The sequence below is a fragment of the Actinomycetes bacterium genome, from assembly GCA_036000965.1.
Taxonomy (GTDB): domain Bacteria; phylum Actinomycetota; class CALGFH01; order CALGFH01; family CALGFH01; genus DASYUT01.
In genome coordinates this window covers 1-41,119 of the sequence record DASYUT010000043.1, presented here as the reverse complement: position 1 = coordinate 41,119, position 41,119 = coordinate 1, and the positions used below count along the sequence as shown (strand labels likewise).

General features: G+C 72.2%; 34 protein-coding genes and 1 pseudogene. 13 read left to right on the top strand and 22 right to left on the bottom strand.

Annotated features, from left to right (window positions below):
- The first annotated feature begins 307 nt into the window (after positions 1-307).
- Positions 308-1,771, top strand: coding sequence for an NAD(P)/FAD-dependent oxidoreductase (locus VG276_02685; protein ID HEV8648316.1), 1,464 nt, complete (start codon positions 308-310; stop codon positions 1,769-1,771).
- A gap of 161 nt (positions 1,772-1,932) precedes the next feature.
- Here the strand turns inward: VG276_02685 and VG276_02680 are convergent, their stop codons facing one another.
- The 3 genes from VG276_02680 to VG276_02670 form a co-directional block, all read right to left on the bottom strand.
- Positions 1,933-2,880, bottom strand: a complete 948-nt coding sequence (locus VG276_02680) for a sulfotransferase (protein ID HEV8648315.1) — start codon at positions 2,878-2,880, stop codon at positions 1,933-1,935.
- On the bottom strand, positions 2,870-4,285 hold the full coding sequence (locus VG276_02675) for a lipopolysaccharide biosynthesis protein (protein ID HEV8648314.1): 1,416 nt from the start codon (positions 4,283-4,285) through the stop codon (positions 2,870-2,872). The genes VG276_02680 and VG276_02675 overlap by 11 nt, the downstream gene beginning before the upstream one ends.
- 201 nt (positions 4,286-4,486) lie before the next feature.
- Entirely contained in the window at positions 4,487-5,239 is a 753-nt protein-coding gene (locus tag VG276_02670) for a protein phosphatase 2C domain-containing protein (GenBank protein HEV8648313.1), read from the bottom strand.
- Positions 5,240-5,539: 300 nt separating this feature from the next.
- Here VG276_02670 and VG276_02665 point away from each other — a divergent pair, with 300 nt between their 5' ends.
- From VG276_02665 to VG276_02635, 7 genes are all read left to right on the top strand, one after another.
- Complete coding sequence (locus VG276_02665; protein HEV8648312.1) at positions 5,540-7,207, top strand: AAA family ATPase; 1,668 nt, start codon at positions 5,540-5,542, stop codon at positions 7,205-7,207.
- Positions 7,204-8,757, top strand: a complete 1,554-nt coding sequence (locus tag VG276_02660) for a lipopolysaccharide biosynthesis protein (GenBank protein ID HEV8648311.1) — start codon at positions 7,204-7,206, stop codon at positions 8,755-8,757. Before VG276_02665 ends, VG276_02660 begins: the two co-directional genes overlap by 4 nt.
- Positions 8,758-8,819: 62 nt before the next feature.
- Positions 8,820-10,568, top strand: a complete 1,749-nt coding sequence (locus VG276_02655; protein ID HEV8648310.1) for an O-antigen polymerase — start codon at positions 8,820-8,822, stop codon at positions 10,566-10,568.
- Complete coding sequence (locus VG276_02650; GenBank protein ID HEV8648309.1) at positions 10,565-11,704, top strand: glycosyltransferase; 1,140 nt, start codon at positions 10,565-10,567, stop codon at positions 11,702-11,704. The genes VG276_02655 and VG276_02650 overlap by 4 nt, the downstream gene beginning before the upstream one ends.
- Positions 11,701-12,513 (top strand): TylF/MycF/NovP-related O-methyltransferase, encoded by an 813-nt coding sequence (locus tag VG276_02645; protein HEV8648308.1) that lies wholly within the window; start codon positions 11,701-11,703, stop codon positions 12,511-12,513. The genes VG276_02650 and VG276_02645 overlap by 4 nt, the downstream gene beginning before the upstream one ends.
- Positions 12,510-13,493, top strand: a complete 984-nt coding sequence (locus VG276_02640) for an NAD-dependent epimerase/dehydratase family protein (GenBank protein ID HEV8648307.1) — start codon at positions 12,510-12,512, stop codon at positions 13,491-13,493. The genes VG276_02645 and VG276_02640 overlap by 4 nt, the downstream gene beginning before the upstream one ends.
- Positions 13,494-13,718: 225 nt before the next feature.
- Positions 13,719-15,896: an ATP-binding protein gene (locus VG276_02635; GenBank protein ID HEV8648306.1), complete on the top strand. Its 2,178-nt coding sequence runs from the start codon at positions 13,719-13,721 to the stop codon at positions 15,894-15,896.
- A gap of 240 nt (positions 15,897-16,136) precedes the next feature.
- On the opposite strand, the gene VG276_02630 is transcribed toward VG276_02635, so the two are convergent.
- The 17 genes from VG276_02630 to VG276_02550 form a co-directional block, all read right to left on the bottom strand.
- Positions 16,137-17,324, bottom strand: coding sequence for a glycerate kinase (locus VG276_02630; GenBank protein HEV8648305.1), 1,188 nt, complete (start codon positions 17,322-17,324; stop codon positions 16,137-16,139).
- A 3-nt stretch (positions 17,325-17,327) separates the two neighbouring features.
- A complete protein-coding gene (gcl, locus tag VG276_02625) occupies positions 17,328-19,073 on the bottom strand; it encodes a glyoxylate carboligase (GenBank protein HEV8648304.1) in 1,746 nt (581 codons plus the stop codon).
- Between the two features lie 2 nt (positions 19,074-19,075).
- On the bottom strand, positions 19,076-19,903 hold the full coding sequence (locus tag VG276_02620; GenBank protein HEV8648303.1) for a TIM barrel protein: 828 nt from the start codon (positions 19,901-19,903) through the stop codon (positions 19,076-19,078).
- Positions 19,890-20,309 carry a gamma-glutamylcyclotransferase gene (locus VG276_02615; GenBank protein ID HEV8648302.1) on the bottom strand — a complete coding sequence of 140 codons (420 nt, stop codon included), beginning with the start codon at positions 20,307-20,309 and terminating at the stop codon, positions 19,890-19,892. Before VG276_02615 ends, VG276_02620 begins: the two co-directional genes overlap by 14 nt.
- Positions 20,310-20,313: 4 nt before the next feature.
- Positions 20,314-20,670: a hydroxyisourate hydrolase gene (gene uraH / locus VG276_02610; GenBank protein ID HEV8648301.1), complete on the bottom strand. Its 357-nt coding sequence runs from the start codon at positions 20,668-20,670 to the stop codon at positions 20,314-20,316.
- Entirely contained in the window at positions 20,667-21,182 is a 516-nt protein-coding gene (gene uraD / locus VG276_02605; GenBank protein ID HEV8648300.1) for a 2-oxo-4-hydroxy-4-carboxy-5-ureidoimidazoline decarboxylase, read from the bottom strand. The genes uraH and uraD (VG276_02605) overlap by 4 nt, the downstream gene beginning before the upstream one ends.
- Positions 21,179-22,495 (bottom strand): 8-oxoguanine deaminase, encoded by a 1,317-nt coding sequence (locus tag VG276_02600; GenBank protein ID HEV8648299.1) that lies wholly within the window; start codon positions 22,493-22,495, stop codon positions 21,179-21,181. Before VG276_02600 ends, uraD (VG276_02605) begins: the two co-directional genes overlap by 4 nt.
- Positions 22,492-24,417, bottom strand: coding sequence for a 2-oxo-4-hydroxy-4-carboxy-5-ureidoimidazoline decarboxylase (uraD, locus tag VG276_02595; GenBank protein HEV8648298.1), 1,926 nt, complete (start codon positions 24,415-24,417; stop codon positions 22,492-22,494). Before uraD (VG276_02595) ends, VG276_02600 begins: the two co-directional genes overlap by 4 nt.
- 39 nt (positions 24,418-24,456) lie before the next feature.
- A complete protein-coding gene (gene pucL / locus VG276_02590; protein ID HEV8648297.1) occupies positions 24,457-25,299 on the bottom strand; it encodes a urate oxidase in 843 nt (280 codons plus the stop codon).
- Positions 25,300-25,312: 13 nt separating this feature from the next.
- Complete coding sequence (gene pucD / locus VG276_02585; GenBank protein ID HEV8648296.1) at positions 25,313-27,631, bottom strand: xanthine dehydrogenase subunit D; 2,319 nt, start codon at positions 27,629-27,631, stop codon at positions 25,313-25,315.
- Positions 27,618-28,133 carry a (2Fe-2S)-binding protein gene (locus tag VG276_02580; protein HEV8648295.1) on the bottom strand — a complete coding sequence of 172 codons (516 nt, stop codon included), beginning with the start codon at positions 28,131-28,133 and terminating at the stop codon, positions 27,618-27,620. Before VG276_02580 ends, pucD begins: the two co-directional genes overlap by 14 nt.
- Positions 28,130-28,969: an FAD binding domain-containing protein gene (locus VG276_02575; protein ID HEV8648294.1), complete on the bottom strand. Its 840-nt coding sequence runs from the start codon at positions 28,967-28,969 to the stop codon at positions 28,130-28,132. Before VG276_02575 ends, VG276_02580 begins: the two co-directional genes overlap by 4 nt.
- 11 nt (positions 28,970-28,980) lie before the next feature.
- A complete protein-coding gene (locus VG276_02570) occupies positions 28,981-29,877 on the bottom strand; it encodes a 2-hydroxy-3-oxopropionate reductase (GenBank protein ID HEV8648293.1) in 897 nt (298 codons plus the stop codon).
- Positions 29,878-30,126: 249 nt separating this feature from the next.
- Positions 30,127-30,876, bottom strand: coding sequence for an IclR family transcriptional regulator (locus VG276_02565; GenBank protein ID HEV8648292.1), 750 nt, complete (start codon positions 30,874-30,876; stop codon positions 30,127-30,129).
- A 164-nt stretch (positions 30,877-31,040) separates the two neighbouring features.
- Positions 31,041-32,306 carry an aldolase gene (locus VG276_02560; protein HEV8648291.1) on the bottom strand — a complete coding sequence of 422 codons (1,266 nt, stop codon included), beginning with the start codon at positions 32,304-32,306 and terminating at the stop codon, positions 31,041-31,043.
- Between the two features lie 315 nt (positions 32,307-32,621).
- Positions 32,622-33,236 (bottom strand): response regulator transcription factor, encoded by a 615-nt coding sequence (locus tag VG276_02555; protein ID HEV8648290.1) that lies wholly within the window; start codon positions 33,234-33,236, stop codon positions 32,622-32,624.
- On the bottom strand, positions 33,233-34,390 hold the full coding sequence (locus VG276_02550) for an ATP-binding protein (GenBank protein HEV8648289.1): 1,158 nt from the start codon (positions 34,388-34,390) through the stop codon (positions 33,233-33,235). The genes VG276_02555 and VG276_02550 overlap by 4 nt, the downstream gene beginning before the upstream one ends.
- 392 nt (positions 34,391-34,782) lie before the next feature.
- On the opposite strand from VG276_02550, the gene VG276_02545 reads away from it, so the two are divergent.
- Entirely contained in the window at positions 34,783-35,070 is a 288-nt protein-coding gene (locus VG276_02545; protein ID HEV8648288.1) for a hypothetical protein, read from the top strand.
- A 42-nt stretch (positions 35,071-35,112) separates the two neighbouring features.
- Here the strand turns inward: VG276_02545 and VG276_02540 are convergent, their stop codons facing one another.
- Positions 35,113-36,333, bottom strand: coding sequence for an allantoate amidohydrolase (locus VG276_02540; GenBank protein ID HEV8648287.1), 1,221 nt, complete (start codon positions 36,331-36,333; stop codon positions 35,113-35,115).
- A gap of 247 nt (positions 36,334-36,580) precedes the next feature.
- On the opposite strand from VG276_02540, the gene arcC reads away from it, so the two are divergent.
- Entirely contained in the window at positions 36,581-37,495 is a 915-nt protein-coding gene (arcC, locus tag VG276_02535) for a carbamate kinase (GenBank protein ID HEV8648286.1), read from the top strand.
- A gap of 111 nt (positions 37,496-37,606) precedes the next feature.
- Here the strand turns inward: arcC and VG276_02530 are convergent, their stop codons facing one another.
- The gene (locus tag VG276_02530) at positions 37,607-38,047 is read right to left on the bottom strand and encodes a VOC family protein (GenBank protein HEV8648285.1); all 441 of its coding nucleotides are present in this window, start codon (positions 38,045-38,047) and stop codon (positions 37,607-37,609) included.
- 630 nt (positions 38,048-38,677) lie between these two features.
- Between VG276_02530 and VG276_02525 the strand changes: the two genes are divergently transcribed.
- The 3 genes and pseudogenes from VG276_02525 to VG276_02515 all read left to right on the top strand — a co-directional run bounded on the left by VG276_02525 (position 38,678) and on the right by VG276_02515 (position 40,982).
- The gene (locus tag VG276_02525) at positions 38,678-39,394 is read left to right on the top strand and encodes a hypothetical protein (protein ID HEV8648284.1); all 717 of its coding nucleotides are present in this window, start codon (positions 38,678-38,680) and stop codon (positions 39,392-39,394) included.
- A 76-nt stretch (positions 39,395-39,470) separates the two neighbouring features.
- Positions 39,471-39,676 (top strand): annotated as a pseudogene (locus VG276_02520) (arginine-ornithine antiporter).
- 46 nt (positions 39,677-39,722) lie between these two features.
- The gene (locus VG276_02515; GenBank protein ID HEV8648283.1) at positions 39,723-40,982 is read left to right on the top strand and encodes an arginine deiminase; all 1,260 of its coding nucleotides are present in this window, start codon (positions 39,723-39,725) and stop codon (positions 40,980-40,982) included.
- The last annotated feature ends 137 nt before the right edge of the window (positions 40,983-41,119 follow it).

Genomic DNA, 41,119 nt, shown 5'->3' with positions numbered 1-41,119 from the left:
GTCCCGTCCGCACACGCCAGCACGATCTTGCATCGCTGCGCCAGCGCCTGTGGCTACGTCCACTGGCCAACCCAAGGCTGCCGCGGTAGCACAGCCACCGGCAGGTCAAGACGATGCTCGCCTGTCAACCCAATACCCCTGTCAACCCAATGCCAAGGTCCTGTAACTGGTAGGTACTACGACCCCGTCGGCGGGGCGACGGTCAGGTCGGCGGGCCGTGACCGCAGATGGTGAACCGAGCCGCCACAGGTGAGATTGTGCTTGCTCGGGGGCGGCGGTCGGGCTGGGCGACGACGAGGAGGGGCGCATGGGCATGGCGGCCGACCTGGTGGTAATCGGGGGCGGTCCGGCGGGGGTCTCGACCGCGCTCCGGGCCCGCGAGCTGGGCGCCACGGCTGCGCTGGTGGAGCGGGGCAGCCTCGGCGGGAGCTGCACCAACGACGGCTGCGTGCCCACTCGGGTCCTCGCCAAGGCGGCCCGCCTGCTCAGGGACGCGGGCCAGGCAGCCGAGTTCGGTCTGGTCGGGTCGCCTCCCACGGTCGACCTGGTGGCCCTGCTGCGGCGGGTACAGGCCAGCGTGGACCGCGTCCACGCCTACAAGGACCTGGAGCGGCATCTGGCCTGGTCGGGCGTGACGGTCCGGGCGGGCACCGGCCCGGCCCGCTTCCTCGACCCGCACACCCTGGTCCTGCCGGACGGGGAGCGCGTCGAAGGCCGCCAGTTCGTCATCTGCGTCGGCGGGCACGCGCGGCGGCTCGACGTCCCGGGCACGGAGCTGGCCCGCACCCATTCGGAGGTCTGGTCCCTGCGACGCCTCCCGCCCGCGCTGCTGGTGGTCGGCGGGGCGGCCACCGGCTGCCAGCTCGCCAGTGCGTTCGCCGCCTTCGGCAGCCGCGTGACCATTCTGGACGCCGCTCCGAGCCTGCTCGGCGCCGAGGACGCGGACGTGGCCAAGGCGGTGGCGGCCGCCCTGGCCGCCAGGGGCGTGGAGGTGGTCACCGGCATCGAGCGGATCCAGCGGATCGAGCGGGCCGGCGACCGCCTTCGCCTCGCCTACACCCGCGAGGGAGCCGGGCACGTCGTCGACGCCGACGAGGTTCTGCTCGCCGTGGGCTGGCCCGGGAACACCGACGGGCTCGGCCTGAAGGCGGCGGGGGTGACCGTCGAGGGGGGTTACGTCGTGGTGGACGACACCCTGCGGACCTCGGCCCCGCACGTCTGGGCCGCCGGCGACGTCACCGGCCGCATGATGCTGGTCCAGAGCGCCACCGCCGAAGGCCGCCTGGCGGCCGAGAACGCCCTCCTCGGGAGCGGGCGGCCCCACGTCGACGCGGTCGTGCCCCACGGCGGCTTCACCGACCCGGAGTACGGCGGCGTCGGGCTGACCGAGACGGCCGCCAAGGCGCGTCCGGGTGAGCCGGTGGCCGTGGCCACGGTCGCCTACCAGGACCTGGACCGGGCCGTCCTCGACGGTCGCACCGAGGGGTTCTGCAAGCTGATCGCCGAGCACGGCTCGCACCGCGTCGTCGGTGCCCACGTGGTCGGTGAGCAGGCGGTCGAGGTGGTGCAGGTGGCGGCAACGGCCATGGCCGCTGGCATGCGGGTGGAGCACCTGGCCGAGGTGGACCTCGCCTACCCGACCTTCACCGCCGTGGTCGGCCTTGCGGCCCGCCGGCTCGCCCGCGAGCTGGGCGCCGTGGCGATGTCACCGGCGTGGCGCGCGCTCGGCCGCGTCGACCTGGCCGAATGGGAGCGCCATGAACGCGCCTGAGCCGGCGGGCTGTCCCTACCCGGACCGGGGGCGGTCCGGGGGCGTGGTGTGGGTCCGCACCCTGATGAAGCAGCTCGCGGCCGAGGGTCACACAGTGCTCGCGGCCGAGGGTCACACAGTGCTGGACTGTCCACCGGGAACCGGCCCGGGCGTCCGCGGGCTCATGCGCGTCGTGGTCCGAAATAGCCGTAGCGGGCGAGCAGGGGCAGGCACAGCGCGGTGACGACCACCTTGGCCGCGACCCGGCCCCGCGTCCTCCACTCGTCGTCGTGGCGCAGCTCGACCACCCCGGTCTTGAAGCGGCTGGGGTTCCCGCTGACGGTGTGGTTGACGCCCAGCCTGGCGGCGTGCTCCCCCACCAGCGGCAGCTCCCCGGCAGCTTCGCCGAGGTGGGCGAGGATACCCAGCAGCGCGGCCCGGGGTTGGGCCACGAAGTCCTCGTAGCGGACCCGGAGGTACCGCCCGGGGGTGCGCCGGGCGAAGGCCTCCGCCTCGAGGTTGCAGACGTTCCAGTTGACCGCGGACGTCGCCGACGGGATCCGCTCCATCTCCTTGAAGCGGCCTGTGCCGACCGGCTCGGGCTTGGCGCGGCGCAAGGAGTGGGCGACGCCTCTCGGGTCCCGGACCAGGTGGACGAGGTGCAGGTCGATGCTTGCGACCATGTCGAGGAGGAACCCGTAGGACGGGTACTTCGACGAGTCCACGATCACCCGGCTGCCGGTCACCTCGGCGATGGCCCCGTACAGGCGTCCCAGGGCGTCCAGGTAGCCGGTGCTCCTGGGGCGGAGCAGCGCCTCCGCCCACCGGGTGGCCAGGAACGGCATGTGCCGCAGGCGGACGGCGGTCTCCCTGAGCCGGATCATCTCGTGCGGGTCCACGGCGGCCGCTCCACCGAACGCGCGCCGCACCACTTCGGTCCACACAGGACACGACCCGAACGGCTGCCCGCAGCCGCAGATCCTGCCCTCCAGCAGGTTCCGCTCCCAGATGAAGCGGAGCTCGCCGGCCGAGAAGAAGCCTGGGAGCTGTCCGAGGAGGTTGTCGAGCAGGGTCGTGCCGCTGCGGCCCGTGCCCTCGATGTAGAGCACCGTTACGCGGTCAGGGCTCATGCGTGTTGGCCTTCCTGTCGATGGTCGGGGCCTGCCAGGCCGGCCGGAGCCGGAGCGTGCGTGCCCGGGCCAGCAGCACGGGCGACAGGTGCGTCCAGACCCCGACGGTCAGCCGCACGCCGAGCAGCATCGCGAGGTTCTGGAGTGCCATTCCGGCCGCGGTGGCTCCGGCCACCCCGGTCATCCCGAACGGCCCGGCGGCCAGCACCGCGGCGGCGACGGTCAGGGCACCGCACCCCAGGGTGATGGCTGCGAGCAGCGCCTGCCTCCCGGTCATGGCCAGCGTCAGGCCGCACGACCCGGCGCAGGCTCCTGCGGCCTGGCCGAGGGCGAGAAGGGTCAGGACGGACCCCCCGGCACGGTAGTACGCGCCGTAGGCGAGTCCGAGGAGCGGCGCGCCGGCGACCGCGAAGACGGTAAGGACGGCGAGCGCGGGAAGGCTGGCCAGCGTGGCCGTGCCGCGCAGCACCCGCTCCAGGTCCTTGGTCCCGCCTTGCGCGTGCAGCCTTGCCACGGCGGGGGCGAGCACGGCGTTGACGACGAGGAGCGGCACGGCGACGACCGAGGCGGCCCGGGCTGCCACGCCGTAGACAGCGACCTCGGGGTGGGGACGGAAGGCGCCCACGATCCAGAGGTCGGCCTGCGCCGACGCGAACAGCGTCAGGCTGGTCAGGAGAAGGGGCCAGGCGATCCGCAGCACCATGCCCGCGCCGGCGCGCTCTTCCGCCCCGAGTGGCCGCGGGAGCTGCCCGACCTTGCGCCACAGCATCCAGCATCCGGCGAGCAGGGTGAGCAGTGCGGCCACGACCGCGAGCAGCACGACGTCGGAGAGCGCGGCCCGGCCGGCATGCCAGCCGGTGACGAGCAGCGCGGCGACGAGCAGGCCGGCCGGGAGGGGACCGCCGAGCGCCGCGGCCCGGCGGGCATCGCCGAGCCCCCTGAACGCCTCCGTCACGAGGGCTTGGACGACGAGCACGGCGACCCAGACCGCGGCGAGGCCGGTGACGGACAGGAGCCCGTGGCGGCCGAGGAGGCCGGTCCCGACGTGGTCCACGAAGCCGGCGTAGAGCGCCGCGGTCCCGGCGGCTCCCAGGGCCCCGAGCGCGAAGGCGGTCTCCAGTGCCGACCGCGCCCGGGCGGGACGACCGCTGCCGAGAGCGCCGGCGACGAGGCGCACCACCACCTGGGGAAGGCCGAGCGACCCGGCCAGCGCTCCCGCGGTGACGAAGCTCGCGACGAGCAGATAGCCACCGAGGTCGTCGGGGGAGAGCAGCCGCGACAGGAGCGCGCCCGAGGCAAGCCCGCCCAGCATGGTGACGACCCTGCCCCCCAGCGCCCAGGCACCCTCGGCAGCGAACCGGCGAGGCATGGAGGTGGCAGGCGCTCCTCCGACCACGTCGGTCATGTGCAGAGGTAGCCAGCTTCCCCGAGGTGCTCGACGCGTGCCATGAGGCGTCGTGCCATTCAGTCACTCCAATCGCTCGCAAGGATCGAAAAGGTCCGGTGCGTGCGCAAGGGATCGAACAGGTCCGGTGCGTGCAGCCGGGTGTCGTGCGGGCGATCGGCAGGCCACCCAAGGGGCTTGAGCGCAGTCAGCCCCGTCTGGCTACCTGACCGGCTCGCAGGCGAGCAGCCCGACGGCGACGTTGTCGCCAGCGCCGCCGGCGAAGGCGCTCATCACCAGGCTCCGGACGGCGGTCAGGTGGTCGCCGGCCTGGCCCGCCGCGACCAGGCGGTCGGCCCAGGTGGCGCCGACGAAGTCGAGCAGGCCGTCGGAGGCGACGAGCACCCGGTCGCCCGGGCGGAGCTCCTGGGACCGGGGCTCCGGGAGCGGCGTGGCCGGGCCGAGGAACGGGCCGGCCGAGCCGACCTCGGCCAGGCGGCGCCCCCTGACGTGTACCACGATCGTGTCGCCCAGGGAGGCGGCGCAGAGCTGGTCCTCCGCGGCCAGCGCGATGCTCAGGGCAGTGCGGCTGAGATGGCGTGGCGGCTGCAGGCCGTCCAGTTCCAGCGCCACGGCCTGCCTGGCCAGCTCGAACAGCGCGGCCACGGCCGCAGCCGGGTCGTCCACGCCGGCCTCGAGCAGCGCGCCCGCCTCGAGCGCGACCGCGCCGAGCGCGGCCCGGGCGGCGTCGAACCCGTTGTGCCCGTCGGCCACCGCCAGCGCCCAGCCGGTGGGCCCGCCGGCCACCATGATCGCGTCCTCGTTGGGGTCGACGTAGTCGTAGGCCTTGGGGAAGCGGCCGCGGGAGAGGGCGATGGCGGCGCAGGGCTCCAGCGAGACCGTGGCGACGTCGCCGAGCCGCTCGTGCTCGTCGCCCCAGAGCGCGACGACCCGGGCCTTGGACGAGACGGTCATGCCAATTCCCCCCTTCTCTCGTGCTGCGACCGAAAATGTCCGATGCTTCATGGCCGCTTCACCGCCGCCCGTTTTATGGCGTTGCGCCGAGGAGCTCACGGCCCGGCGAGCGGCGGTGCTAAATCGTCGTGCTTCGCGTGCCGATGCGTAGAACCTGGGTGCCGACGTCGTGTGCCACCGTACGCCGATCGGCGCAAACGGGCTCGTCATGAAGCCGTAATTCTGCCAGTAACCGGGCGACTTCGAGGTCTGTCCTGCGTCAGACCGCGACCGCACATCAAATGAGGAGCGTCCGAACGCGTGGAGAACGTCGACCAAGTGAACTCCGGCCCCGGCCTGCTCGCTGCCCTGTGGCGCTACCGCATGCTCGTCACGGTCGTGACCGTCCTCGCCGGCCTGACCGGCTACGGGCTCTCGCTGCTGCAGCCGACGCTCTACGAGGGCAGCGCCAAGCTGCTGCTCTCCGACCCGCGCGGCAAGAGCGTCTTCCAGCCTGACCGAGCCCAGCCGGTGGTCCTGGATCCCTCCCGCGCCATCCGCAACCGGGCCGAGGTGATCACCTCCCGCCCGGTGATCGCGCGGGCGGCCACCGAGCTCGGCCGCCGGGGGGACGTCGACCAGCTGCTGCAGCGCGTCTCGGCCGAGCCCTCGGCCGAGCTCGACCTGATCACCGTCCACGCGCTCGACCCGACGCCCAAGGGCGCCGCCGCGCTCGCCGACGCCGTCGCCCGGGCCTACCAGTTCGTGGCGGCGCAGCAGGTCAGCGCGACCGCCCAGAAGACGCTCAGGCAGCTCGACCGCTCCAACACCCAGCTCCGCACCCGGATCGCGAAGCTCGAGCGGCGGATCGGGGCCAACCCGGGGAACGCTTCCCTGGTCGCCTCCCTGGTCGCCGAGCGGGATGCCGCCGTCGAACAGCTCAGGTCGAGCCGGAGCCGCGCCGACCAGATCGCCGTCGAGGCCGGGCTGCTCGGCTCGGGGGTCGACTTCTTCGAGCCGGCCAGGGTACCGACCAGCCCGGCCCAGCCCCACTCGTTCGGCGCCGCCCTCCTGGGCGTGATGTTGGGGTTCCTCGGCGTCGGCGCGTTCGCCTGGTGGCGGGCCGAGCACACCCAGGTCGCCAGCGCCAGGCAGGACGCGGCCACCGTGCTCAAGACGTCGCTGCTCGGGGAGGTCCCTGAGTTCTCCACCGTCGGGGTGACCGGGCTCACCCCGGCCCAGACGGCGCCCAAGTCGGTCGCGGGAGAGGCCTACCAGTTCCTGGTCTCCTCGCTGGAGTTCTCGCTCTCCCAGTCCCGAGGCCGGACGGTGCTGATCACCAGCGCGGGGCCGACCGACGGCAAGACCGTGACCGCCCTGAACCTGGCCATCTCGGCCATGCGCGGCGGGCGCCGGGTCCTGCTGGTCGACGCCGACGAGCGGGCCCGCGGCCTGACCAAGCTGACCGGGGTACCGTCCTCCCCCGGCCTCACCGACCTGGCCAACGGCGAGCTGCCCCTCGGGGCGTACGTCAGCGACTACCGCCTCGACGAGGACCAGCGGCTGCCGATGGTCCCGGCCGGCTCGCCGCTGGCCGAGCCGGGCGGCTTCTTCCGCTCCCCCGGCTTCCGCAAGGCGCTCTCCGCGGTCAAGGAGCAGGCCGACCTCGTCATCGTCGACTCGCCGCCGCTGCTCGCGGTCGCCGACACCAGCGCGATCGCGTCCCAGGCGGACGGGATCGTGGTGGTCGTCTCGCGGGGCACCCGCCTGCGCGTCCTCGAGGAGGTCAGGGAGCGGCTCGAGTTCATCGGCACGCCCGTGCTCGGCTACGTCTTCAACCGCGCCGACCTGCGCCGTGGGCGGTCCTACGGCCGCTACGGCCGCTACGGCCGCTACGGCGGGTACGGCGGGTACGGCGAGACGCGCCCCTCCTCCAACGGCAGCCCGGCCGGCGAGGACAGGCAGCCCAGGAGCCAGGTGCGCCAGTGACGGCGGCAGCGGGACCGTCCCCGCTGGTGACGGCGGCAGCAGGACCGTCCCCGCTGGGCTCGGTCCGGCGCCGACTGCTCGCCGGCGGCGCCTGGGCGGTCGGTGGTCAGCTCGCCACCGCCGTCCTGGGACTCCCGACCGGGTTCGTGCTCGCCCGGCTGCTGACACCGTCCGACATGGGGAACTTCGTCCTGGCGCTCAGCCTGGCCTGGTTCGGCACGACCGTCGGCTGCGTCGGCCTGAACCAGGTGATGGTGCGGTTCGTGGCCGAGAGCCTGGCCACCGGCCGGCCCGAGCGGGCCGGCCGGGTGGTACGGCTGGTCTTCCGGCTCGGGGTGCCCGGGGCGGCAACCTCCGGCCTGCTCTACGCCGCGTTCGGCGGAGCGTTCGAGGAGCGCGTCTTCGACGCGCCCGTCCTGGTCGCGCTGACCGGCCTGGTCGCCTGCTGGATCGTGGCGCTCTGCCTGCAGAGCCTGGTGGCCGACGCCTTCCGGGGGTGGGGCGACCTCCGCCGGGCCAGCCTGTTCGGCGGCCCACTGGCCACCGCGCTGCTGCTCGGCGGGCTGGCGACGCTCTGGGCGGTCGACGGCCGTGCCGAGCTGGGCGACGTCCTGGTGCTGCTGGCCGGCTCGGTGCTGGCCAGCTGCCTGGCCGGCGGCTGGGCGCTGCGGCGCAAGCTCCGGACGCTGCCCGCCGGTACCGGGAAGGAACCCGACGCCACCACCAACGGCACCAACGCCACCACCAACGGCACCAACGCCATCACCAACGCCACCGACGCCACCGACGCCACCAACGGCACCGACGCCAGCGACGCCAGCGACGGGGTGAGGGCCGCGCGGGTGCTGCGGATCGCGCTTCCCCTGCTCGTGTCCAACGTGAGCCTGATCGCCTTCTCCCAGGCCGACCTGTGGATCATGGGCGCCTTCCGCCCCAAGCAGGAGGTGGCCGTGTACGGCGTGATCTCCCGGGTGGTCGCCGTGGTGGCCGCACCGAACGTGATCCTCAGCGCGGTCATGCCGCCGCTCGTGGCCGAGCTGTACGCGCGGGGCAGGCGCCGGGAGCTCGAGCGGGTCCTGCGCACCACGGCCACCGCGGCCGCGGTCCCGTCGCTCGCCGCCACCGTGGTGTTCGTGGTCGCCGGCGGGCCGCTGCTCGGCATCGTCTACGGCGGCTTCTACGGGCAGGGGGCGTTCGCGCTCGCGCTGCTCAGCCTCGGGCAGCTCGCCACCGTCTGGTTCGGCTCCTGCGGGATCGCCCTGGTGATGAGCGGCCATCACCAGCTCATGCTCGCGCTCAGCATCGCCACCGGCGTGCTCACGGTCGCCGCGGAGCTCGCGGTGGTGCGGTCCACTGGGATCGTCGGCGTGGCGGCCGCCTCGGCCGCCGGGATCGCGCTGTTGCACGTCGCGACCTGGGCGGTCGTGCGGGCCCGGACCGGCGTGCGGACCCACGCGGCGCCCTCGGCCCTGCCTGAGCTGCTGCAGCGGGCGCTGGAACGGCCCGGGCCCCCGGAGTCGGCCCGGGAGGCGGTCCACGATGGCGCGTAGCCGTTCCAGCCGGGGCGGGATGGTCACAGCCGGTGACGCGTCGGCCCGGGCGGCGGTCGGCGATGGCGCGTAGCCACGCCGACCTGCCCCGGCCCGCGGGACCGGCCGGCCCGGGGTGGCCGGGACAGGCGGACGCCGCAGCCCCCGCCGGGGCGGAGCTGGCCCGGCGTGGCCGGGACGGGGGGAGGCCGCTGGACCGCAGGGCCGTGCTCGTCGGCGGGATGGCGCTGCTGGTCGTCAACGCGGTGGTGTCGGCGCCGGAGCCGCCGCTGCCAGCGGAGCGCTGGCGCTGGGCGGCCATCGTCGTCGCCGGCCTGCTCTGCGTCTGGAACGTGTCGAGCGCCTACACCGCCTACCTGACGTCCGGGCTGCTGTCGATGAGCGGGTTCTTCCACACCTGGTGCCTGCTCGCCTTCTCCTTCCCGGCCGCTGAGACGACCTACCGCTACCGCACCCTGCGCGCCGGCCACTGGACCGCGCCCACCGACCAGTGGCTCTCGCTCAAGGCCGTGCTCGTGCTCGGCGTGTTCGAGCTGCTGTTCTTCCTGGCCCTGGGCCGGGACGTCCCGGGCGGGCCGGCCCGGCTGGCCCGCGGCTGCGCGGCCAGGCGGCCGAACTTCCGCGCCGCCCTGTGGTGCCTGGTCGTGCTGGCACCGTTCGCACTCGCCAAGCTCTCGGTACTGCTGCAGCTCGGCCTGAGCGGGATCCTGGGCACGATGGTGACCCGCAAGGGGTACTGGCTGTTCCTGGACACGCCCGAGAGCACGGCCTCGTTCCTGCTCAACAGCTTCTTCCCGGTCTACTCCGTGTCGCTCGCCTGCTTCGCGGTCAAGTATCTGGTCCCGCACCCGTCAGCGGCCGGCCGGCGCCTGTTCGGGATCGTGCTGCTGGTCAGCGGCGCGGGTGTGGCCGGCAGCGGCGGGCGCGCCGAGCTCGCCTACGTGCTGCTCACCGTGCTGGTGTTCATGCACGTCCAGGGCTACCGGTTCCCGGCGGACTTCCGGCCGGTCGTCGTCCCCGCCGTGCTCGTCGCCTTCACCCTGCTGCTGGTCGCCCAGGCCCGCCACGGCGCCGAGAACACGCTGTCGACGGCCAGCAAGGCCCAGGACGTCGGCTACAGCTACCAGCGCGGGGACGTGACCCAGACCCTCGGGGTCGGGCGCTTCGACGCCGTGCTGCTGATCCTCGACCACCTCGACACCCAGCCCGCCCTGTGGGGCAAGAGCTACGGGTACGCCGTGCTCGGCGCGGTCAACTCCACCTACGCGCCGCGGGTCGCGCTCGGCCACCACCTCCCGATGTGGCGGATCAGCGACCAGGTGATGGCGTACTGGATCTTCGGCCGGCCGTTGTCCAGCGCGCTGCCGTCCACCCCGGGCGAGCTGCTGCTCAACTTCGGGTATGCGGGCATCGTGCTCGGCGCGCTCGCCTTCGGGCTTGCGTTCCGGGTGGTGACTCGCTGGCTGCTCGGGCTGCGCGGCCCAGTCGAGGTGCTGGTGCTGCTGTCGATCTGGATCCTGGCCCGGACGCTGTCGGACGAGAGCTGGCTCATGGCCACCTACGCGGCCAGCAACCTCCCCGGGATGGTCCTGCTCGCCCTCGCGCTCGGCCTCGGTCACGCGCGGCAGCCGGCGCACCCGGTAGCGGGCCAGCCTCATGCTGGCTCCTTGCCGGCGCTCGGCCACGGCCACGCGCGGCAGCCGGCGCACCGGGTAGTCCCGGAACCGCTGGAGCGGCCCGACTCAGCCGGCTGGCGGCCCGAAGCCAGCTGGCGGCCCGACCCACCTGGCTGGAGGAGGCCAACCACGTGAAGGTCCTGATCGACGGTGGGAGCTCGGGCAGCGGCGGCTACTTCCGGTACCTCCGCGGCATCCTGGCCCCGGGCCGGGTCCCGCCGGGCACCGAGGTCGTGCTGCTCTGCTCCCCGGAGGTGACTGCCGAGCTCGCAGAGGTGGACGAGCGCGTCCGCCTGCGCGTCGAGCCGGTCCTGTCCACGCCGGCCCGGCTGCGGCGGGTCGCCTGGTGGCTGCGGAGCTACCCCCGGCTCGTGCGCGAGCTGGCGCCCGACGTGATCGTGCACGCCTCCGGGGTCAAGCGCGGGCGGGCCCAGGGTGTGCCGAGCGTCGCCATCCACCACAACATGGCACCCTTCACCCGGGACACGTTCCGCCACTACGGCGCGAGCAGGCAGACGCTCCGGTTCCTGCGCTGGCGGGTCCGGCTGGCGCGGAGCTTCTGCCGCGCCGACGGGGTCATCTTCCACGCCCCCTACACCCGGGGCGAGGTCTGCCGGCAGGTCAGGGGGGTGAAGCGGACCGCGATCGTGCCCAACGCGGTCGAGCCCCAGTTCCGCACCGACGCGCCCGCCGACCGGCAGCTCGGCGCGGTGGTCGAGATCCTCTGCGTGTCCACCATCTACCTGTTCAAGCACCCGTGGAACGTGGTCGAGGCGGTCGCCCGCCTGCGCGACGAGCTCGGCCTGGACCTCCGCCTGTCGATCGTCGGCGGCGGGGAGCCGGTCGCCAAGGCGCGGCTCGCCGCCCGCATCGAGGAGCTCGACGCCGCGTCCTGGACGACCGTGGCCGAGGGCGTCCCCCTGGACCGGATGCCGGCGCTGTACCGGCGGGCCGACCTGTTCGTGTTCCCCTCGGCCGACGAGACCTGGCCGATCACGCTGCTCGAGGCGATGGCGGCCGGGCTGCCGATCGCCTGCTCGTCGCGCATGGCAATGCCCGACCTGCTGCAGGACGGCGGTGTCTACTTCGACCCCGAGGACCCGGCCGCGGCCGCGGCCGCGGTCCGCACGCTGCTCACCCAGGCCGACGTCCGGCGCGCGGTGGCCGCGGCGGCGCACCGTCGCGCAGCCTTGTACACCTGGGACCAGTCCGCGGCCGGCGTCTACCGCTTCGTCCGGGCCGTGACAGACCGGTCGGGCCGCGCCTCATGAGGCAGACGGCGAAGCGGCTCACCAGGACCACGTTGCAGCGGCTCGGGCTCCGCGTCATCAGGGAGGCCGGCTGGCAGGCGCACCTCCGCCACGAGGAGCTGCTGATCGAGCAGCTCGCGGGCTGGTGCGACCAGGCCCTGCCGCTGGGGCTCCTGCCCCGGCCGGGCCGCAGCCGCCTGCTGGCCAGGCTGCAGGGGACCACCGTGAGCGAGGCCCTCTACCTGCTCCGCTGCCTGCACCGTTCGCTGCCGGCCGGCGGCGACGTGTGCGAGTTCGGCGTGGCCCAGGGGTTCACCTCGGCGCTGCTCGCGGGCGAACTGCTGGACAGCGACCGGACCCTGTGGCTCTACGACTCGTTCGAGGGCCTCTCCAAGCCGACCGGGCACGACGTGCTGCTGGACGACATCTGCTCGCTCGGGTCGATCGACGCGTACGAGCGCGCGGTCGCGTTCGGCCCCGACGAGGTCCGGTCCAGGCTCGCCGAGGTCGGCTTCCCGGCCGAGCGGACCCGGGTGGTGCCCGGCTTCCTGGACGAGACGCAGACCGCCGCCCACCTGCCCGCCCTGGTCTGCTTCGCCTACCTGGACATGGATCTCTACGAGCCGACCCGCATCGCGCTCGCGCTGCTCCACGACCGCCTCGCCCCCGGCGCCCACGTCGTGGTCGACGACTACGGGTTCTTCTCGGCCGGCGCCAAGACCGCGGTGGACGAGCTCGTCGCCGCGCGCCCCGGCGGTTACGAGGTGGCCCTGCCGCACGGGTTCGCCGGACGGTTCTGCATGCTCACCAGGAAGGGAGACCCCAGATGAGGTGCGTGGTCACCGGCGGGGCCGGGTTCATCGGCAGCAACGTGGTCGGCGAGCTGGTGGGGCGTGGGCACGAGGTGGCGGTGGTGGACGACTTCTCCACCGGCTACGCCGAGAACCTGAGGCCCTGGCCGCACGTGCAGGTCACCGCCGGCGACGTCCGCTCGCCCGAGGTGCTCGACGAGGCCATGCGCGGGGCCGACGCCGTCGTCCACCTGGCCGCGAGCGTCGGCAACAAGAAGTCGATCGAGGACCCCAGCGCCGACGCCAGCCGCAACGTACTTGGCACGATCGCCGTGCTGGAGGCGATGCGCCGGCACGGCACCGGCGTGATCGTGCTGGCATCCTCGGCCGGGATCTTCGGCGAGCCGCGCTACCAGCCGGTCGACGAGGCACACCCGTGCGAGCCGGACTCCCCCTACGGGGCCACCAAGCTCTGCGCCGAGAAGCTCGCGCTCGCCTACATGAAGCTCCACGGCGTGCGCGCGTCGTGCCTGCGGTTCTTCAACGTGTTCGGCCGCAACCAGCGCTTCGATCCGTACGGCAACGTGATCCCGATCTTTGCGACCAGGATCGCCGGCGGCGTCCCGCTGACGGTCTACGGGGACGGCGAGCAGACCCGCGACTTCGTGAGCGTCCGCAGCGTCGCCTGGGCCACGGTCGCGGCCGCCGAGCACGAGGACGCGTCGGGCGCGTTCAACGTGGGCACCGGCCACCCGACCTCGGTCAACCGGCTCGTGGAGGAGCTGCGCGCCGCCACCGGGGAGGACTGCGCGGTCGAGCACGGCCCGCCCCGGCCCGGCGACGTCCGCCACTGCACCGCCGACACCACCCGGCTCGCCGGCGTGCTCGGGGTCCGCCAAGAGACGACCCTGGCCGAGGAGCTGGCCGAGTACTGGGCCTGGTTCCGCAGCGAGGCCCTGGCGCCCCCGGGAGAAGCCCGTCCGCTGATGCACCAGGGTGTGTCTGGTGGATCCGCTTGACCATGGCACAGGCGCCTTTGGGGATCCCCTTGGCCATGGCACAGGCGCTCTTGGGGTGAGGAAGCGGGTCCGTAGGTCACCCGCGACTGCTCCAAGGCTGTCTCGCCGGACGGTTCAAGAGAGTAGCTGGCGGGCCGATACAACCTGAGACGGGGAGGTGCCTGGCAGGCACGCCGAGCGGGATGGGATCGCCGACCGGACGGAATCGCGCCGTTGGGACGACGTATGGGGGAAGGCGCAGTACCGCCACGAGACAAGCCCCGACTGGCGCGCCGGAGCATCCAGCTCGGCCTCGTCGCCACGCTGGTGGCCCTGCTCCCCCTTGTGCTGCTCGCGAGGTTGACGATCGCGCGCGCCCAGGATGCCGTCCGCGACGAGGTCGCGGTGCGCCTGCGCGTGACGACCGCGCTCTCGGCCGCGCTGCTGGCCGCAGAGCTCGAAGGGTTCGTCACCCTGGCCGAGGCCGAGGCCAGGCGCCCGCGGCTGGTGCGGGCCGTCACGGGCGGCGACCCGACCCGGTTCGACGACGCCGAGATCCAGCGGGAGCTCGCGGCGCTCATGGCGTCCCGGGACGGAGTTGCCGGCTCGGGCCTGGTCGACCTCGACGGCGTCCTGCGCGGCTCGCCGGTGGCGCCGGAGCTGGTCGGCAGGGACTTCAGCATGCGCGACTACTACCGAGGGCTGGTCGCCGCCGGCGATACCTACGTGTCCGAGGCGTTCGAGTCGGCGCAGGCAGGCCATCCCCTGGTCGTGACGATCTCGACCTACGTGCGCGCCCCGAGCCCGGACGGTCGGACGCCCGGCAAGCCCCTTGCGATCCTCCTGCTGGGCGTCGAGCTCGACGCGGTACAGCCGCTCGCCGACAGCGTCGCCGCGATGCAGGGTGTGAGCCTGTGGGTCGCCGACCAGCGGGGCAAGCTGCTGGCGGCACCCGGAGGCCGCCCGCCTGGCCTCAGGCCGGTCGCCGGTGAGCCGATCGGGCAGGCAGCGTCGCATCGCGCCGGGCAGCTCGCCGACCTCGAGCTTCGCGGTGCGGCCATGCTGGTGGTCCAGCAACGGGTCGACCCGCTCGGCTGGACGGTGTTCGCCGCGGTCCCGCACGCCGAGGCGTACCGCGGCGTGGATGCGACCCGTACCACGATGCTCGCGACCGCGGTCCCGTTGGGCGTGATCGTGTGCTGTGGGATCGTCCTGCTCGTCTGGCTCCAGCGGCGCCAGTGGCGTGTCGAGGCCGCGCTCGGGGTGGCACGGGACCAGGCGCGCGACGCGTCCCGGCTGAAGGACGAGTTCCTCTCCCGCGTCAGCCACGAGCTGCGCACCCCGCTCAACGCCATCCTGGGGTTCGGCCAGCTGCTGCAGCTCGATGACCTCACCGAGGAGCAGCACGACAGCGTCAACCAGATGATGCGGGGCGGCCGGCACCTGCTGGGGCTCATCAACGAGGTGCTCGACATCTCCCGTATCGAGACCGGCAGCCTGGCGCTGTCGCTGGAGGCGGTGAACCTCTTGGAGGTCGTCACCGAGACCGCCGACCTCATCCGGCCCCTGGCCGCCGAACGCGAGATCCGCATCCAGCCCCTGTCCCGCGAGGACTGCTCCTGGACCGTCCACGCCGACCGTCAGCGCCTCAGGCAGGTGCTGCTGAACCTGGCCTCCAACGCGGTCAAGTACAACCACCACGGCGGCAGCATCCGCCTGGCCTGCCACGCCACCCCCCAGGGCCGGGTCGGGATCATCGTGGCCGACACCGGTCCGGGCATCCCCGCCGACAAGCTGGAGCGGCTGTTCATGCCGTTTGATCGTCTGGGCGCCGAGCAGACCGACGTGCAGGGCACCGGCTTGGGCCTGGCGCTGTCCAAGGGGCTGGTGGAGGCAATGGGCGGCACCCTCACCGCGCACAGCGTCCAGGACCAGGGGACCACCTTCACCCTCGAGCTCCCCGTTGCCGAAGATCTGCTGGAGCACCACGACGGGAACCCGCCGACGCCTCCCAGCCCCGGGCTGGACGCCGGCGCCCACCGCGAACACACCGTGCTGTACGTTGAGGACAACCCGTCCAACCTGCGGTTGGTCGAGCGCGTCCTGGGCCAGCGGGGCGGCGTGCAGCTGCTCGCCGCGTCGCGGGGTGAGATCGTCCAAGACCTGGTCCGCCAGCACCGACCCGATCTGGTCCTGCTCGACCTGCACCTGCCCGGCATCGACGGCGAGGAGGTCCTGCGGCGCCTGCAGGCCGACCCGCACACCGCCGGCCCGCCGGTCGTGGTGGTCAGCGCCGACGGCACCCGCTCTGGGAACAGGGAGCGGCTGCTGGCCGCCGGCGCCGCCGAGTACCTGACCAAGCCGCTGGACGTTCCCCACTTCCTGGAGGTCATCGACCGTCTCCTCGCAGCCGCCCACCGCTGACCAATGAACCAGCGGCGCCCGCGGATCCCCCACCCGGCCTCCGGTCCCCCTGCCGTCGGCGGCCAGCCCGTACGATGTCTGAGCCTGGCGGGGAACGGGCCGGGTGGCGGTGATGACGACGCGAGAGGAAGATTTCTCGAGTCAATTCTCAAGGGTATTCCCAGATCCCTTTTCTGGACGCCGCAGGCGGCCGGGCGGGGGGGCACATCGACAGAGGACTGCCGGTCAGGCCACTGCGCTCTAAGCACCGGCCAGTCCCCGGGTGGACTTCCTTGTCGGCGGCACCGCCTGCGCCGCGCCCAGCCAGTCGACGGCGATGCGAGCCGCCAGACGCTGCAGCAACGGCCCTGGCTCGCGCATGCACCGGTCAGGGTCTGGCTCGATGTCCAGCAGCGCGTACGCCGAGGCGATGCCAGCGGCGGCAAGTGCTTCGGACGAGAGGCGGTTGCGCCCCGCGACCGCGACGACCGGCACTCCGTGCTCCCGTGCCGCGGCGGCGACGCCGGCGGGCGCCTTGCCGCGCAGCGTCTGGTCGTCCAGGGAGCCCTCGCCCGTCACCACCAGCCGGGCGCCAGGCAGCGCCGCCCGTACCTCGAGCAGGTCGAGGAAGAAGTCGATCCCCGAACGCAGCTCGGCGCCGAGAAAGGCCAGCGCCGCGAAGCCCACCCCGCCTGCCGCACCCGCACCGCGCCGGGCGGCAAGGTCCTTGGAGAGCGCGCGGCCGACCACGTCGGCCCACCGTGCCAGGGCTCGGTCGAGCACCGGGACGTCCTGCGCGGCGGCGCCCTTCTGCGGCCCGTAGACCGCCGCGGCGCCGTGCTCGCCCAGCAGCGGGTTGTCGACGTCGCTGGCGACGACGAACTCGGTTCCGGGCACCCGCGCATCGAAGCCGGAGAGATCAAGGCGGTGCAGCCGGGCGAGCGCCGCCCCACCCGGAGGCAGGTCGGCTCCCTCGGCATCGAGGAGGCGCCCGCCCAACGCCTGGACCAGGCCCGCGCCACCGTCGGTGCAGGCGCTCCCGCCGAGTCCGAGCACGACCGTGGTGCACCCGAGGTCGAGTGCGGCACGGACCAGCTCGCCGGTCCCCCGGCTGGTTGCCCTGTACGGGTCGAGCCGCCCGCCTGGCAGGCGCCGCAGCCCTGACGCCTCGGCAAGCTCGATGACCGCCGTGTCTCCGCGAACCGCGAATGCGGCCTGCACCGGCTGTCCCAGCGGGCCGCTGACCGAGACCGTGAAGCGCTGGAAGCCGGCCGACGCGGCAGCGTCCACCGTGCCGTCGCCACCGTCTGCGACCGGCCTCTCCCGCACGTCCAGCCCAGGGCAGGCGCGGCGCAGGCCGGCGGCCACCCACTGCGCCACCTCGGCGGCCGTGAGCGACCCCTTGAACTTGTCCGGGGCGACGACGACGTGCCCACCTGGCTCCGCCACGCGCTAGCCCTCCGCCGAAGCCTCGCCTTCGGCGCCGTACTCGGCCTCTTGGTCGTCCGGCGACTCCTCGTACTCCACGATGTGGGAGATCGACGGTCCCATGGCGGCGTTGGCCTCACGCTCGATCATGACCTCGACCAGGACGGGCACCCTGGCGCGCGCGGCCTCGGCGTTGGCCCACTTCAAGGCGTCGGCGATGTCGCCCGGTTCGGTGACCCGGCGCGCCGGGCAGCCGAACGCCTCCATCAGCTTGACATGGTCCACGCCGTTCTCACCGTAGTGGATGTCGACGGCGTAGTTCATGTGGTACGGCAGCTCGGCCTGGCGGATGAGACCCAGGTACTGGTTGTTGAGCAGGACGACCACGAACGGCGTCTGGTACTGGGCCGCGACCGCGACCTCCTCGACCATGAACTGGAAGGAGTAGTCGCCGACCACGGCGACCACGTCCGCGTCGGGGATCGCGCACTTCACGCCCGTTGCCGCGGACACCTCCCAGCCGAGCGGACCGGCCTGCCCGCAGCAGAGGTAGTGCCGCGGCTTGAAGACGTCCTGGAACTGCCCTGACCAGATCTGGTACAGACCGATCGCGGTGACGAAGTACGTGTCCGGCCCGTAGGTCTGGTTGATCTCCCGGAAGACGCGCGGCGGCTTGATCGGGGTTGTGTCGAAGTCGTCGCGCCGGCGGAGCGTCGCCTTGAGCTCGCGGACCCGAGCCGGCCACTCCTGCGCCCCGTGGCCGGCGCCACGCGCCTGGGCCTCGGCGAGAAGCGCCCGCAGGAACGGCCGGGTGCCGCTCACCACGCCGAGGTCGGGCGCGAACACCCTGCCGATCTGCGTCGGCTCGATGTCGACGTGGACGAACCTCCGACCCTGGCGGTAGGTCTCGAGGTCGCCGGTGTGCCGGTCGCCGAAGCGGGCGCCGAGCGCGAGCACGAAGTCGGACTCGAGGAACGCCGCGTTCCCGTACCGCTGCTGGGTCTGCAGGCCCGCCATGCCGGCGAACAGGGCATGGTCCTCGGGGAAGGCGCCCTTGCCCATGAGGGTGATCTGCACCGGAACGTTGAGGTGCTCGGCGGCCCGGACGAGCTCCGCGCTGGCGTCGCCGATGACCACGCCGCCCCCGGCGAGGAGGAGCGGGCGCTCCGCCTCCAGCAGCATGTCCAGGGCCTTGCGGACCGCGGCGGGGCTTGGCGGCACCTCGGGGACCGGCAGCGGGGCGTCCACGTCAGGGTCGTACTCGATCTCCTGCCGGGCGACGTCGATGGGGATGTCGATCAGCACGGGACCGGGGCGGCCCGAGCGGGACAGCCGGAGGGCTTCACGGAAGATCCATGGGACCTGGGCGGCTTCCTTGATCTGCACCGCCCACTTCGTCACCGGCTTGGCGATCTCGACGATGTCAACCGCCTGGAACGCCTCCTGGTGCAGCTTGGCCCGCGCCGCCTGACCGGTGACGCAGAGGATGGGGATCGAGTCGGCCTGCGCGGTGTAGAGGCCGGTGATCATGTTCGTGCCCGCCGGGCCCGAAGTGCCGAGGCAGACGCCGACGTTGCCGGTCACACGTGCCCAGCCATCCGCGGCGTGCGTGCCGCCCTCCTCGTGGCGCACTGTCAGGTGGCGGATGTTGCTGTGCTCGAGCGCGGCGTAGAGCGGCAGGATCGCCGCTCCGGGGACGCCGAAAACCGTGTCGATGCCCTCGGACTCGAGGATGTGGACGACGGCCTGCATGCTCGGCATCTTCGGCATGGTCAGTCCTTCCTGCTCGACGGTCGCTGCTCGTGGGGGAGCCAGTCGAAGCTGTCCGCGCTCGCGCCGGTCGGCTTGTACTCCAAGCCGACGTAACCGGTGTAGCCGGCATCCGCGAGCAGCCCGAGGAGGTGGTCGAAGTTCAGCTGGCCCGTGCCGGGCTGGTTGCGCCCGGGGATGTCGGCGATCTGGACGTGGGCGATTCGGTCGGTGCAGGTCGTGATCACCTTGTCGAGGTCCTCGCCCATCCGGCCGAGGTGGTACAGGTCGCAGAGGAAGCGGACGTTGTCCACGCCTGCGGCCGCCTGGACCCGCTCGGTCACGCCGATCGCGTCGGCGGCGGACAGCAACGGGTAGCGCGGGCTCTCGTAGGAGTTGAGCGCCTCGACCAGCACGACGGCGCCGGTCCGGCTGGCTGCCCGAGCGGCGCGCGCGAGGTTCTCGATGCCGAGCTCGTCCTGCTCCTGCGGGGTGGCTGTCTCGACCCGGTTGCCGTACAGGGCGTTGAGCGCCTGGCAGCCGGTCCGCTCGGCAATCCCGAGGGCGACGTCGACGTTGTCGCGGAAGCGGGCCGACCACGCAGGGATGCTGAGCAGGCCCCGGTCTCCTCCGGCCATGTCCCCGGCGTCGAAGTTCAGGCCGACCAGCCGGGTGCCGGCGTCCGTGAGGGCGCCGACCAACGCGTCGACGTCCCGGTCGGGCGGCACCGGGTCGGCGAACGGCCACCACAGCTCGACGGCGTCGAAGCCGGCCGCGGCGGCGGCCGCGGGACGCTCGAGCAGCGGCAGCTCGGTGAACAGGATCGACAGGTTGACGTCATACCGGGTCATCGGTCGCTCCCGGGGTCAGGGTCCGCGCGCTCGCCGCCTGGTGCGCGCGCCAGCCGCCGTAGCCGGAGATGTCCACCAGACCCCGCCCGAGCCGGTGGACGTCGGCACGGAGGACGAACGCCAGACAGGAGGAGCCGTCCTCCAGCTGGATCACGCTGAGCTCGAGCTCCGCCGGCTCGGCCGGAAGCAGGTGCTCGCGCATGACGTCGAGGGGCACGTCGTACAGCTCGCCGGCCACCGCGACGCCGCCGTCCTCGACGGGCCAGAGTGCCGGGAACTCGTCGCGCACCGAGTAGAAGCGGTACCGGGGAGCCGTGCGCGTCTCAGCCACCAGTGGTGCGCCCTGGAGCTCGTGATGCACGGGGCCGTCACGCATGCCGCCGCCGTTGAGGAACAGGTGGGCCACGACGTCAGCTCCCCCGGTAGGTGCTGTAGCCAAAGGGGCTGACCAGCAGCGGGACATGGTAGTGGCCACCCGGGTCGCGGACCTCGAACACGACGCTCACCTCCGGGTAGAAGCTGTCTGCCTGCTCCGCGGCGAACCACTCCCCGGTGTGGAACGTCATGCGGTGCACCCCGGCCCGGAGCGCGCCCTCGGCGACGAGGTCACCGAGCCGGCCGTCGTCGTCGGTGACCCCGGCGCCCAGTGGCGTCCAGGCAGCGTCGGCGCACACCGCAGCGTCGGCGCACACCGCCAAGGTGACCCGCATGCCGGCCGCCGGGCGGCCGCGGGCCGTGTCCAGGACGTGGGTGGTGACCGCGCTCATTCCTGCATCAGCCTCTCGATCCGCAACCGGGTGATCCGCCGCTGTTCCTCCGCGGCGACGCGAACCTCTGTCCCCGGGTCGTTGTCCATCCGGTCGCGGAGGTTGGCCAGGATCTCCTCGGCGCTGCGGCCAGCGGCCGAGATGAGGAACACGTGGCCGAAGCGCTCCTCGTAGGCACGGTTGCCCCGGTCGATCGCGGCCCGGACGTCGTTGCTGGCCTGGCCGACCCCTGCCTGCTCGCGGCGGGACCACGCTGCCGATGCTCCACCGCGCTCGCCGATGCGCGGGTGGGCGTCGAGGGCTTCCAGCCAGTCGTCGGGCGTGAGGCTCGTCCAGACCTCGTCCGCGACGGCCTGCAAGATCTCCACGGACGGAAATGGCCGCCGCCCCGCCACTTGCTCGGCCCATCTCGTGGAGTGGCAGACACCCAGCAGCGCGCCGACCGCCTCTTGGTCGGTGAGCTGGTTGAACCAGCGCAGCTGCCGCTGCTCGGTGGTCCTGCCCTCGGTCATGCCGCGTCCTCGGGCCACAGCCGCCGCGCCCGCCGTGCCAGCTCGCGCCGCAGGTCCCGGATGTCCGCGCCGACCAGGTGCCCGTCGCGGACGACGTACTCACCCTCGACGAAGACATGGCGCGCCCGACGCTCGGGGCCGAGCACGAGTCCCGCGAGGGGATCCAGGACGTCGGCGAGGTCGTCCCCGGGCCAGACCACGACGTCTGCCCTGCAGCCCGGATCCAGCCGGCCGATGTCACCGCGACCCAGACACCGGGCGCCTCCCTCACTCGCCAGGCGAAGGGCGTCGACCGGCATGAACGAGGCGGGATCCATGGTGCGCTGCCGAGCCAGGAACAGCGCCATGCGCAGCTCCGGAAGCAGTCCGCCGATCTCGTTGGACGCCACACCGTCCACGCCGAGCCCGACCGGGGCCCCGGCGTCGACCAGGTCGTTGACGCGGCAGATCCCGGAGCCGAGGCGGCAGTTGCTGGAGGGGCAGTGGGCGATGCCGGTGGCGGTGTTCCCGAGGCGCTTGACCTCCGCGTCGTTGAAGTGGATGCCGTGCGCCACCCAGACGTCGCCGGCGATCCATCCGATCTCGTCGAGGAGGTCGAGCGGACGCTTGCCGAAGCGGGCGATGCAGTCGCGCTCCTCGTCCAGCGTCTCGGCGAGATGGGTGTGCACGCGCAGCCCGAGGCGTCGGGCCAGCGCCACCGACTCCGTCATCAGGTCGGTGGTGACACTGAACGGGCTGCACGGCGCGACCGTGACGACGATGCGCTCGCCGTCGTGGAGCCGCGCGTGCACCGCCGCCGTCGAGGCGAGGATCGCGTCCAGGTCCTCGACCACCGAGTCGGGCGGCAGCCCGCCCTTGCTCTCGCCCAGGTCCATGGAGCCGCGGGCGATGTGGGCGCGGATCCCGATGGTGCGGGCGGCGGCGGCGATCGCGTCGAACACCGAGTCGTCACCGCCGAGCACCACGTAGTGGTGGTCGGCCGCGGTGGTGCAGCCGGTGAGCGCCAGCTCGCCCATGGCAACGGCCGCCGCGGCCTCGACGTCCTCCGGCCCGATGCGCGCCCAGACCGGGTACAGCGTCGTCAGCCAGCCGAACAGCGTGCAGTCGAAGGCCCAGCCGCGGGTCATCCACTGGTAGAAGTGGTGGTGGGTGTTGATCAGGCCGGCGGTGATGATGTCGCCGTCGACCCGGACCACCTCGTCGCCCGCCTCCTCGGGCACCGAGCCGACCGCGGCGATTCTGCCTCCCGTGATCGCGACGTCGCCCGGCCAGCGGGCGCCCCGCAGGACCAGCCGGCCCATGGCCGCGCTCACGACGCCGGCTGCTCGACCGGCTCCTCCACGATGTCGAGCAGGCGCAGGTTGGCGATCTTGGCGATCTCGACCAGCGCGGTGGCCTGCTCGGCGGCGGGAGAGTTCTGCAGCCGCGCGTTGCCGGCCTTGAGGATGGTCTCCTTGGTGTTCTCGCGCACCGCGACCACCAGCGGGAAGCCGAACTTCTCCCGGTAGGCGTGGTTGAGGTCGTCGAAGGAGGTGTACTCGTCGCTGCTGAGCTGGTCGAGGCCGGCGAACGCCTGGTCCATCACCGAGCGGGTGGACAGCCGGCCCTCGCGGGTGGCCACGCCGGCCAGGTCCGGGTACTGCCGGATCAGCTCGAGCTGCCGCTCCGCCGGCGCGTCGAACAGCACGTCGTGGAAGGCCTTGCGCAGGTCGTACACGTCCTCGAACGGCCGCGCCCGGTAGGCCTGCTCGGCGATCCAGGGCGGCCCCTGGAACAGGCCGCCGAAGGTGCCGACGAACTGGTCGCGGTCCATCTGGTTGACCTGGTCGATGGTGAGGACCTCGTCGCGGCGCGGGATCGGCAGGACCTTGGTGACCAGGTTGCTGCGGCCGCCCCAGACGTTGAAGACCAGGTTGAGCAGGATGGCGCTGATGCTGCCGAGAGTGATGCCGCTGGAGATGATCGTGCGCACCGACTCGGGGAAGAAGTTGACGATCGTCGGGTAGACGGTCGGCATCATCGCGAAGCCGAGGCTGACGGCCAGGATGATCACGTTGCGCTCGTCGTGGAAGTCGACCCGCCGCAGCGTCTGGATGCCGATCACGGCCACGGTGCCGAACAGGGCGAACCCGGCACCGCCGAGCACCGGCGGCGGGATCGCCGCGACCACCGCGCCGACCTTCGGGATCAGCCCGATCACGATCATGAACAACCCGGCGGTGGCGACCACGAAGCGGCTCTTCACCTTGGTGAGCCGCACCAGCCCCACGTTCTCGGCGAAGCAGGTGTACGGGAAGGAGTTGAGGATGCCGCCGAGGGTGGTGGCCAGGCCGTCGGCCCGCAGCGCCCTGCCGACGTCCCCCTTGTCGATCGGCTTGCCGACGATCTCGCCGCAGGCGAAGACGTCCCCGGTGGTCTCCACCATGGTGATCAGCATCACCACCACCATGGAGATGATCGCGGCCACCTTGAAGGTCGGGGTGCCGAAGTGGAAGGGCGTGGTGACGCCGAGCACGTCGGCGCCGCCGACCCTCGAGAAGTCGGTGAAGTCGAAGATCCAGCCGGCCAGCGTGCCGACGATCAGGCCGATGAGCACCGCGATGGTGGCCACGAAGCCGGTGAACAGCCGGTAGATGAGCAGGATCACCAGCAGCGTGAAGCCGGCGAGGGCCAGGTTGCGGATGCGCCCGAAGGTGGGCGGGTTGGTGAACTGGCTGGCGCCGCCGCCCCCGGCGTCCAGGGCGGCGACCGACAGCAGGACGATGCCGATGATGGTGATGACGGTCCCGGTGACGATCGGGGGGAAGAGCCGGATCAGCCTGGCGAAGAAGGGGGCGACCAGGAACGCGACGATCCCGGCGATGATCACGGAGCCGTAGATCGCCCGCAGGCCGGGCACACCGCCGCCCTCGGCCAGGCCGATGCTGATCATCGGGGACACCGCGGCGAAGGTGACGCCCTGCAGCAGCGGCATCCGAACGCCGATCTTCCAGAAGCCGACCGACTGGATGATCGAGGCGATGCCACAGGTGAACAGGTCGGCGTTGATCAGGTAGGCGAGCTGCTCCGGCGTGAGCTTGATGGCGCCGGCGAGCAGGATCGGCACGATCACCGCGCCGGCGTAGAACGCCAGCACGTGCTGGAACCCGTAGATGGCCAGCTTCGGCGGCGGCAGGATCTCGTCCCACGGATGGACGGCGGGGCGGTCGGATGCCCTCTGGTCTGTCCTGGCCATCTGGCGTCACCAACCTTTCGAGGAGGCGCGCTCCCGGTTTCAGTCGCGCTCGACGGTCGCCTGGATGCGTCCGTAGGGCTCGACCGTCACCCAGTAGATCTCCCGGTCGTTGTCCATGCCGAACGGGGCGAGGTCGTAGAGGAGGTGGTGCTTGTTGGGCAGGGTGAAGCTGATCCGCTCGATCTGCTCGAATCTCTCCAGGATCGCCTGGCCCATGCGCCAGATGGTGTGTTGCACCGACGGGCTGAAGTGGTCGGTGAAGGTGCGGCCGATCTGCTCGTGCACCCCGTCCCACCATGCGCCGAAGTCGCCGCTCGGCTCGCGGTAGTCCCAGGACGCGGTGATGCTGGTGGCGAGGATGCGGTCGTCGGTGTCCTTGAGGGTCCGGTAGCCGCCTTCGAGGAAGTTCGACCATCCCGAGTTGGTCGTCTTCAGCACGTGCAGGTCGTCGAGGCCGGCGCTGACCGCCCGCCGGTCGCCCTCGCCGGTGACGACCGCGGTGTGCTTGCCGCCGGCGGCCTTGGTGAAGGCGTGGTCGTGCGGCCGGCCGTCGACCACGATCCGGTTCCAGCGCTGCTCGACCACGCTCACCCTGGCCACCCTGACCCGCGGCTGGGTCAGCAGGTAGTCCACCAGTTGCAGCCCGTACCGCTCCGGGGAGTCGAAGTCGTGCTGCTTGGCGACGGCGTACACGGTGTTGCGCATGGTGTCGGTGGCCATGGCGCCGGTGTTGTCGCCGTGGGTGTGCACCGCGTCGTAGTCGCCCGTCAGGGCCACGTCCACGCGGTAGTCGCGCACCTCGTGCCTGTCGGTGGCGCGCACCACTTTGAACAGGTGGTTGCCTGCCTTGCCGTAGCTGTTCGCACCCAGGACGATGCCCATGGCCTCCGACTCCTCACGCTAGTCGGGCGGCTGCCTCCGGGGACAGCGCGATGTCGTCCGGCCGCACCGGGATCCGGTTCAGCGGCAGGTTGGTCGCCTGCCGGATGGCGGCCACCACCGCCCCGGTCGAGGAGATGGTCGGCGGCTCGCCGACGCCCTTGGCCCCGTACGGCGCTCCCCGCTCGGGCTGCTCGATCCAGGTCTGCACCACCGGTGGCATGTCCAGGGCGGTCGGGAGCAGGTAGTCGGTGAACGACGGGTTCCTGACCCGTCCCTCCTCGACGATGATCTCCTCCATCACGGCGAGCCCGACGCCCTGCGCGATGCCGCCCTCGATCTGGCCGGTGACGGCCAAGGGGTTCAGCGCCCGCCCGATGTCCTGGGCGGTGGCCACCTGGACGACGCGCACCAGCCCGAGTTCCGGGTCGACGTCGACCACCGCGCGGTGCGCGGCGAACGCCAGGGACCAGTGCGCGTTGCCCTGGCCGTTCTCGTCGAGCGGCTCCGTCGGGGCGTGGTGGAACTCGCGGGTCGCCTCGATCGGGCCGGCGCGCAGCGCGTCGGCCAGCGACACGCTGGCGGCGCCGTCCTTGGTCACCAGCTCGCCCTCTTCCAGCACCATGTCCGCCGGCGCCAGGTGCAGGTCGAGGGCCGCCCGCTCGAGGATCACCTCGCGAACGGCCGAGCAGGCCATTTGCACCGCGCCGCCGGACATCATCGTCTGGCGCGAGGCGCTGGTGGAGCCGGCGGAGCCGACCTGGGTGTCGGCGGGGTGGACGACGACCTCGGTCACGCCCAGCTCGGCGCGGGCGATCTGCTGGCCGATGGTGACGAACCCCTGGCCGACCTCGGCGGTGGCGACGTGCACCGTGGCCACCGGCTCGCCGCCCGGGCCGAGCTCCAGGCGCACCCGCGCGGTGGAGTAGTCGTCGAACCCCTCGGAGAAGGCCAGGTTCTTGAACCCGACCGCGAAGCCGACGCCGCGCCGCACGTCGCCATGCAGGGCGGTCAGCCCGGCACCTCCCGGCAGCGACATCACCGGCGCGTCGGCCGACAGTGGCTCCGGCATCGGCAGGTCGCGGCAGGCGACGATGCACTCGGCGACCGGGGCGGTGCCGGTGATCACCTGCCCGGTGATCAGCTGGTCGTGGGTCTTCAGCGCGTTGCGCAGGCGCAGCTCGACCGGGTCGATCCCGAGGGCCGCGGCCAGCTTGTCCATCTGCGCCTCGGCGGCGAAGGAGGTCTGCACCGCGCCGAAGCCGCGCATCGCGCCGCACGGCGGGTTGTTGGTGCGCACGGCGAAGCCGTCGACTTTCGCGTTCGGGGTGAAGTAGGGGCCGGGGGCGAAGGCGGAGGCATTGGAGATCACCGCCGTCGACGACGAGGTGTACGCGCCGCCGTCGAACACCATTCGGCATTCGACGTTGACCAGCCGCCCGTCGCGGGAGGCGTGGTGGCGGTACCAGAGCCGGGCAGGGTGGCGATGGACGTGGCCGAAGAACGACTCCTCGCGGCTGTACACCATCTTGACCGGCTTGCGCGTGACCAGGGCCAGCAGGCAGGCGTGGATCTGCATGGACAGGTCCTCGCGGCCGCCGAAGGCGCCGCCGGTCCCGGCGAGGGTGAGCCGCACCTTCTCCCTTGGCAGGTTCAGGCAGGCGGCGATCTGGTCGCGGTCGACGTGCAGCCACTGGGTGGCGACGTACAGCTCGACGCCGCCGTCCTCGCTCGGCACGGCCAGGCCGGACTCCGGGCCGAGGAACGCCTGGTCCTGCATGCCGACCTCGTAGTCGCCCTCGACGACCACCTCACCCTGGGCGTCCGGGTCTCCGAAGCGGACCCTCAGGTGCCTGAACAGGTTGCCGGCGGGGTGGATGGCCTCGCCGACCATGGCCGCCTCGGGGTCGACGACCGGGGCGAGGACCTCGTAGTCCACCACGATCGCGTCGGCGGCCCGGCGGGCGATCTCGGGGTGGTCGGCGGCGACGGCGGCGACCGGCTCGCCGTGGAACCGCACCACCCCGTCGGCGAACACCGGCTGGTCGTGGTGCTCCAGGCCGTAGGTCCGGCTGCCCCACAGGTCGTCGTTGGTGATCACCGCGTGCACGCCCGGGATGGCGAGGGCCGGGGCGGTGTCCATCACCCGGATGCGGGCGTATGGGTGGGGGCTGCGCAGGGTCGCGCCCCAGACCATGCCCTCCGTCCACAGGTCGGAGGAGAAGGCGAACTCGCCCTTGGTCTTGGCCGGGGCGTCCGGCCGCAGGACGCTCTCGCCCAGGCCGGGAGCCCGGCGCGTGCGCGTGAAGGTGCTTGGCAGGCTAGGTGCTGGCACGGGCGCGCTCCTCCTTGACGGCGTGGAAGGCGGCGAAGATCCTGCCGTATCCGGTGCAGCGGCACAGGTTGCCGGAGAGGGCCTCGCGCAGCGCCAGCTCGTCGGCGTCGGGCCGGCGGTCCAGCAGGTCGTGCATGGCCACGATCATCCCGGGGATGCAGAAGCCGCACTGCACGGCACCCTGCTCGAAGAAGGCCCGCTGGACGTCGGTCAGCTCGCCCTCGGGGCTCAGGCCCTCGACAGTGCGGACGTCGCTGCCGACCGCGTCGGCGGCCATCACGCAGCAGGAGGCCACCAGGGTGCCGTCGAGCATCACCGAGCAGGAGCCGCACTCGCCCTGCTCGCAGGCGTTCTTGGCGCCGGGGAGGGCGAGGCGCTCCCTGAGCACGTAGAGCAGGCTCTCGCCGATCCAGGCGTCGGCGACCTCCCGGTCCTTGCCGTTGACCGACAGGCGGTAGCTCTCGGTGGGCTGGGCGTCCGGGGCGGCCGGTTGCACGCTCATGCGGCGAGGCTCCTCTGCAGTGCTCGGGTGGCGACCACTCCGACGGCGTGCCGGCGGAACTCGGCCGTGCCGCGCTGGTCGGAGATGGGGGTGGCGGCATCGCGGGCCAGCTGGCCGAACCTGGCCACCGCGTCCGGCGGGGCGGTCATGGCGTCCCAGTCGATCTCACCGGCGATGAACTCCTCGGCGGCGGTGGCCCGCAGCGGCCGCGGCGACACCGAGCCGAGGCCGAGCCGCACGCTGCGGCCGGCCCGGTCGACGACCAGGCCGCAGACCACGATCGAGATCACCATCGCGTTGCGGGTGCCCACCTTGAGGAACTGCTGTGGACCGTCGAGGCGGGGCACCCGGACCTCCCGGATGACCTCGCCCGGCTGGATCGCGGTGCGCTTGACCCCGGTGATGAACTCGGCCAGCGGCAGCCGGCGGTCGCCGCCGCGGCTGGCGAGCACGATGGTGGCGTCCATCGCGCCGAGCACCGGCAGCCCGTCGCCCGCCGGGCTGGCGGTGCCGACGTTCCCGCCTACGGTGCCGGCGTTGCGCATCTGGGGCGAGCCCACCGTCCGGGCGGCCGCCGCCAGCCCGGGAAGGACGTCTACCAGGTCGTTCTCGACCTCCGTCCAGGTGGTTCCAGCGCGGAGCACGACCTCGTCGTCGAGCACGTCGTAGCCTCGCAGCTCCTCGACGCGGCGCAGCGCGACCACGGACGGCGGACGCCGGTGGCCGAAGTTCACCTCCACCATCAGGTCGGTGCCGCCGGCCAGCAGGTGCGCGTCAGGCAGCTCGTCGAGCGCGTCGAAGACCTCGGCCAGTGTCGTGGGGCGGGCAACCAGCATGTCGACCCCTATCAGGCGGTGGGACGGGGACCGCCGCGGCCGGACAGGTCGGCGATCAGCGTCAGGATGGCGCTGTGGTCGAGCGAGCCGCGGTCCAGGCTGCGCAGCGCAACCAGCATCTGGGCGACCAGCGCCGTCACCGGAATGGCCACACCGGCGTCGCGGGCCGCCGCCTGGACGATCTGCATGTCCTTGTGGTGCAGGTCGATGCGGAAGCCAGGGTCGAACTTGCGGGCCAGCATCCCGGCGGCCTTGCGCTCCAGGATCTGGTTGCCGGCCAGCCCGCCTGCCAGCACCTTGATGGCCGGCGCCATGTCGACCCCGTGGGCTTCCAGCAGCACGATCGCCTCGCTGACCAGCTCGATCACGCCGGCGACGATGAGCTGGTTGGCGGCCTTCACGGTTTGACCGGAGCCGACCGGCCCGACGTGCACGACCGTCTTGCCCAGTACCTCGAGGACGGGCAGGGCGGCGTCGAAGTCCTCGGCGGCGCCGCCGACCATGATCGAGAGGGTCGCCTCCACGGCGCCGACCTCGCCGCCGCTCACCGGGGCGTCGAGGAACCGCACCCCGCGGGCCCGCGCCGCGTCGCCCACCAGGCGGGCCGTGTCGGGCCGGATCGTGCTCATGTCGATCAGCAGGAGCCCGTCGCGCGCGGCCGAAAGGACGCCGTCGTCGCCGAGCACCACGTCCTCGACGTCGGGGGAGTCGGGCACCATGGTGATGACGACGTCGGCGCCGGCCGTCACGTCGGCCGCCGAGCCGCCCGCCTTCGCGCCCGCCGCGACCAGGGCGCGCACTGGTTCCTCGGAACGGTTGTGGACGGTGAGCTCGTGGCCGGCGCGGACCAGGTGCTCGGCCATGGGTCTGCCCATCACGCCGAGGCCGATGAACCCGATCGCCGTCATCGGCGGCCCTCCTCGTTCAGCAACTTCTGCATGCCCAACCCGTGCATGCCCAACCCGCTGCTGGTCCAGCGGCGCGAAGGTCTTCGCCGACCGGAGAACTCCTCTCGGACGGCGGGTCGCTCCCTAGCGCTTTCCGTAATGCGGGAAAGTTTACCCACTGCGTGGGTGGAACGTACCCCGAGTCGGACGCCCCGTCAAGCCTTCGTGGACAGCTGCAGCCTGGCCGCGAGCCGCCGCGTGCAGACCGGTTCAGGACGCGGCGACGAGGCTGCCTGTCATCGCTGCTGAGATGCGCATCATCTCTGGCAGCAGGCGCTCGTAGTCATCCCGACGAAGGCGTCCTTCGGGCGCGGAGACCGACACGGCGGCTACGCTGTCCCCGACGCCGAACACCGGCACCGCCAGACAGCGGACGCCGATCTCCTCCTCACCGTCGTCGACCGCGTATCCCTGACGCGCGACCACGTCGAGCTCGGCGAGGAACTTGTTCCGGTCGACGATGGTCCGCGGTGTGCGCGGCGGCAGACCGGTTCGGTCCAGCAGTGCCTCCATCGCAGGCCGCGGGCGGAAGGCGAGCAGGACCTTGCCGACCGCGGTCGAGTGCGGCAGTACTCGGCGTCCCACCTCGGTGAACATCCGGACATTGTGCTTGCGAGAGGCCACCTGCGCGACATAGACGGCATGGTCGCCGTCCAGCATGACCAGGTTGGCCGACTCACCGCTGACCTCCATCAGCTCGGTGAGGAAGGGACGTGCCCACCCGCCGAAGTGGCGCCCGGCCGCGTCACCGAGGCGCAGCAGGCGTGGGCCAAGTGTGTACTTGTGGGTCTCCGGATTCTGCCGGGCGTAGCCGTGCAGCACGAGCGTGCCGAGCAACCGGTGAATGGTGCCAAAGGGCAGTCCCGTCACGGTGCGCAGCTCGCTCACGCCGACCTCCTGCTCCTGTCCCAGGTCGGCGAGGCTCTCGAGCAGGGATAGGGCGCGCTCCACCGACTGCACGCCGCCTGTGGTCCTCTCAGCGGTGGCGATGACCGGCCTCCTGTTCGAACGACCCGTGCGTTGGAGCTACGGATTCCCCAATCCTGCCCACGGTGTGGAAACGGCATCCGGGTGACGGGCACGGATGACCACTATGGCGCTCCTCGGCCGGCACCGCCACACCCTCAGCCAGTTCGCCTCGCATAGCGGTCGATTACCGTGTGGTCCAGCCCGGTGAGCTCCTGGACCTCGGTCGCGTCCAACGCCTGGCAGTCGAGGCCACGGGCCACGAACCCGGCCAGCGCCTGTGCCGTGGCCGGCTCGTCGAGCACGCCGCCGGCGGTGCGTTCGGCATACGCCCGCAGCCGGGCCGCCGCCGCCGGCAGACCCTCCCGGAAGAAGGCGTAGGTCGCCAGGTAGCGGGTGGGCAGCTGGGCCGGGTGCATGTCCCAGCCCTGCCAGTAGCCGCGCACCAGGGACCGGCGGACCAGGCGGGCGTGCAGCCGCCACGCCGCGTGCACCGCCTGGGTGTCGCCGACCGGCAGCACGTTGGTGGACCCGTCGGACAGGCGGACGCCGGTCGCGGCCGCGGCCACCTGCATGACCGCCTTCGCGTGATCGGCCACAGGGTGCTCCATGCTCTGGTAGGCCGCAGCGATCCCGCAGGCGGCGCTGTAGTCGTAGGTGCCGTAGTGCAGGCCGGAGCAGCGGCCGTCCGCCACATGGATCATCCTGGCCACGGCGGCGGTCCCGTCGGCGGCCAGGACCGACTGCGGCGTCTCGACCTGGATCTCGAACCTCAGTCGGCGCGCGGGCATGCCGTGCGCCTGCTCCAGTAGGCCGCAGACCACGGCCATGGCCTCGACCTGACGCACGTCGGTCACCTTCGGCAGGGTGACGACGAACCCGTCGGGCAGCGCGGCGTGGGCGAGCAGCCCGCTCAGGAAGAGGTCCAGCGTTCGCAGCCCTCGGCGCCGGGTCGCGGCCTCCAGGCACTTGATCCGCAGCCCCACAGAGGGCGGCGACGTCCCTGCTTCGATCTCCGTGGCCAGGGCCCGAGCCACGGCCAGGGCGTCGTGGTCCTCCTGCTCGTCCGGCCGGGCTCCGTACCCGTCCTCGAAGTCGAGGCGCAGGTCCTCGATAGGCTCCCGCGCGAGCTTGTCCAACACTCTGGGGAACACACGCGCGACCAGCGTCGCGTCGACTCCGGTGGCCTCGGCCAGCGCCGGCGCGCTGGCGGCGTGCTGGTCGAGTGCCGCCCGTGCTTGCGCGCCCCAGTCGGCAGTGAGCCCGGAAGTCATGAGGTCGGCAGGGACGTACACGGTGTGCACCGGTTGGCGGCCGCCCGCGTCTCCGGGATAGCGGGCGGCAAGGTCGGCGTCTGCCGGCGCCAGTCGTCGGTCGAGGTCGTCCAGAACGTCCACGCCGAGACGCGGAAGGGCTGCGGCCACGGGGACTCCTCGCAACGGCCACAGCGGCCGCCCTCGTGGACCCATCCCTTCGTCTGTGAGGGCAGCGAGGTCGGCTCCGCCGTGAAATGTAGTTTCCGTTCTGCGGGCACACCGTACCCCGTCTCATGTCCGACGGCGAGCCCACCACAAGTCACCGCCCGCGCCGACCGTGCATGCGATGACGGCCGAGCCCTCACTGGCGAGCCCCGATGGGGACCCCCCGAATCCTCGCCAGGGGGCTCGGCCGCCCTGGATGGTCCCGCTGGGCCGACTCCCTGCCAAGGCGGAGAAGTGCCCAACCCGGCCGGGGTCGAACTACCCCTCTTTGGGGAAGCGGGGCGCAATCCCGCGTTCGAGGGCGAAGCGGGTCAGGTCTGCCCGCCGGCGCGAGCCGGTCTTGTTGCGGATGCGGTCCAGGTGGGAGTGGACGGTACGGACGCTGAGCTGCAGCAACTTCGCGATGTCCTGGTCGGTCTCGCCGCCGGCGACCAGCTCGAGGATCTCCCGCTCTCGCTCGGTGATCCTGATGGGCGCCTGGAGCAGGTAGGAGGCGAGCGTCGCCGAGACATAGGTACGTTGCTCCGCGACGGCGCGAATCGCCCGGACGATCTCGGACTCCTCGGCCTGCTTGGTGAGGTAGCCTCGGGCGCCGGCCCCGATCGCTTCGATGACGTCGGCGGGTGCCTCCGAGGCGGACACCACCAGAACGGACTGGCCGCGGGCGCACAGATGGGTGACGGCCGCCGCCCCGCTGAGTCCGGGCAGGTGCAGGTCCAGCAGCACGACCTCGGCCTGTGCCTCGCCTTGGGCGTCCAGTTCCTCGACCGACCGGCTCGCACCGGTCAGCCGGAGGTCCGGTGCGGCGTCGATCACGTGGACCAGTCCCTTGCGGAAGATCGGATGGTCCTCGACGACTGCCACCCTGATCATCTCGGCCCCCACAGCGTCACCCGTGTCCCGCGTCCTGGGGCCGACCACAGCTCGGCCCGGCCGCCCACCTCGTGCATGCGGCTGGTGATCGACCGCTCGACTCCGAAGCCGTGGTGCTCGGTTTCGAGGTCGAACCCGCGGCCGTGGTCGCGGACGATGACCTCCACCCCGTCCGGCCGTGACACCGCCCGCACCACCGCCCGGCCAGCGTCGGCGTGCTTTGCCACGTTGGTTAGCGCCTCGCGCGTCGCCCCGATCAGGGCGGTCGCCACGGCCGGAGGGGGATCGCGGTCCAGCCCACCGGTCACCAGCTCGGTGTGCAGGCCGCGGTGCAGGAACTCCTCGGTGAGCGCGTGCAGGCCGCCGGTGAGCCCGCCCTGGCGTGCGCTGTCCTCATGCAGGACCCCGCGCAGTTCGGTCGCCTGCTGCAGCGCGGTGGCTCGGATCTCCCGTAGGCGCTCGGCGGGCATGCCGTCGTCCGCGCCGGCGCGTAGGGCGATCGCCTCCAGGGTCTGTAGGACCGTGTCATGGGTCTCGCGGAGCAGGCGGGCCCGCTCACCTTCCCGTCCGGCCCGCAGTCCCTCGCCGACGGCCGCCCGGGCCCCCTGGCGGGCCAGCGCGACGATCACCAGGGCCAACCCGAACGCCAGCGCCAGCCAGGCGATGCGGGCCACGAAGGTCATCCAGCCGTCGAAGTCGAAGACCGCATGGTTGAGTCTGGCCATCAGCAGGTGCAGGGCGACCCCGCCGGCAAGGATCGCAGCGCCGGTCCTGGCTCCTCGCAGGGCGGTCCAGAAGCTGATCACCCCCAGGCCGTAGCCCCAGACGATGTCCCGACCGGTCCACAGGAACGTGCCGTGCTGCAGCGTCGACGTCGCCCAGAGGTTCAGGCCAGTGGCGACCGCGAGGTCGACGGCCAGGAATGCGGGCGACCGCAGCAGCCCGCGGAAGCGGCCCATGCTGACGCCGACCAGCAGTACCAGATCGCCGGTCAGCACCACGGCCAGGCCGGCCAGGAGGGAACGAGGGATGTCGGTCCCGAGGTTGCCGAGCGCGCCGGCCACCAGGATCGGAGTGATCGCTACCCGGTAGGCGAGCGCGGCCACCGCGAACCAGCTCAGCGTCCGCCGGACCAGCTCGTCGGCGCCCGCCACCCCGGTCGACGACGCATCACCGGCCGAGGACGCCGGCCCTACCGTCGCTGGGTGATCGCCGGTCTCCGCAGGACGCCGATGCTGCCCTGCGAGCCGGCTCCGCCTGTGCCGGGTGACGCTGGACCAGGTCCGACTACGTGCGGATCGCGCCATTGCGGATCACGTGCCAGGACCTGTGGAACAAAGCATGCTCGTCCGCGCTCTCATCTTGCTGGCAGAGACCGAGAGCCTAAGGGAAGAGCGCCGATCCGGCTATCCATGCATAGCCCTGCCAAGCCGTACCATCTGGCGCCACGTTGGCCAGCTCGACGTGGAGCGGCCTCAGCTGAGCACCTGCGAAGTGGGGTAGTTCTGCCCTTGGCTGGCTGCGCGAGCCTCACCATGATCGACAGATGCCCGAGGCCAAAGACGCCCCAACGGCTGCTCGTGTCGTCGCAGGAGTGCCGCTGCTGCAAGCTGGGCTCGAGCAGGCGGCGCTCGCTGTCGGGCTGCGGGTCGTGGACGGGGAAGAGGCAGCGGCAATCGGACTTCGATCGCCAAACGCCGGGCCAACCCTGGCTGCGATCGACGTGTGCGCCGACGCCGATCACGTGACCATCACGCTGACCGCCGTCCCCGATTCCAAGACCTGGTTCAGGCTTCTCGCGCTGCTCCGCGAGCTACTCGACCTGAGTTCCTGACAAGGTCGCAGCGCCGAGCCCACATCGCGCGCCGCTTGGATGCTACCGGCATGCCAGCTCCTCGACGATGGCGGCCAGCGCCTCCACGCCGGCCAGGCAGTCGCTCAGCTCGGCGTGCTCGGCCGGGCTGTGGCTCACCCCGGTTGGGTTGCGGACGAACAGCATCGCGCTCGGCACGGCGGCGGCCAGGACGCCGGCGTCGTGGCCGGCCGCGGTGGGCAGCTCGACCGGGTCCAGCCCGCGGCCGCGCAGGCAGGCGGCCAGCCGGTCGGTCAGGGCGCGGTCGAAGGCGACCGCCGGGCTGCGCGACTCGCAGGCGACCTCGACGGCCAGCCCGTGCCCCTCGGCGGCCCGGTCGAGCACCCCGCCGACCTCGGCGAGCACCCGGTCAAGGGTGGCGGCGTCGGCGGCGCGCACGTCCAGCCAGGCGCGGACGCGCGCGGCGACGCTGTTGGTCGAGTTCGGCTCCACCTCCAGCCGGCCGACCGTGGCGACCGCCCCGTGCCGCGCGGCCGCCGCCCGGGCCGCCAGCGCGGCCTCCGCCAGGCCGAGCACCGGGTCGTGGCGGTCCTCCAGCCTGGTCGTGCCGGCGTGGTTGGCCTCGCCGGCCAGGTCGAGCCGCCAGCGGCCGTGGGGCCAGATCCCGCTGGCCAGGCCGAGCGGGGCGTCGTGGTCGACCAGCCAGCGGCCCTGCTCCACGTGCAGCTCGACTGCGGCGGCCAGGCGGGCCAGCCGGGCCGGGTCGGGCCCGAGCGCGGCCGGGTCCAGCCCGGCGGCCCGCAGCGCCTCGGCCAGGGTGACCCCGTCCGTGCCGGTCCGCTCCAGCACGGCGGCCGGGTCGAGGGTGCCGGCGAGGACCCGGCTGCCGAACGTCGCCATCCCGAAGCGGCCGCCCTCCTCGTCGGCGAACGCGACCACCGCCACCGGCCACCGGGGGACGGCGCCGCCGCGGGCGAGCGCGCCGACCGCGAGCAGCCCGCCGACCACCCCGAGGGCGCCGTCGAAGGCCCCGCCACGCGGCACCGTGTCCAGGTGGCTCCCGACCGCCAGGGCGCCCGGCCCGCGCCCGCCCCACCAGGCCCACAGGTTGCCGGCCCGGTCCTGCTCCACGTCCAGGCCGCGGGCGGCCGCCTCGGCCGCGAACCAGCCCCGCGCCGCCCGGTCCTCAACGGTCCAGGCCAGCCGCGTCCAGCCGCCGGCCCCGTCGCGCCCGATCGCCGCCAGCCCGGCGAAGCAGCGCTCGAACTCGTCGCGCAGTTCCATGGCCGGACGATACCGTCTCGGCGGGCGCCACTGGCGGGGCGGGGACTTTGCATTGAGGCCGAGGGCGTCGCCGAACCTCAGCGGAGTGGAGGTCCCTCCCTGTACTGAGGCAGATCGAACGGCTCGAGCAAGGGTGATCAGGACCACGATCGGGGCCAATTGAGCACCCAGGTCGACCAGGCCGAGAACCGGATGCGTGCCATCAAGGCCGTGATGGTGGCCCCTTGGCGATTGATCGGAGGATCCGATGAGAGTGGTCGTGGCGCTGGGAGGCAACGCGCTGCTGAAGCGGGGCGAGCCGATGACCGCCGACGTGCAGCGTGGCAACGTGAAGACGGCCGCCCGCGCGCTTGCGTCGGTGGCGCGCAACCACCAGCTGGTGCTGTCGCATGGCAACGGACCGCAGGTGGGGTTGCTGGCGCTCCAGGGCGCCGCCTTCGCAGAGGTCGAGGCCTATCCCTTGGACGTGCTCGGCGCGCAGACCGAAGGCATGATCGGGTACGTCCTCGAGCAGGAGCTCGGCAACCTGCTGCCCGTCGAGGTGCCGTTCGCGACCATCCTCACGATGGTCGAGGTCGAGCCGTCGGATCCGGCGTTCGGCAACCCGACGAAGTTCGTCGGGCCCGTCTACACCAAGCCGCAGGCCGACAAGCTGGCCAGCGAGAAGGGGTGGGTCTTCAAGCCGGACGGGGATCGCTGGCGGCGGGTGGTCCCGTCGCCCGAACCCAAACGCATCTTCGAGATCCGGCCGATCCGCTGGCTCCTCGACAAGGACGTCATCGTGATCTGCGCGGGCGGGGGCGGGGTCCCGACGATGTATGCGCCGGACGCCGAACGCACCCTCGTCGGGGTCGAGGCCGTGATCGACAAGGACCTTGCGAGTCAGCTGCTCGCCCGGGAGGTCGGGGCCGACTTGTTCGTCATGGCGACCGACGTCGACGGTGTCTACGCCGGCTGGGGCACCCCCGAGCAGCGCCGGCTGGAGCGGGTGACACCGAACGAGCTGCGCAAGCTGGCATTCGCCGCCGGGTCGATGGCCCCGAAGGTCGAGGCAGCTGTCCGGTTCGTCGAAGGCACGGGCAAGCAGGCCGCGATCGGTGGCCTGGCCGAGATCGAGGCGATCGTGGACGGCAACGCGGGGACCCGGGTGGTCGCCCCGTGATCGCCGTGCCGCGGGAATGGAGGGATGGTGGACGCGTAGCGCCTCGCTATCCCTGGCTGCCGGGCCGAGGATGTCCTCGATCTACGTATGTGGTGGCTGCGGCCCGCACAGCTACAGCGGGGCGGTGAGCTCCAGCGCCACCCCGTCGGGGTCCTTGAACGGCAGCACCGCGATGCCGAACGGCGGCAGGTCATGGATGCCGCTGTGCTCCACGCCACGCTCCTCGAAGGCCTGCACTGCCGCCTCCAGGTCGGCCTTGCCGGCCACGCTGAAGCTGAGGTGGTCAAGGCCGCAGCGGAACGGGTCGAAGCGGTCGTTGGTCCGCTCGGTGTCCACCGGGCGCAGCCCGATGAGCAGGTCGCCGTTGACCATGACGATGCCGTCCTGCAGCAGGTCCACGGTCAGGTCGTGGTGGGGATCGTCGGCGGAGGGCGGGGCGTCCATGGCGATCTGGAACCCGAGCAGTTCGGTGTAGAACGCCCGGGACCGTTCGACGTCGGTGACGGTGAGGCGAAGGTGGTGGACCGGGCCGAGCGACAGCGGGACTGCCATCGAGCGCCTCCTCGTGTCGACAGCGGGTGGCGGGCCCATGATGCGGCCGGACGCCGGACCAGGAAAGCGCCGTCGATGGGACGGTCCATGGAGGGCGCCGGAATCGACCGCGCGGGTGATCGCCGCGCCCGCAAGCGCGAACCCGGCGCCGGATGCGGCTTTCTTGGTCAGCGGAGCGGCCGCGCGACGGCCTTGGGCTACTCCCCGGCCCGGGTCCGGTGCACCCGGGTTGCCTCCGCGGGTGGTGGGCGACCCTGGTTGCTCGTGTCACCAGATCCGTAGCCTGGGGGCGGCCGGCAAGCCACCGTCGTCCTGGTAGGGCAGCCCAGCTCAGGAACGCCAGCTGTTAATGCAGGCACTGGTAGCGCAAGGCAGCACGTTGACCGCGTCGTTGACCGAGCAAGGCAAGCCCGAGGACCTGGGGCACCAGATCGAAGTCTGGTGTCTACGGCTCGGGATCCCCACGGAGTCCGGCAGGGTGGGCTGCCGCGCCGCCACCAGGTGGATGCCTGGTCGAAGCGGCACGACCAGCCCGTTCGGGGTCAACGACTGCTTGACATCACTTGCGACCGGGTGTATCCGGACGGCGACGCCGTCCGGCTCAACCCGGAGCTGTCAGGGGGAACCATCGTGCGCCGCACGGTTGAGCTGGTCATCGGTGTGGTAGCGGTTGTCGTCTTGCTTGCGGGTTGCTCATCGACCGCTCAGCCGGGGCAGCCAGGTTCGACCACCGCCGCGCCGAGCCCCACGCCTCCGAGCTCGGCCGATCCCAACGCGGGCCTGAAGAACGGAACCCAGCTGAAGGCCGTCCTGCTGACCACCAAGGACCTCCCGGCCGGGTTCAAGGTCTCCCCGGCCGTCGTCAGGGATTCCGGGGACGTGTTCGGCCCGCGGTCCACGGCCACCACGCCGAGAAGCTCGGCCTGTAGGAAGCTGGACACTAACGTCTGGGCCGAGGGTGCCGGGATCGGCCCGCCGGCGTCCTTCGCGCAGACCGGCTTCACCGACAGCTACGGCGACGAGGTCGATGCGGTGATCGACTCGTTCCGGGGCACCGACGCCCAGAAGGTCATGGCCAACCTGCGGAAGCTGTTTGCGGTCTGCGCCAAGTTCAAGACGACCACCTCCGGAACCCCCACCACCGTCAAGGTCGTCGCCAAGGCCGGCCCAAGGGTCGGCGACGACAGCGTCAAGGCGGTCTTGACCTCCCCGGTGTGGCAGGGCGGCACGACCTTGGCCGCAGTCCGGGTCGGAAAGGCGGTCGTGTCGGTCCTGTACTCCTCCGGCAAGAGCGACCTGGGCGCCAAGGCGACGAACCTCGCGGCCACCATCGCCCGGCGACTCTAATCATCGACCCTTGCGCAACAGCCGAGTACGCGGAGAAGCGCGAGGGCTGGAGCCGCGAGCTCGTGGTGGGGGGGCGCTGGCAACCGTCTGCGCCGCGTTCCTGCAGTCGCCGCCGGACCGAAGTTCATCCTCGTGTCGTTCATCATCTACGCGCCGGCCGGCATCCTGTTCGTGACGGCCCGCCGCGAGCAGCGCAGGCGGCTGTTCTCGCCCGCCGAGCTCGTCATCCTGGCCGTCTCGATCGTCGGCGTCGTCGCCCTCGCGACCCGCTGGATCTCGATCCTAGCCTCCGTGCCGGGACACGCGTCCAACTCGAAGCGAGGTACACATGACCAGCCAGAACACCGTCAGCTCGACCTACGGCGTGCACTCCGAGGTCGGCAGGCTGCGGAAGGTCCTCGTCTGCGCGCCCGGGTTGGCCCACCATCGGCTCACGCCCAGCAACGCCGAGGACCTGTTGTTCGACGACGTGATGTGGGTCGAGAACGCCCAGCGCGACCACGCCGACTTCGTCGACAAGCTGCGCACGCGCGGAGTCGACGTCCTCGAGCTGCACGACCTGCTTGCGCAGACGGTGGCGATCCCCGAGGCGAGGTCGTGGCTGCTGGACCGGAAGATCGTCGCCAACCAGGTCGGGGTCGGCCTGATCGACGACACCCGCGCATACCTGGAGACGCTCGAGCCGCGCCAGCTCGCGGAGTACCTGATCGGTGGGCTGGCCACCTCCGAGCTTCCCGACGACTTCCGCTCCGGCTACGTCGCACTCGCCCGCGAGTCGACCGGTGTCCGCGAGTACCTCATGCCGCCGCTGCCCAACACCCTGTACACCCGCGACACGACCTGCTGGCTCTATGGTGGCGTGACGCTGAACCCGCTGTACTGGCCGGCACGGCACGACGAGACGCTGCTGATGAAGGCGATCTACGAGTTCCACCCCGACCTCGTCGGCTCCACCGTGTGGTGGGGCGACCCCGAGCGGGACTGGGGGCTGGCGACGTTGGAGGGCGGCGACATCATGCCCGTCGGCAACCGCGTCGTGCTGATGGGCATGAGCGAGCGCACCTCGCGCCAGGCGATCACCCAGGTCGCGGTGGCCCTGTTCGAGCAGGGCGCCGCCGAGCGCGTCGTGGTTGCCGGCATGCCGAAGCTGCGCGCCGCGATGCACCTGGACACCGTGTTCACCTTCGCCGACCGGGACATTGCCACGCTGTACGCCAACATCGTCGACGGCGTTCACGCCTTCTCCCTGCGGCCGAGCGATCGGGCGCCCGGGGTCGAGGTCACCGACGAGGGCTCCAAGAAGTTCGTCGACGTGGTCGCCGAGGCGCTCGGCCTCCCCCAGCTGCGGGTCGTCGAGACCGGAGGCGACGTGTACGCGTCCGAGCGCCAGCAGTGGGACAGCGGCAACAACGCCGTCGCCCTCGAGCCCGGCGTGGTCTGCACCTACGACCGCAACACCCTGACCAACACCCTGCTGCGCAAGGCGGGAGTCGAGGTCATCACGATCGTCGGGGCCGAGCTTGGCCGCGGTCGGGGAGGGGGCCACTGCATGACCTGCCCACTCATCCGCGACGCCGTGGACTTCTAGAGCTGTATTGACCTGAGCCTGGGCGACCCAACGACCCGCGCCGACGCCACCCGACGCGTCGCCGACGGCAACACGCCCCGTGCGATCCGGCGGTGCCTGCAGCGCTTCGTCGCCCGGCAGCTGTTCAACCTCCTAGA

Bases quoted from the DNA above. Each gene is read 5' to 3' on its own strand.
- VG276_02685 (HEV8648316.1), top strand. From the start codon at position 308: ATGGGCATGGCGGCCGACCTGGTGGTAATCGGGGGCGGTCCGGCGGGG.
- VG276_02680 (HEV8648315.1), bottom strand. From the start codon at position 2,880: ATGAGCCCTGACCGCGTAACGGTGCTCTACATCGAGGGCACGGGCCGC.
- VG276_02675 (HEV8648314.1), bottom strand. From the start codon at position 4,285: ATGACCGACGTGGTCGGAGGAGCGCCTGCCACCTCCATGCCTCGCCGG.
- VG276_02670 (HEV8648313.1), bottom strand. From the start codon at position 5,239: ATGACCGTCTCGTCCAAGGCCCGGGTCGTCGCGCTCTGGGGCGACGAG.
- VG276_02655 (HEV8648310.1), top strand. From the start codon at position 8,820: ATGGCGCGTAGCCACGCCGACCTGCCCCGGCCCGCGGGACCGGCCGGC.
- VG276_02645 (HEV8648308.1), top strand. From the start codon at position 11,701: ATGAGGCAGACGGCGAAGCGGCTCACCAGGACCACGTTGCAGCGGCTC.
- VG276_02640 (HEV8648307.1), top strand. From the start codon at position 12,510: ATGAGGTGCGTGGTCACCGGCGGGGCCGGGTTCATCGGCAGCAACGTG.
- VG276_02635 (HEV8648306.1), top strand. From the start codon at position 13,719: ATGGGGGAAGGCGCAGTACCGCCACGAGACAAGCCCCGACTGGCGCGC.
- gcl (HEV8648304.1), bottom strand. From the start codon at position 19,073: ATGCCGAAGATGCCGAGCATGCAGGCCGTCGTCCACATCCTCGAGTCC.
- VG276_02620 (HEV8648303.1), bottom strand. From the start codon at position 19,903: ATGACCCGGTATGACGTCAACCTGTCGATCCTGTTCACCGAGCTGCCG.
- uraH (HEV8648301.1), bottom strand. From the start codon at position 20,670: ATGAGCGCGGTCACCACCCACGTCCTGGACACGGCCCGCGGCCGCCCG.
- uraD (HEV8648300.1), bottom strand. From the start codon at position 21,182: ATGACCGAGGGCAGGACCACCGAGCAGCGGCAGCTGCGCTGGTTCAAC.
- uraD (HEV8648298.1), bottom strand. From the start codon at position 24,417: ATGGCCAGGACAGACCAGAGGGCATCCGACCGCCCCGCCGTCCATCCG.
- pucL (HEV8648297.1), bottom strand. From the start codon at position 25,299: ATGGGCATCGTCCTGGGTGCGAACAGCTACGGCAAGGCAGGCAACCAC.
- VG276_02580 (HEV8648295.1), bottom strand. From the start codon at position 28,133: ATGAGCGTGCAACCGGCCGCCCCGGACGCCCAGCCCACCGAGAGCTAC.
- VG276_02575 (HEV8648294.1), bottom strand. From the start codon at position 28,969: ATGCTGGTTGCCCGCCCCACGACACTGGCCGAGGTCTTCGACGCGCTC.
- VG276_02570 (HEV8648293.1), bottom strand. From the start codon at position 29,877: ATGACGGCGATCGGGTTCATCGGCCTCGGCGTGATGGGCAGACCCATG.
- VG276_02555 (HEV8648290.1), bottom strand. From the start codon at position 33,236: ATGATCAGGGTGGCAGTCGTCGAGGACCATCCGATCTTCCGCAAGGGA.
- VG276_02545 (HEV8648288.1), top strand. From the start codon at position 34,783: ATGCCCGAGGCCAAAGACGCCCCAACGGCTGCTCGTGTCGTCGCAGGA.
- VG276_02540 (HEV8648287.1), bottom strand. From the start codon at position 36,333: ATGGAACTGCGCGACGAGTTCGAGCGCTGCTTCGCCGGGCTGGCGGCG.
- arcC (HEV8648286.1), top strand. From the start codon at position 36,581: ATGAGAGTGGTCGTGGCGCTGGGAGGCAACGCGCTGCTGAAGCGGGGC.
- VG276_02530 (HEV8648285.1), bottom strand. From the start codon at position 38,047: ATGGCAGTCCCGCTGTCGCTCGGCCCGGTCCACCACCTTCGCCTCACC.
- VG276_02515 (HEV8648283.1), top strand. From the start codon at position 39,723: ATGACCAGCCAGAACACCGTCAGCTCGACCTACGGCGTGCACTCCGAG.